This is a genomic window from Lentibacillus salicampi (genome assembly GCF_004565465.1).
In the GTDB taxonomy this organism is placed as follows: Bacteria; Bacillota; Bacilli; order Bacillales; family Amphibacillaceae; genus Lentibacillus; species Lentibacillus salicampi.
This window is the reverse complement of the sequence record NZ_SRHY01000028.1, coordinates 1-42,966: the sequence shown is the minus strand read 5'-3', so window position 1 is coordinate 42,966 and position 42,966 is coordinate 1. Positions and strand designations below refer to the sequence as shown.

General features: G+C 42.1%; 66 protein-coding genes and 1 other RNA gene. 65 read left to right on the top strand and 2 right to left on the bottom strand.

Annotated features, from left to right (window positions below; translation table 11 throughout):
* Positions 1-152 precede the first annotated feature (152 nt).
* From E4U82_RS13975 to ssrA, 5 genes are all read left to right on the top strand, one after another.
* A complete protein-coding gene (locus E4U82_RS13975) occupies positions 153-1,091 on the top strand; it encodes a metal ABC transporter substrate-binding protein (RefSeq protein WP_135110788.1) in 939 nt (312 codons plus the stop codon).
* A gap of 267 nt (positions 1,092-1,358) precedes the next feature.
* The gene (zupT, locus tag E4U82_RS13970) at positions 1,359-2,168 is read left to right on the top strand and encodes a zinc transporter ZupT (protein ID WP_135110787.1); all 810 of its coding nucleotides are present in this window, start codon (positions 1,359-1,361) and stop codon (positions 2,166-2,168) included.
* Between the two features lie 191 nt (positions 2,169-2,359).
* Positions 2,360-2,827, top strand: a complete 468-nt coding sequence (gene smpB / locus E4U82_RS13965; RefSeq protein WP_135110786.1) for an SsrA-binding protein SmpB — start codon at positions 2,360-2,362, stop codon at positions 2,825-2,827.
* 131 nt (positions 2,828-2,958) lie between these two features.
* A complete protein-coding gene (locus E4U82_RS13960; protein WP_135110785.1) occupies positions 2,959-5,004 on the top strand; it encodes a catalase in 2,046 nt (681 codons plus the stop codon).
* A 199-nt stretch (positions 5,005-5,203) separates the two neighbouring features.
* Positions 5,204-5,569, top strand: a transfer-messenger RNA (tmRNA) gene (gene ssrA / locus E4U82_RS13955).
* Between the two features lie 62 nt (positions 5,570-5,631).
* Here ssrA and E4U82_RS13950 read toward each other — a convergent pair.
* Together E4U82_RS13950 and E4U82_RS13945 are read right to left on the bottom strand one after the other, a co-directional pair.
* Positions 5,632-6,702 (bottom strand): site-specific integrase, encoded by a 1,071-nt coding sequence (locus tag E4U82_RS13950; RefSeq protein ID WP_135110784.1) that lies wholly within the window; start codon positions 6,700-6,702, stop codon positions 5,632-5,634.
* Positions 6,703-6,766: 64 nt separating this feature from the next.
* Positions 6,767-7,414 (bottom strand): LexA family protein, encoded by a 648-nt coding sequence (locus tag E4U82_RS13945; protein WP_245183591.1) that lies wholly within the window; start codon positions 7,412-7,414, stop codon positions 6,767-6,769.
* Between the two features lie 159 nt (positions 7,415-7,573).
* Between E4U82_RS13945 and E4U82_RS13940 the strand changes: the two genes are divergently transcribed.
* The 60 genes from E4U82_RS13940 to E4U82_RS13685 all read left to right on the top strand — a co-directional run bounded on the left by E4U82_RS13940 (position 7,574) and on the right by E4U82_RS13685 (position 42,929).
* Positions 7,574-7,816: a helix-turn-helix domain-containing protein gene (locus E4U82_RS13940; protein ID WP_135110783.1), complete on the top strand. Its 243-nt coding sequence runs from the start codon at positions 7,574-7,576 to the stop codon at positions 7,814-7,816.
* Positions 7,817-8,008: 192 nt separating this feature from the next.
* Positions 8,009-8,764, top strand: a complete 756-nt coding sequence (locus E4U82_RS13935; protein WP_135110782.1) for a BRO-N domain-containing protein — start codon at positions 8,009-8,011, stop codon at positions 8,762-8,764.
* On the top strand, positions 8,765-8,959 hold the full coding sequence (locus E4U82_RS13930) for a hypothetical protein (RefSeq protein ID WP_135110781.1): 195 nt from the start codon (positions 8,765-8,767) through the stop codon (positions 8,957-8,959).
* Positions 8,952-9,167 (top strand): helix-turn-helix transcriptional regulator, encoded by a 216-nt coding sequence (locus E4U82_RS13925; protein ID WP_135110780.1) that lies wholly within the window; start codon positions 8,952-8,954, stop codon positions 9,165-9,167. The genes E4U82_RS13930 and E4U82_RS13925 overlap by 8 nt, the downstream gene beginning before the upstream one ends.
* On the top strand, positions 9,168-9,386 hold the full coding sequence (locus tag E4U82_RS13920) for a hypothetical protein (RefSeq protein ID WP_135110779.1): 219 nt from the start codon (positions 9,168-9,170) through the stop codon (positions 9,384-9,386).
* Positions 9,383-9,631 carry a hypothetical protein gene (locus tag E4U82_RS13915; protein WP_135110778.1) on the top strand — a complete coding sequence of 83 codons (249 nt, stop codon included), beginning with the start codon at positions 9,383-9,385 and terminating at the stop codon, positions 9,629-9,631. Before E4U82_RS13920 ends, E4U82_RS13915 begins: the two co-directional genes overlap by 4 nt.
* A 514-nt stretch (positions 9,632-10,145) precedes the next feature.
* A complete protein-coding gene (locus E4U82_RS19970) occupies positions 10,146-10,313 on the top strand; it encodes a hypothetical protein (RefSeq protein WP_167751429.1) in 168 nt (55 codons plus the stop codon).
* Between the two features lie 2 nt (positions 10,314-10,315).
* Complete coding sequence (locus tag E4U82_RS13905) at positions 10,316-10,873, top strand: host-nuclease inhibitor Gam family protein (protein WP_135110777.1); 558 nt, start codon at positions 10,316-10,318, stop codon at positions 10,871-10,873.
* Positions 10,866-11,492 carry an ERF family protein gene (locus E4U82_RS13900; RefSeq protein ID WP_135110776.1) on the top strand — a complete coding sequence of 209 codons (627 nt, stop codon included), beginning with the start codon at positions 10,866-10,868 and terminating at the stop codon, positions 11,490-11,492. The genes E4U82_RS13905 and E4U82_RS13900 overlap by 8 nt, the downstream gene beginning before the upstream one ends.
* A gap of 302 nt (positions 11,493-11,794) precedes the next feature.
* Positions 11,795-12,178 carry a hypothetical protein gene (locus E4U82_RS13895; protein WP_135110775.1) on the top strand — a complete coding sequence of 128 codons (384 nt, stop codon included), beginning with the start codon at positions 11,795-11,797 and terminating at the stop codon, positions 12,176-12,178.
* Between the two features lie 247 nt (positions 12,179-12,425).
* Positions 12,426-13,094, top strand: coding sequence for a replication protein (locus E4U82_RS13890; protein ID WP_135110774.1), 669 nt, complete (start codon positions 12,426-12,428; stop codon positions 13,092-13,094).
* Positions 13,091-13,351, top strand: coding sequence for a replicative helicase loader/inhibitor (locus tag E4U82_RS13885; protein ID WP_135110773.1), 261 nt, complete (start codon positions 13,091-13,093; stop codon positions 13,349-13,351). Before E4U82_RS13890 ends, E4U82_RS13885 begins: the two co-directional genes overlap by 4 nt.
* Positions 13,348-14,592, top strand: a complete 1,245-nt coding sequence (locus tag E4U82_RS13880; RefSeq protein ID WP_135110772.1) for a replicative DNA helicase — start codon at positions 13,348-13,350, stop codon at positions 14,590-14,592. Before E4U82_RS13885 ends, E4U82_RS13880 begins: the two co-directional genes overlap by 4 nt.
* A gap of 82 nt (positions 14,593-14,674) precedes the next feature.
* Positions 14,675-15,007: a hypothetical protein gene (locus tag E4U82_RS13875; RefSeq protein WP_135110771.1), complete on the top strand. Its 333-nt coding sequence runs from the start codon at positions 14,675-14,677 to the stop codon at positions 15,005-15,007.
* Positions 15,000-15,443, top strand: a complete 444-nt coding sequence (gene ssb / locus E4U82_RS13870; protein ID WP_135110770.1) for a single-stranded DNA-binding protein — start codon at positions 15,000-15,002, stop codon at positions 15,441-15,443. Before E4U82_RS13875 ends, ssb begins: the two co-directional genes overlap by 8 nt.
* Before the next feature lie 13 nt (positions 15,444-15,456).
* The gene (locus E4U82_RS13865) at positions 15,457-15,750 is read left to right on the top strand and encodes a hypothetical protein (RefSeq protein WP_135110769.1); all 294 of its coding nucleotides are present in this window, start codon (positions 15,457-15,459) and stop codon (positions 15,748-15,750) included.
* Entirely contained in the window at positions 15,740-16,009 is a 270-nt protein-coding gene (locus E4U82_RS13860) for a hypothetical protein (protein ID WP_135110768.1), read from the top strand. The genes E4U82_RS13865 and E4U82_RS13860 overlap by 11 nt, the downstream gene beginning before the upstream one ends.
* 117 nt (positions 16,010-16,126) lie before the next feature.
* Entirely contained in the window at positions 16,127-16,312 is a 186-nt protein-coding gene (locus E4U82_RS13855) for a hypothetical protein (protein WP_135110767.1), read from the top strand.
* 5 nt (positions 16,313-16,317) lie between these two features.
* The gene (locus tag E4U82_RS13850; protein WP_135110766.1) at positions 16,318-16,515 is read left to right on the top strand and encodes a hypothetical protein; all 198 of its coding nucleotides are present in this window, start codon (positions 16,318-16,320) and stop codon (positions 16,513-16,515) included.
* A gap of 39 nt (positions 16,516-16,554) precedes the next feature.
* Positions 16,555-16,755, top strand: a complete 201-nt coding sequence (locus E4U82_RS13845; protein ID WP_135110765.1) for a hypothetical protein — start codon at positions 16,555-16,557, stop codon at positions 16,753-16,755.
* On the top strand, positions 16,752-17,327 hold the full coding sequence (locus E4U82_RS13840) for a hypothetical protein (RefSeq protein WP_135110764.1): 576 nt from the start codon (positions 16,752-16,754) through the stop codon (positions 17,325-17,327). The genes E4U82_RS13845 and E4U82_RS13840 overlap by 4 nt, the downstream gene beginning before the upstream one ends.
* Entirely contained in the window at positions 17,320-17,640 is a 321-nt protein-coding gene (locus E4U82_RS13835; RefSeq protein ID WP_135110763.1) for a hypothetical protein, read from the top strand. Before E4U82_RS13840 ends, E4U82_RS13835 begins: the two co-directional genes overlap by 8 nt.
* Positions 17,637-18,017: a hypothetical protein gene (locus E4U82_RS13830; protein WP_135110762.1), complete on the top strand. Its 381-nt coding sequence runs from the start codon at positions 17,637-17,639 to the stop codon at positions 18,015-18,017. Before E4U82_RS13835 ends, E4U82_RS13830 begins: the two co-directional genes overlap by 4 nt.
* An 86-nt stretch (positions 18,018-18,103) precedes the next feature.
* Positions 18,104-18,253: a hypothetical protein gene (locus tag E4U82_RS19965; protein WP_167751428.1), complete on the top strand. Its 150-nt coding sequence runs from the start codon at positions 18,104-18,106 to the stop codon at positions 18,251-18,253.
* Between the two features lie 89 nt (positions 18,254-18,342).
* Positions 18,343-18,555 carry a hypothetical protein gene (locus tag E4U82_RS13825; RefSeq protein WP_135110761.1) on the top strand — a complete coding sequence of 71 codons (213 nt, stop codon included), beginning with the start codon at positions 18,343-18,345 and terminating at the stop codon, positions 18,553-18,555.
* A complete protein-coding gene (locus E4U82_RS19960) occupies positions 18,552-18,713 on the top strand; it encodes a hypothetical protein (RefSeq protein WP_167751427.1) in 162 nt (53 codons plus the stop codon). The genes E4U82_RS13825 and E4U82_RS19960 overlap by 4 nt, the downstream gene beginning before the upstream one ends.
* A gap of 53 nt (positions 18,714-18,766) precedes the next feature.
* Entirely contained in the window at positions 18,767-20,992 is a 2,226-nt protein-coding gene (locus E4U82_RS13820) for an AAA family ATPase (RefSeq protein WP_245183592.1), read from the top strand.
* Positions 20,993-21,337: 345 nt separating this feature from the next.
* Positions 21,338-21,511, top strand: coding sequence for a hypothetical protein (locus E4U82_RS19955; RefSeq protein ID WP_167751426.1), 174 nt, complete (start codon positions 21,338-21,340; stop codon positions 21,509-21,511).
* On the top strand, positions 21,508-21,861 hold the full coding sequence (locus E4U82_RS13815) for a nucleoside triphosphate pyrophosphohydrolase family protein (RefSeq protein ID WP_135110760.1): 354 nt from the start codon (positions 21,508-21,510) through the stop codon (positions 21,859-21,861). The genes E4U82_RS19955 and E4U82_RS13815 overlap by 4 nt, the downstream gene beginning before the upstream one ends.
* Positions 21,862-21,874: 13 nt before the next feature.
* Positions 21,875-22,249: a RusA family crossover junction endodeoxyribonuclease gene (locus E4U82_RS13810; RefSeq protein ID WP_245183590.1), complete on the top strand. Its 375-nt coding sequence runs from the start codon at positions 21,875-21,877 to the stop codon at positions 22,247-22,249.
* A 3-nt stretch (positions 22,250-22,252) separates the two neighbouring features.
* Positions 22,253-22,477, top strand: coding sequence for a hypothetical protein (locus E4U82_RS13805; RefSeq protein WP_135110758.1), 225 nt, complete (start codon positions 22,253-22,255; stop codon positions 22,475-22,477).
* Positions 22,478-22,906: a transcriptional regulator gene (locus E4U82_RS13800; protein ID WP_135110757.1), complete on the top strand. Its 429-nt coding sequence runs from the start codon at positions 22,478-22,480 to the stop codon at positions 22,904-22,906. It begins immediately after the preceding gene.
* Complete coding sequence (locus E4U82_RS13795) at positions 22,897-23,130, top strand: hypothetical protein (protein WP_135110756.1); 234 nt, start codon at positions 22,897-22,899, stop codon at positions 23,128-23,130. Before E4U82_RS13800 ends, E4U82_RS13795 begins: the two co-directional genes overlap by 10 nt.
* Positions 23,131-23,251: 121 nt before the next feature.
* Complete coding sequence (locus E4U82_RS13790; RefSeq protein ID WP_135110755.1) at positions 23,252-23,524, top strand: hypothetical protein; 273 nt, start codon at positions 23,252-23,254, stop codon at positions 23,522-23,524.
* On the top strand, positions 23,508-23,852 hold the full coding sequence (locus tag E4U82_RS13785) for an HNH endonuclease signature motif containing protein (RefSeq protein WP_135110754.1): 345 nt from the start codon (positions 23,508-23,510) through the stop codon (positions 23,850-23,852). Before E4U82_RS13790 ends, E4U82_RS13785 begins: the two co-directional genes overlap by 17 nt.
* A 246-nt stretch (positions 23,853-24,098) precedes the next feature.
* Complete coding sequence (locus E4U82_RS13780) at positions 24,099-24,626, top strand: P27 family phage terminase small subunit (protein ID WP_167751425.1); 528 nt, start codon at positions 24,099-24,101, stop codon at positions 24,624-24,626.
* Positions 24,613-26,166 (top strand): terminase large subunit, encoded by a 1,554-nt coding sequence (locus E4U82_RS13775; RefSeq protein WP_135110752.1) that lies wholly within the window; start codon positions 24,613-24,615, stop codon positions 26,164-26,166. The genes E4U82_RS13780 and E4U82_RS13775 overlap by 14 nt, the downstream gene beginning before the upstream one ends.
* Positions 26,167-26,178: 12 nt before the next feature.
* Positions 26,179-26,343, top strand: a complete 165-nt coding sequence (locus E4U82_RS19950) for a hypothetical protein (protein ID WP_167751424.1) — start codon at positions 26,179-26,181, stop codon at positions 26,341-26,343.
* Complete coding sequence (locus E4U82_RS13770) at positions 26,343-27,560, top strand: phage portal protein (RefSeq protein ID WP_135110751.1); 1,218 nt, start codon at positions 26,343-26,345, stop codon at positions 27,558-27,560. The genes E4U82_RS19950 and E4U82_RS13770 overlap by 1 nt, the downstream gene beginning before the upstream one ends.
* The gene (locus E4U82_RS13765) at positions 27,557-28,306 is read left to right on the top strand and encodes a head maturation protease, ClpP-related (protein ID WP_135110750.1); all 750 of its coding nucleotides are present in this window, start codon (positions 27,557-27,559) and stop codon (positions 28,304-28,306) included. Before E4U82_RS13770 ends, E4U82_RS13765 begins: the two co-directional genes overlap by 4 nt.
* 2 nt (positions 28,307-28,308) lie before the next feature.
* The gene (locus tag E4U82_RS13760; RefSeq protein ID WP_135110749.1) at positions 28,309-29,535 is read left to right on the top strand and encodes a phage major capsid protein; all 1,227 of its coding nucleotides are present in this window, start codon (positions 28,309-28,311) and stop codon (positions 29,533-29,535) included.
* Positions 29,536-29,580: 45 nt separating this feature from the next.
* A complete protein-coding gene (locus tag E4U82_RS20140; RefSeq protein WP_209300580.1) occupies positions 29,581-29,904 on the top strand; it encodes a hypothetical protein in 324 nt (107 codons plus the stop codon).
* Complete coding sequence (locus E4U82_RS19945; protein ID WP_167751423.1) at positions 29,904-30,068, top strand: hypothetical protein; 165 nt, start codon at positions 29,904-29,906, stop codon at positions 30,066-30,068. Before E4U82_RS20140 ends, E4U82_RS19945 begins: the two co-directional genes overlap by 1 nt.
* Positions 30,068-30,577: a head-tail connector protein gene (locus E4U82_RS13750; protein ID WP_135110748.1), complete on the top strand. Its 510-nt coding sequence runs from the start codon at positions 30,068-30,070 to the stop codon at positions 30,575-30,577. The genes E4U82_RS19945 and E4U82_RS13750 overlap by 1 nt, the downstream gene beginning before the upstream one ends.
* The gene (locus tag E4U82_RS13745; protein ID WP_135110747.1) at positions 30,577-30,933 is read left to right on the top strand and encodes a phage head closure protein; all 357 of its coding nucleotides are present in this window, start codon (positions 30,577-30,579) and stop codon (positions 30,931-30,933) included. Before E4U82_RS13750 ends, E4U82_RS13745 begins: the two co-directional genes overlap by 1 nt.
* A 1-nt stretch (position 30,934) precedes the next feature.
* Positions 30,935-31,309: an HK97-gp10 family putative phage morphogenesis protein gene (locus tag E4U82_RS13740; protein WP_135110746.1), complete on the top strand. Its 375-nt coding sequence runs from the start codon at positions 30,935-30,937 to the stop codon at positions 31,307-31,309.
* Positions 31,306-31,692, top strand: coding sequence for a hypothetical protein (locus E4U82_RS13735; RefSeq protein ID WP_135110745.1), 387 nt, complete (start codon positions 31,306-31,308; stop codon positions 31,690-31,692). The genes E4U82_RS13740 and E4U82_RS13735 overlap by 4 nt, the downstream gene beginning before the upstream one ends.
* Positions 31,692-32,264, top strand: coding sequence for a major tail protein (locus E4U82_RS13730; protein ID WP_135110744.1), 573 nt, complete (start codon positions 31,692-31,694; stop codon positions 32,262-32,264). Before E4U82_RS13735 ends, E4U82_RS13730 begins: the two co-directional genes overlap by 1 nt.
* A 51-nt stretch (positions 32,265-32,315) precedes the next feature.
* The gene (locus E4U82_RS13725; RefSeq protein WP_135110743.1) at positions 32,316-32,684 is read left to right on the top strand and encodes a hypothetical protein; all 369 of its coding nucleotides are present in this window, start codon (positions 32,316-32,318) and stop codon (positions 32,682-32,684) included.
* A 26-nt stretch (positions 32,685-32,710) separates the two neighbouring features.
* On the top strand, positions 32,711-32,881 hold the full coding sequence (locus E4U82_RS19940; RefSeq protein ID WP_167751422.1) for a hypothetical protein: 171 nt from the start codon (positions 32,711-32,713) through the stop codon (positions 32,879-32,881).
* A 13-nt stretch (positions 32,882-32,894) separates the two neighbouring features.
* Positions 32,895-33,056: a hypothetical protein gene (locus E4U82_RS19935; protein WP_167751421.1), complete on the top strand. Its 162-nt coding sequence runs from the start codon at positions 32,895-32,897 to the stop codon at positions 33,054-33,056.
* A 36-nt stretch (positions 33,057-33,092) separates the two neighbouring features.
* A complete protein-coding gene (locus E4U82_RS13720) occupies positions 33,093-36,464 on the top strand; it encodes a phage tail tape measure protein (RefSeq protein WP_135110742.1) in 3,372 nt (1,123 codons plus the stop codon).
* Positions 36,442-37,152 carry a distal tail protein Dit gene (locus tag E4U82_RS13715; protein ID WP_167751420.1) on the top strand — a complete coding sequence of 237 codons (711 nt, stop codon included), beginning with the start codon at positions 36,442-36,444 and terminating at the stop codon, positions 37,150-37,152. The genes E4U82_RS13720 and E4U82_RS13715 overlap by 23 nt, the downstream gene beginning before the upstream one ends.
* A 12-nt stretch (positions 37,153-37,164) precedes the next feature.
* Entirely contained in the window at positions 37,165-37,791 is a 627-nt protein-coding gene (locus E4U82_RS13710; RefSeq protein ID WP_135110740.1) for a hypothetical protein, read from the top strand.
* Position 37,792: 1 nt separating this feature from the next.
* A complete protein-coding gene (locus E4U82_RS13705) occupies positions 37,793-37,996 on the top strand; it encodes a hypothetical protein (protein ID WP_135110739.1) in 204 nt (67 codons plus the stop codon).
* A gap of 197 nt (positions 37,997-38,193) precedes the next feature.
* Positions 38,194-41,187 (top strand): phage tail spike protein, encoded by a 2,994-nt coding sequence (locus tag E4U82_RS13700; protein ID WP_135110738.1) that lies wholly within the window; start codon positions 38,194-38,196, stop codon positions 41,185-41,187.
* Positions 41,188-41,349: a hypothetical protein gene (locus tag E4U82_RS19930; RefSeq protein ID WP_167751419.1), complete on the top strand. Its 162-nt coding sequence runs from the start codon at positions 41,188-41,190 to the stop codon at positions 41,347-41,349.
* A 147-nt stretch (positions 41,350-41,496) separates the two neighbouring features.
* Positions 41,497-41,877 carry a DUF2951 family protein gene (locus E4U82_RS13695; RefSeq protein WP_135110737.1) on the top strand — a complete coding sequence of 127 codons (381 nt, stop codon included), beginning with the start codon at positions 41,497-41,499 and terminating at the stop codon, positions 41,875-41,877.
* On the top strand, positions 41,878-42,153 hold the full coding sequence (locus E4U82_RS13690; RefSeq protein ID WP_135110736.1) for a phage holin: 276 nt from the start codon (positions 41,878-41,880) through the stop codon (positions 42,151-42,153).
* The gene (locus E4U82_RS13685; protein ID WP_135110735.1) at positions 42,153-42,929 is read left to right on the top strand and encodes an N-acetylmuramoyl-L-alanine amidase; all 777 of its coding nucleotides are present in this window, start codon (positions 42,153-42,155) and stop codon (positions 42,927-42,929) included. The genes E4U82_RS13690 and E4U82_RS13685 overlap by 1 nt, the downstream gene beginning before the upstream one ends.
* Positions 42,930-42,966 lie beyond the last annotated feature (37 nt).

Genomic DNA, 42,966 nt, shown 5'->3' with positions numbered 1-42,966 from the left:
AAATTAACTATACCAAATGTTGAGGTGTTTTTTCATGTTTAAACGTAATGTCAAACTCCTATTTTAAATTCTACAAGCACTTGCATGTTTTAAGCTAACTACGATTTTGTTGGTGCGAAAGTTGAGTTATTAATAATGAGGGGGCGAAATATATGAGGAAAATACTATTTATTACGTTATTTATTATGTTTACAGGTCTGGCAGGCTGCTCAGGAGACAATCAAGCTAACGGTGACGCTGAAGGCGGAGAAGGAAGCTTGGATATTGTAACAACTTATTCAGTTGTTTATGATATTGTCAAAAATGTGGCCGGCGAGCATGCTGATGTACAGAATCTTGCACCAATCGGATCCGATCCGCACCAGTATGATCCGCTGCCTGAGGATGTTCAGGTAGTGACAGATGCGGATGCCGTGTTCTATAACGGGTTGAATTTGGAGGCGGGCAATTCATGGTTTGAAAAAATGATCCAGACGGCTGGTAAAGACGGTGAAGATGCTCCTGTCTTCCCTATTAGTGAAGGGGTGGAACCGAAGTTACTTCAATCCGGTGGTCACAAAGGAGAGGAAGATCCACACGCATGGCTGGACGTCCAGAACGGTATCACGTATGCCAAAAATGCACGGGATGCTTTAATAAAAATTGACCCGGATCATAAGGAAGCCTATCAGGAAAATGCTGCTGCATATATTGATAAGCTTGAAGAATTAGACGAAAAAATCAAACAGAAAGTAGCCGAAGTCCCGGAAGATAAACGATACTTAATAACCAGTGAAGGTGCGTTCAAGTATTTTTCCGCAGCGTATGGTTTTGAGGCAGCCTATATTTGGGAAATTAACGATGAAAATGAAGGAACACCGGATCAAATTAAATCAGTTGTGGATTTGATTGACGAAAAAGATGTGCCCGCATTATTTGTGGAAACAAGTGTCGATCCGCGCAGTATGGAAACCGTATCGGATGAAACCGGGGTTCCCATTGCCGGAGAAATCTTTACCGATTCATTGGGAAAACCTGGCCAGGAAGGGGATACGTATATTAAAATGCTGGAGTGGAACGCGGATATGATTGCTGAAGGGTTAACAAACTAAGCTTTTCAGCTAATAAGCTCGCTAATTCTGAATCAATTGGAGAGTACCCTGTCGGGGAACTGCGTTAAAAGTGAACAAAGTAAAAAGCAGAAAATAGGATAAACAAATAAGACGATGGTGGAGTTTAAGAGCACCACCATCGTCTTATTTGTTTTTTGGAATCATCTGTTACGTTTTGGGCTTTGTTGGAATATAATAAAATGATTGGCAGAAAAATTTACCTGAGTAATTATGATTAATATGAACAACAAAGAAGGTGGATCAACCATGTCACATGATGTGCTGCTGGCATTTCTGTTTACATTACTTGCCGGCCTGGCAACCGGTATCGGCAGTGTGCTGGCTTTCTTTGCCAAAACTACCAATACAAAGTTTTTATCATTTGCACTCGGCTTTTCAGCAGGTGTCATGATTTATGTATCGATGATCGATATATTCCCTAAAGCCCAGGATGCATTAACAGGTGCTATGGGTGAGGAAGGTGGAAGCTGGACGACGGTCGCCGGTTTTTTCGGCGGGATTTTGCTGATCGCTATTATCGACCGCTTTATCCCCAAGCAATCCAATCCGCATGAGCTGAAGTCAGTTGAAGACATGGACAAAAACGGTTCGGTAATAAATGATCCTGCCTTGCTGCGAATGGGCACGTTTGCAGCTTTGGCGATTGGGATTCACAATTTTCCTGAGGGCATTGCTACATTCATGTCAACGCTTCAGGATCCGGCTTTGGGCATCGCCATTACATTCGCCATCGCCATTCATAACATCCCTGAAGGTATTGCTGTCTCTGTCCCGATTTATTATTCGACGGGCGATAAGGGCAAAGCTTTTCGCTGGTCATTCTTATCGGGGCTTGCTGAGCCTGTCGGAGCACTGGTGGGTTTTTTCGTATTGATGCCATTTCTCAATGACATCATGTTTGGCGTCATTTTTGCAGCAGTCGCCGGCATTATGGTTTTCATTTCGCTTGATGAACTCTTGCCGGCTGCCCGGAAGTATGATGAGGCACATGTATCGATTTACGGTGTGGTTGGCGGTATGGCTGTTATGGCTCTCAGTTTGCTGCTGTTTATATGAAATTGTCTTTCGTTCAAAAATTGCCTGGGATTCTTTAAATACCTCAGGCTTTTTTGAAACGATGGAATGATACAAGTGTCACGGCGGTTAGTTGGAAGGACTGAGGAAAGGAAGATGACCTCATTGCCAATTGGCATAAGGGTTTTTTTTTGGTAAAATAAGTACCATGGAAGTAGTAGGAGGGCGCACGTATGCCAAAAGGAACTGGAAAGACACTTGCACAAAATAAAAAAGCACGGCATGATTTTTTTATAGAAGAAACGTATGAGGCCGGGATTGTACTGCGGGGAACGGAAATTAAGTCAATTCGCGCTGGCCGTATCAATTTAAAGGATTCACACGCACGGATTGATCACCGTGGTGAAATGCAACTTGTTAATATGCATATTGCGCCGTATGAACAGGGAAACCAATTTAACCACGACCCGACGCGTTCACGCAAGCTGCTGCTGCACCGGAAAGAGATTGATAAATTGGTCGGTTTGATTCAACAGAAAGGTTACTCACTTGTGCCACTTAAGGTTTACATTAAAAATGGCGTGGCCAAAGCGCTGATTGGTGTTGGCAGAGGGAAAAAGAAATATGATAAACGCGAAGATCTAAAACGGAAGCAAATGAAACGTGATGCGGATCGTGCCGTTAAAGAAAGCATGCGGTAGTTATGAATCTTCATTATTTTAACAACAAAATAGTTCTTTAAACTGTCTCCTTGTTTAATGTTTGGAAGTATTACCTGCCGGGAATTGGCTAAAAAGGTAATTGAGCATTAAACAAGGAGGATTTTTAAGTCATGAGCGATAAGCGCAACAATAACGGCAACAGTAAAGACGAACAGCTGGAACAGTTTCGGAGTGATGAACGCGATAAGCACATGACAACAAATCAAGGGCTGAAGGTTTCGGAAGATGAGTTTTCCCTGAAAGTAGGGGAGCGCGGCCCCACCCTTATGGAAGACTTCCATTTTCGAGAAAAAATGACCCACTTTGATCATGAACGGATTCCGGAAAGAGTTGTTCATGCTAGGGGATATGGCGCTCATGGTGAATTTGAACTATATAAATCGATGGAGCCTTATACAAAGGCTGGATTTCTACAGGAACCAGGCTCTAAAGTTCCGGTATTTGTCCGGTTCTCCACTGTAGCTGGTTCTAAGGGATCTCCGGATATCCCACGGGATGTGCGGGGGTTTGCAACGAAATTTTATACAGAAGAAGGAAACTTTGATCTGGTCGGTAATAATATGCCGGTGTTTTTCATCCAGGACGGAATCAAGTTTCCTGACCTGATCCATGCAGTTAAACCGGAACCTGATACCGGTTATCCGCAAGCAGCATCAGCACACGATACGTTCTGGGATTTCATAGCAAACAATCAGGAGTCAGCACATATGATGATGTGGCTGATGTCGGATCGGGCTATTCCAAGAAATCTGCGGATGATAGAAGGTTTTGGTGTTCATACATTCCGGTTTGTTAATGCAGAGGGAAAATCCCATTTCGTGAAGTTCCATTGGAAACCAACGCTTGGTGTTCATTCTACAGTGTGGGACGAAGCTCAGAAAATAAATGGTAAAAATCCTGACTTTAACCGGCAGGACTTGCATGAATCGATCAAAAACGGTGATTATCCAGAGTGGGAACTCGGCGTGCAGGTTGTTCCGGAAGAAGATGAATTTAAATTTGATTTTGATGTGCTTGATCCAACCAAAATCTGGCCTGAAGAAGACGTGCCAGTAGAAATCATTGGAAAAATGACTTTGAATCGGAACGTTGATAACGTATTTGCTGAAACGGAGCAAGTGGCTTTCCATCCGGGACATGTTGTTCCAGGGATCGACTTTACCAATGATCCGTTGTTACAGGGCAGATTGTTTTCTTACACGGATACGCAATTGATACGTCTTGGCGGACCCAACTTTCATGAACTGCCGATCAATCGGTCGGTTTGTCCGTTTCATAACAATCAGCGTGATGGTTATGGCAGACAAACCATCAATGTTGGGAACACCAGCTACCACAAAAACTCCCTGTCTGATAACCACCCAAGACCGGCATCAGAAGAAGAAGGTGGCTATGTTCATTATCAGGAAAAGGTAGAAGGCCGAAAAATTCAAGCCAGAAGTGAAAGCTTTAAGGACCACTTTTCACAAGCTGCCTTATTCTGGAATAGTATGAGCGAACCGGAGAAAGTTCATATAAAAGAAGCGTTTAGCTTTGAACTTGGTATGGTTCATGACAAGGATATCAGACAGCAGGTTGTGGACATGATTACGAACATTGATCTAAAACTCGCCAAAGAAGTCGCAGAAAATGTTGGTGTGACAGCCCCGGTAGAGGGCGGGTCCAATGTTAAGAAATCATCCCCTGCGCTCAGTCAGGAGAATACATCACACAAGCCAGATACCTTAAAAGTTGGCGTTGTGCTTGACCAAGGTTTTGAAGGAAAATCAGTTCAACAAGTCGTGGATGGATTGAAAGAACAAAATACGCATCCGGTGGTTATCAGTACGACACTTGGTAAAGTGAAAGGATCAGATAATTCTGATCTCGAAGCGGAAGCCACTTTTGACACTGGTGATCCTGTTCTGTTTGACGCCCTGTATGTAGCTGGGGGCCCTGATATGGACAACGCATTTAAACGTAACGTTAGTTATATGGTACATGAGATGTTCAAGCATTATAAACCGATCGGCGCAACCGGTGATGGCCAAAAGATACTAGAGAGTGTGAATGTAACAGGAGAAGCTGGTGTTGTCCAGAACGATATTACAGACAGCTTTTTAACTTCATTCATTGAAGCTGTTGCTGCCCATCGGCATTGGGATCGTCAGGTTTAAAGTGAAATGGAGCAGCTGTTAGATGCAGCTGTTCTATTTTTGTCCAGGAAATTATAGGAAAGGACTGATACACAGCAGAAGCAGGGTAGGCGCGATCAACGCTTGACTTTCAGGCTGTTTTTGTTATAATTATAATTGTCGTAATGACAACTAAATGAATATTGCTCGTCTATCCGAGCGTATTCTCCATTATTTCTATGGGGACGTTACGGATTCGACAGGGATAGATTGAGCTCAGACTGCGCGTCGAGGTTACGGCTCGTAAAACGTTACTCGCTAAATATAAACGGCGAAAAAGAACAAACTCCTGCTTTAGCAGCTGCCTAAGCACTGCCTAGAGCGATCCTTCCTGCTATCGCCCGTGTGGCAGATTGAAGGGTCTCAAATCAAGCGGGCTATTCCGTTATCCACCGTCTGAGGATGATGGCAGAAACTAATCAGACTAGCTGCCGGTAAGCCTGTTGGCAGGCTGAACGGTATGCGAATGATAATATGTCAACTATGCGTGTAGATGTCTGAGTGGCGATATCTCTGGACGTGGGTTCGATTCCCACCGTCTCCACTTAATACTTACAAACACTGATACGACAGTATTTATAAATTCGTGGTAACAACAGTGGGAACATTTCATTTAAAATCGACAATATCTGCTTTCTTAAAATCATCTTCCATTTGGGAGATGATTTCTTTTTCTGTGGAAGGGTAAAGATGAGAATAGGTATTTAATGTGACAGCCACATCTTTATGTCCTAACCGTTTGGCAACCAATGATGCTATTGTGCCTTTATTGATTAAATAGGATGCATGGCTGTGCCGAAAATCATGTATGCGGATCCGTTTCACGTCAGATGCTTTTATATACTTCTCAAAGTACCGATCCAACGATGTAGTGGATATGTGTTTATAAAATTCCCCGAATACCGCATACCCATTTTTTGTTTTACGCCGTAATTTTAATTCAGCAAGCAGATTCATTACGTACTGTGGCATTAATAATTGCCGTTTCGATGATGATGTTTTGGGCGATGTGATATTCCGATTATAGGCGGTCTTGTCCACATTGATCATATTGTCGCTAAAATCAATATCGTTCCAGGTTAAAGCCAGCGCTTCACCTTTACGCATGCCCGAATAATACATTGTCATAAAGAACGCATAGTACAATTCACTATCCACACAGGACATAAACTGTTTAAATTCATCCAACGTCCAATAATTGATATGCTTTTCTTCCTCTATATCCACATTACCAGCAAGTCGGGCGGGATTTTCTGTAGTGTACTGCATCCGGGCGGCATAATTGAATACAGCAGACAGCACTTGATGTATTTTTTTTACATGACTGACCGCCGAACGATCAATTAATTCGTTTTGGTAATTTATAATATCACTGGATCCGATTTTCTTTAGTTTGGTGCTGCCGAAATGTGGAATCAAGTGCGTGTCTATGATGCTTTTCGTTTTATTGTATGATGATTCCTTCCGGCGACGCTTGTACCATTCAAGATATTCGTTCGCCGTTTCATCAAAGGCGTAGTTACCATATTCCCTCACACCTTTATCTGCATCATTTAATACTTGTGCTTCTGCTATCTTGGCAGCTTTTTTCGTTTTAAATCCCCTGCGCTTTACCTGCTTACCGTTTATCCTGGTCACAAAATAATATGTGCCGCGTTTTTTATCCTTGTAGATAGCCATGTTTCCTCCTATAAAAGAAGGGCGGTAGCTAACCGCCCAATTGATTAAGTTATTACGTAATAATTTAATTCTGCTCGACAATGTAAATGACGACCTTACCGTGTATCTTTAAATCCGAGTTGCTGACGTTTGTAATATAGTCTGTAAATCGGATATCGTCAGAATCTGGACGGAACACCATTTTGTCATCTTGTTTGTAAAAACGTTTGACCGAATATTCGTGTTCGTAGCTGAATACCACAATGTCACTGTTGTTTAGGTTTTCTAAATCAATAGGTTTAACAGCTATTAGTGACTGATCGGGTATGACATTGTTCATGGATTGCCCGTTTATCCGCATTAGATAAACGTCATCGTGTCCTGCCCACTTACCCATGATGCTATCCGGTATGTCGATATGTTCCACATCATTATCCGTTATGCCGGATACGTTTTCAGGTAGTCCGGCTGCAACGTTGGTGGGCAGGAATGGGTAGGTGGATGATGAAACGGAAATAGCTTTTTTCTTTTCTTCTGTTAAATCTGAACGGGATACGTTAAAATAGTCAGCCATTTGTTGTACCTTATCCACCCGCGGATACGTTTTTGCTTTAATCCAGTTAGAAACCGTCATTTCTGGATAATTTAATTTGTTCGCTAAATCTGTTTGAGTTATACCATTTCTATCTAAGTAATATTGAAGATTTTTAGCGAAAATTTCTTTTGGATTCATGTTATCACCTCACTTTCTACTACTATAATACCGTTTTTCGGTAACTTTTGCAAGGGATAAATATACCGTAAAAGGATAAAAGTTTTTCTTAAAATCTATTGACACTACTTTTTAAAGTTAGTATACTTGGTTCAGACATCGACAGAGAGGAGGAAAAAAATGATTCAAATATCACTGGCGGCGGCTAGGGTAAATGCTGGTTACAAGCAAGATGAAGCCGCTGTAAAAATAGGCGTAACGCCCAAAACATTACGCGGATACGAACAAAACAAAGTTATCATCCCTAGTACAACGTTAAGAAAAGCCGCAAAACTATATGGAATTCCATCTGACATGATACGGCTTCCTGTTATTGAAGATGGTGAATACGATGAAAATTTTTTAAACAGTAGTACCGTTTAAAGGTATTATGATAAAAAAAGAGAACCATCACCCTCACATTTGAATATCTGAACGAGCAAAAGAGTACGCCATGCAGTCCAGTTTCGGATGAAGCGACCAGTCGGATAACAATATTTCAATAAAAATACGACTACCGCCAAGACTTCGGATAATCAAATGTGGGGCGGTGATGGGAGAGAGGGAGGAAATTAAATGAGTTTAACATTAGCTGTTAATGAAGTGTTTGAAGGTAATGAGGTTGAAATTTACTGGAATGAACAGAACGAACCAGTAATGACCATTGAACAGTTATCAAAATCATTAGGTTATTCCGATCGAAGTGGAGTGGATAAGATTGTTCAGCGGAACTCTTATCTTGACGACAACGAATTTTCAGTAGCGGACAAATTGTCCTCAACTGATGGGAAGAAATACGAAACCCGGATTTTCAATGAAGATGGAATTTATGAAGTCACTATGCTTTCTTCTAAGCCAAAAGCTAAAGAGTTTAGATCATTCGTCCGAAAAACATTGAAAGCATTACGCAAGGGCGAAATACAAGCTGTTCAACCACAATCAGATTATGACAAGTTACAAATTGAAAAGATGAAAGCCGAAGCAAGGTTAATGAACGCTCGAACACGTCAAGCAAAATTAGTTCTTGATATGCAGAAAAATAAAACTTTATCACCAGTAGCGGTTGAATTATTGCAAGTGAATGCCTTGGAGACATTGACTGATAACCAGACGGATTACAGACCGCAAACGGAAAAGACATACAGCGCTACAGAAATCGGAAAAGAGTTAGGGGTTACACCTAATAAAATCGGTAGAATAGCAAACGCAAATGGTCTGAAAACAGATGAATATGGAATTGAGGTCTTAGACAAATCGCGTCATAGCCATAAGCAAGTACCTTCTTTCCGTTACAACGAAACAGGTAAACAAAAAATCAAGGAGCTGATATAAATGTTATACATTAAAAAATCAACCGATGATGTAGAAATGAAAATGGATTTATATGAGGATGAGATTTTTTCTTCCTGCCCAATATGCGGGAAAGAACACGAGGTCCAACCAGATGAACTGGCGCACATTATTCAATCAGGAGATGATTTTTCGGGGACGAGTATTTTTTGTAACGGGTGCTTGTACCATGACTAAAAACGTCAACTTATACGTTGCCAGACGCGAACGCGACATGCACCAAAAAGAAATCGCAAAAATGATCGGCATGCACCCGCAGACATACCACGAGAAAGAGCGGGGCAAGAAGGATTTTACAATATCCGAAGCAAAAATGCTCGCGCAAATATTCGATTGTACGTTAAACGATTTATTCATGGAAGATAAATTAAAGGAGTTGAGTTAAATGACCGATTTACAACAATTCCAAAACCGTTATTTTGACATTTTGCAAAGCAATGAACCCATGCGCACAAACCGTCTTGTCAATCTCATGACCGACATGGAGCAAGTTTATGAAATACCAATACTGAAAAGAGCCGAGTTCGAGCGGGCCAATCCGGAAGTGATGCATCTTTATCGGCTGGTAAGTAAGAGTCGTAATTTAGAGGAGGTAACCAAATGACTGAATCAGAAGAAAACCGCTACTTTATGTACAGTTTAACGGAAGCATTAGGGCTTTATATGGAAGGTGAATACAAAAAAGCTGCACTCCATTTGGAAAATGCGATCAAGTCAGCGAATGAACTTCACGCACAGCAAAAAGAGCAGGAGCAGATTAATGAAGCAAAGCGGATTTTAGAAAGCATTAATCCGACATTAGACGCTAATGCCATTGTCGAGAAGTACAAGGATAGCGGCTATGTTTGACCCCGATAAGTTTTTCCCGTTTGTCGCATTGGTGAGTTGGGCAATTGTGATTTTTAGTATTTAAGGGAGTTGATGAAAATAACAGCCAAATCACATCTAAGAGGTCATCCGATAGAATACCTAAACGATGAATGGGTTTACTGTGACACGAAGGAGACAACCGTAGAAACTCACAAAGAAAGGCCATGCGGCTATTGCGGCGAACACGCGACAAAAGAAGGGCACGACGCATGTTTAGGTACCCTACCGGGAGTCATGAATGCGTGTTGCGGACATGGCCGATTAAATGAAGCATATGTGCAACTTTGGGACGGTTTCTGTATTCGAGGGAAAGATGCCGTTGTCTTCTCGGACATTCTAAAGAAATGGAGGTGATTAATTGTACACGGAACATGATTTTTACATGAATCTATCAGGCGCTTTAATAATAGCTGTAGCAGTTTGGGGACTGCTGATGTAAAGCGCCCTAGTAAAAATAAACTTACTATAAGTGTACCATACTGGAGCGGATATTATGAACAAATATATAAACATTTACGAACGGGAACGAAAAAGGATTAAAGATATTGACAAAGCCTTTGTTATCGCATCCTCGCATGTTGCGGCAGACGGGACGATTGATGACTTGCGTGACTTACATTTTTATCATATGGAAAACCAATTAAATGAGATGGGGGTATAAAAATGAGCAAAATTCAAGCACAAGCTAGTTTGCAAGAATATCTGGAGAAGCAGGAACAAACGGAAAAAGAAGCGTTTACGGTGGACACGGATGAAAAAGCAAATTGGGCACTAAGGAAAATTGCACAGTACGAGGAACAGAAAAAGGCCAACAATAAACTAGCAACTGATGAGATTGAAAAAATCGAAAACTGGAACAAAGAAGAAAATGAGAAGGCACAGCAATCCATTGATTACTTTCAAGGGTTATTGGCCCGGTACGCAATGACAAAACGTGAAAATGATCCAAAATTCAAGTCTCAAAAACTACCAAACGGGCGCATTCGATTCAAAAAGAAGCAGCCTAAATGGGAATATGACGACAATACTGTTATTCAGTCGCTCAAGGATGCAGGCATGACTGATTATATCAAAGTCAAAGAATCACCGAGCAAATCCGATATCAAAAAAGCGTTTGAGGTCATTGACGGACAAGTTGTCGATGCTGATACAGGTCAAATCATAGACGGTATCACGGTTGCTGAACAGAATGAAGAATTTGAGGTAAAAGTCGATGAATGAAAAGTCTCTTATCAAAAAACTGGCCCACGTTATGAAACAAGTACAATACATCGAGAAAAAAGGCTGGAACAGCTTCAACAAATATAAGTATGCCACTGAATCAGACGTACAGGAAAAAGTCAGAGAAGAACTAGCAGACCAAAACGTGATTATGCTTCCTGATGTCGTTGAACATTCGACACGTGAGCATATCAACCGAAAAAACCATACTGAATATATTGCAACAGTCAAGGTTAAATTTACGTTTTTTGACGGTGACAGCGGCGAAACGATAGAAATTCACAGCGCCGGAGAAGGTCAAGACGCTGGCGACAAAGCGGTGTACAAAGCTATAACAGGCGCACAGAAATACGCATTAATGAAAGCCTTTATGATACCAACTGGTGATGATCCAGAGGGTGACAATGGCGTTGATGAACGAAATAACCAACAACAAAAGAAACCGCAGAAGCAACCTTCTAAATCAGTCATTCAAGCGAAATTTAAAAAGGCTGGCGGTACAGATGAACAATTTAACGAATGGTTCGCTAAACAATCATCAGCTGGTGTTACCAATCAACAAATGGACGATTTGATGACTAAGAAGCTGAAAGAGGGCGGTAAAAATGCAAGTACCTAAGCCCAACTTCCCAAGACGAAAGCCAAAGCAAAAAGACCGCACACGAATAACACAGCGGGTGCGCAGAGAGGTAGAAAGACGGTCAGAAGGTAAATGTGAGCGGTGTGGTCGAACCCGCTCATATGCCTTCCAAATGGCTCATTTAGAGCAAGCCGGTCAATTAGGAAGTGGTGACGATCCAGCTAATATTGTTCTTTTATGTGGCCCAAGCACTAATTCTGGCACATGCCATTGGTTCGCGGATAGCACAGCGAAAGGGCGGCAATGGCGAATGAACAAACGGAAAGAGTTGGTGGCTTATTATGAGCAAACTTTCTGAACTATACGCACAAGCTGAACAATTAAACGAAGAAATACCAGCTGAACTGGCAAAGAAGATAAGAATTTATGCCGAGATCATGCAACATATTGGACGGCATCATGCAACAGCTGTTAATGATTACGGTCAATGTTATTCAGCCCGTAAATTGGCATATGCGCAAGCTATTCAAGATACAGAAGGAACGGGCATTGTTAAAGAATCGGCTGCAGAATTGGCCGCTTATCCTTATCGGTTAAAAGAATCAGAAGCGGAAGCAGACAAGGAACGCTGGCGCAATGCTAAGGATAGCACGGCCGAGATTATCAACGCTTTGAAGAAGCAATTAGATACGTTGATGCAGGAATACAATAATGCAGGAAATTAGCCGAGTAATATTGGCCAAAAGATTCTGGGATGAGTCAGCAGACAAGCAAGAACTTAAACAAAAAATCAGCAATTATATGTCTGTTGCTTACCCTGGCTATCGGGTGATTGAGATTGGTAAATATTATGCGATTTGTGAGATTGCGAGGTGATCAAATGTGCAAGGATATATTAAATTATACCGCAAAATGATGTGTTCCCCAATTTGGGAGGACCCTTATTATTTCAAGCTATGGATGTACTGTTTGATGAAAGCCTCACACAAAAAACGTGAACAAATTATTGGCAATCAAATGATCGAATTGGAAGAAGGGCAATTTATAACAGGACGTCAATCTTTATCGAATGATTTAAATCGGGGAGTTAAACCCAAATTACAACAAAGTGAAATAACTTGGTGGAGGTATTTAAACAATCTTGAAAAGTGGGGAATGTTGAACATCAAAAGAACAACTAAATATAGCATCATATCAATAATAAAGTGGTCTGATTACCAAGAAAGTGAACAACAGATGAACAACAAAAGAACAACAGATGAACAACAGATGAACACAAACAAGAATGTAGAGAATGTAGAGAATGTAGAGAATGTAAAGAAGTATAGTCGCAAATATATTTACGACGACACGCATCTTTCTATGGCTGAATCATTCTATAACAAGATATTGGAGAACAATCCTAATAATAAAAAGCCTAACTTTGAAAAGTGGGCCAATGAAATAAGGCTGATGATGGAAAGAGACGGCAGAAATGAAGAACAAATCACGTACTTGATGAATTGGGTGCAACAAGATGACTTTGAAATGTCTAACGTTATGTCGCCTGACAAATTGCGTAAACGATTCGATCAGCTGATCATGAAAGTTAAAAAACAAAAGTCAAAAACACCAAGCAAGGAGGACTTTGATCTGACATGAATAAAGAACAAGTTTATGAAGTGCTGGCTTTGATAAGCGACAATTATCACAGCTTTGATATAACGCAAAGAAAAATTGACAACTGGGCTAACTTGTTAAGTGACCAAAATCCAGCATCAGTTATGCAAAAAGCGGAACGTCATATATTAAATGAAAAGTTTCCGCCAACAATTGCGGAAATTCGTACTCCGGTTTTCAAAAAGTCTCACGATCAAATCGAACATGAAAAAATGCTGAAGGAAAACGGGCTGTTATGAATTATTTAGAACGTGAAATATTAGGGTGTTTCTTGAAGGACAATACCCTTGTCAAAGAAACGGTTATTCAAATAAATCAATTTCGAGACGAATCTAGCAAGCTGTTATTTCAGTCTATGCTTAAACTTGCGGAAGAAAACAAAGCAATAGATCAGGTCACGCTCTTGTCAGACAACTACGATTACATACAACAAATGGGCGGCCCTGACTTTATCACACAATTAGAAGCAACTGGCGATATTGAGAACTTTGAATCCTATGAACGTTCCTTTATTGATGACTATAAAAAGCGTGAATCGGAACGAATTGCAAAAGATTGGTTGGCGCGTGATTCAAACAATGATGAATTGATTTCAGAACTACAAAAGCTGGATGATGTCAATTTGGCTGAAGGGCAGGACAAGCAAGAAACACTAAAACAGCTAGCGGATGAACCGTACATGGAGATTGATCGAAACGGCGTTCCCACTGGATTAAAGGATTTAGATGGAATATTAGGCGGTTTCCGTAACCAGTCAAGCTATATCATGGGCGCGCGGCCGTCAACGGGTAAGACAGCGACAATGCTTAAATTTGCGCTGTCAGCATCAATGAATGGATATGTGCCTCTTATATTTTCGCTGGAAATGGGTGAAAAAAGCCTTGTTAGACGGTTGATAGCAACAGTGGGCAATATCAATTTGTTTCTTACAAGAAATCCTAACGATTTGATTGAAAGCAAAAAAGAAAGCTGGAAACAAGCTGTTAATGAATTGTATGCACTTGATTATGAGATTTATGACAAACCGATGCAGACAATTCCGAATATCCGGTCAGAGATAAGACGGGCCAAGCGCAAACATGAAGGTAAGCAAATAATTGTCTTTATTGACTATCTGACACTTATTCATAATCCGGGGAAATTTAACTCAGACCATGCCAAGGTGTCCGACATCAGCGCACGATTGAAAGCTATATCAAAAGAATATGATTGCCCGGTCGTCACATTGGCCCAATTATCGCGGGGCGTGGAACAAAGACAAGACAAGCGCCCGATGCTATCTGATTTGAGGGAATCCGGGAGTATTGAACAAGATGCAGACGCGGTTATGTTTCTTTACCGCGATAGTTATTACAACAAAGAGCAAGACGATAACGAATTAGAAATTATAGTCGCAAAGCACCGGGACGGACCAACCGGATCAGTCAATGTCTATTACAACAAAGCCACTGGGAAAATGGGTGATTTGACTGACTATTAAAGAACTCTTTGAACAATCCGGCCAGTATAAGGATTTACAAACATTAATCATGTTCTTGGTTTTTGAAAAGCAAGTATTAAATATGTCGGACGATGCACACGAACTGGATTTGTACTTCAAAGAAAAACACATCATCCGAATGAACAAAGAACTGGCAGCTTATAAAAAGAAGATGAATATCAAATATGACCCATACATCTATGAACTGAAAAATGGACAAAAATCGCTATATGTGTATGCGTTCAATGAAAAACAGGCGGTGTTCATTGCTTCACAGAATTTGTTTTATGCAGAAAAAGTCCGAACGTGCGATAAATCGGAATTGATGACTTTTAACGGCAGAGATATGACATTCAAGTCAATTATTCAAAATAAAAAAACACCACAAATTTTAGGAGGGTTTAATCATGATTAATAATGTAACGCTTGTAGGAAGGTTAACCGCCGATCCAGATTTGAGATACACCCAAAACGGAACAGCAGTAGCAAATTTTAGACTAGCGGTAAACAGGCCATTTACGAATCAAAACGGTGAAAACGAAGTGGATTTTATCAATTGCGTCGTATGGCGGCGGCCTGCTGAAAATCTAGCAAACTACATGAAAAAAGGGTCGCAAATCGGAATTACTGGCAGAATACAGACGCGCAATTACGAGAACAACGAAGGTCGGACGATTTATGTGACTGAAGTCGTCGCTGATAACGTGGCTTTCTTGGAATCGAAAAAGCAATCAAACAATCAATCTAGCAATCAATCAAATAGCCAACAGCAAACTGATAAAAGCAATACAGACCCATTCAAAGATAACGGCGAACCGATAGACATCTCAGATAGCGATCTACCGTTCTGATAGGAGGAATAACATGGGAAAAGCAAGCAGAGATAAAGGCCAAAGACGAGAACGTGAATTTGCTGACTTGATAGGGGGCTATCGTGTCCCCTTGTCAGGGGCGCAGGAGCATTACGGAAACGATGTGATAGGTATGGGTCTTGAATGGGAAGTGAAAGCCAAAAAAGACGGTTTCAAAACGATATATGACTATGTACTTGACGAAAGAGAACAGCCGGATGCAGTTGCATTAAAGGCAGACCGCAAACCGTGGCTTGTCGTGATGACACTAGAACAATTCCAGGAGTTGATGAACGGTGAATCTTGACCATTTACATTTAACAAAAGATAAATTTAGCGAAATGGCAAATATACAGGAACGAAAAGGCATCATGAAATATGGACAACCACTTGACCCATTAGATAATTATGATTGGCTTGAAATGGCGCAAGAGGAACAGACGGACGGTTATAAATATCTTGTTGCCGAGCAAGAAAAACGGAAATTCATTGCCAATAAAATACGCCGTCTGACGGATGACCCGGAAATAGATCATTGGTTGGACGTTCTTGAGGGCCGGGTATGAAAATCAAATTCAAAATATCCGAATACCGCAAAGCGGGATCGGCTGAAATTAATTTTGACGGGGGATTATCGGAATACTGGCAAGGGTTATTTAATTGGCAATTCAGGGAGTGGTGACATGAAGCACCTTGTTTACACAATAACGTTCCTGTTTTTAATCACGATAGGTTGGCAGACTTATGAGTTAATTTTATACGGTAAGTTAATGCCAAATCAACACGATACATGGTTAACGATATTTCTGTCCCTGTTTTGTGCAGAAGCTAGAATGCTGTTTGAAAGACATGAAAATCGAAAGCGGTGATAAGTGTGGATGATTTGAAGCGCGTTATCAAAAATCAAAAATCTATTAGTACGAGCAGGCTCAAAAAGTTGTTGCAAGATACGCTTTATACAGATATTACAAGTCTGAAAAAGCAAAATAGGAAACTTAAAAAGAAGGTCAAGCGGCAAAAGGAGGCTTTGAAGCGATATGAAAAAGCTAATCAATCTGATCAAAGCCATTAAAAATTATGATCCTGACAAATGGTATGAGGAGGATGGGAAATGAAAGGGGCAGTAACCAAACAAGAATTAATTAATTTTTATACCGACATCATGAACAAATATAAACAAAAATCAGCCAGAACACCGCAAGACGAGGAAGAGGCGGTTATGTTTGCGCATGAAGCAGCAGTCGATCAAACCATTGAAGAAATGGCCCGTGGTGTGGTTGAAAATTTGAAAAAGATGGAGGAATCGGAATGAGTGAAAAAGTGAAGGTTTCAGCAGAGCAAGCAGAAGCTATCGAGAAATACAAAAGAGATTTAGAGAAAAGCCATTGGCAACAACGCATGAATAAAATCAGAACAGAAGCGACATTTGAAAAATGCTTGTTAGGTATTCCTACACCTGACTTTTTGAGAGCATTATACTACGGCTATGAAGTCGAACCGGAGTTTAAGCGCGATGACCCAGTGATGGTGAAATGGAAGGGCGAAGACAAAGAAGAATTGTGGCACGTGATGAAGGCTTGGGATTCTATTGTAGAAATATATGACGAGTTAGGGAATTTTAGTACAGCTGGTTATAATATTGTCCGCCACGCCACGGAAACCGAAATAGCAGAAGGAAAAGAGCGTAGATGGTGGGCGAGACACGGACGTGGTGTGTGGAAGTTACAGAGGGGTGATGTTCTAGCTAAAGTAATTGATAACTTTCCCGTCATTGTTGTGTACGAAAGTGATTTTAATAAATTTGGGGCAGATGAACTAAGTCAAATGTATAAGGTCCTCTGCTTTGCCGAAAACCGCCTAGATAGGAGTGTAAATAATGAGTGAACAGCTGAAAGCAATTAAATGGAATTACGTGCATGGATATGATTTTAATCCAGGATCAGCAGAAGATCAATCGATTCAAGAGGATTTTGAATGGCTCATACAACAATCTGAACGCACCGAACAACTCGAATCCGAAAATGAACGGATGCGGGAGGTATTGAAAGACTTTGCAAACAACGGAACCAAGCATGACTTGAATCCTACTTTGGTCATGGACGGCAAAGAATACTTTCAATTATTGGATTACATTAAAAACATGGACGGTTATGTGAGGAACACGGCTAAGCAAGCCCTACGAGGTGATACCGATTGACTGTAAAAAGGCAAACCTATCACACGAGAGTAAGTAACGGCATGGACCCGGAACGAGCGGCCGCCATGCCGGTTCGCAGGCAGAACAAGGTTAAGGCGAAATATAAAAAAATAGCAGAACAAAACGGCATTAAATATCACACGTTGTACTATCGCATCAAGACGGGCATGGATCCGAAACTGGCCGCGACTTTACCGGTGCAGGAACAGGGGATCGTCAAGCATTACGAGCAAAAAGCAGCAGAAAACGGGATTAAACTTTCGACATTCCGGGCGCGGTATTACTCGTACGGGTACACGCTTGAAGAATCAGCGACTACTCCGCGCTACAGGAAACTGGATAGGAAGGTGGAGAGTCCGGATAATTCATGGTTTTAAGGCTCATGTGACGATTTTTAATCTATCATGACCTAAGATACCTGAAATAGATTTTTAAAGCACACAGAAAGGGTGAGTGGGCAAATATGATATCTGAAATGTACCGCAAACAGGACGGACAGACATTAAAAATTACTGGGCATTTATCAAAAGCAGAAATAAACAGTTTGAAACGCAACGGCTATAGGTTTGATAATCCGGACGAAAACAAGAACGGCATTAAATTAGCAAAATAAAGCGCGCCGTGGGCTAGAAATACATACATGACCTAAACTACCTATCTATTACAGATAAGCCCACAGTGGAAGCTGAGGAGGGAAATTGAATGACGAAACAGGAATTGATGGATTTTTATCAAGGCGAGTATGAAAAATACCTGAAATCTGGCAAGGCAAACGAAAGTGAATTAAAGAAAAATGTTGACGAAGAAATGGCATATCACATAATCGAAGCAGCAGAAAAAGATCTGATGATTGCATCAATGTGCAAGCAGTTTGTGGATCATTTAAATGAGTTGGAGGGTGGTTCTGACACATGAAAAAAGCTATTAATACAATTGTTCTGATTTGTCTATTTGTCTCAGGCGTCTACGTGGCTGCAAGGCTATTAAACTATGAAATTACCTTTATGGCATCCATGTTCAGCATGGGCGGTCTGGCTTACCTGTTAGCAAGTGAGGTGGCTGATCATGATTGATAAGAAGCGGACGGCCAAGCAATAAAGGTATAAAAATACAGAATCTAAAGCAGGTGAATCGTTTGAAACATAAATTGGACCTCATGACTTTGCTGGAATACATTGATCCTTCTTTTTTGGATTATCAGGAGTGGATAACCGTCGGTATGGCCTTAAAAGAGGAAGGGTACACAGCAAGTGATTGGGAGCAGTGGAGCAGACGGGATGGGCAGCGGTACCATCCGGGGGAATGTTTTAAGAAATGGACGACCTTTGAAGGGAACGGCATTACTGGTGCCACCATTACCCAGATGGCAAAAGATCATGGCTGGGAAACGCGCTCCAATGGAGAAGATCGTGAACTTGGATGGGATGATGAAATAACCGATGACGATTATGTCATTGTTGACAAAAATTGGGTAGAAGGTCAGGAAATCAGTGAGCCAACAACTTGGAATCCAGTTCGGGAGTTGACCACTTATTTAGAGACATTATTCGATTCATCGGACAATGTTGGCTATGTTGTTGAAACTTGGGAAAACGAGGACGGTAAACACTTACCCAAGAAAGGGAATTGGGATCGAACGGCAGGAGAATTGATCCAGGCATTAAACAAGTCAAACGGTGATATGGGATCCGTCCTTGGTGATTATAACCCGGAAGTAGGTGCATGGATTCGATTCAATCCGTTGGACGGTAACGGGGTTAAAAACGACAATGTCAGCGACTTTAAATATGCTCTTGTTGAATCAGATGAAATGGATTTAGAGAAGCAAAATGCTATTATGCGTGAGTTGGAGTTGCCGATTGCTGCCCTGGTCTATTCCGGGAAACGGAGTATCCATGCTATCGTCAAAATCGAAGCTGCAGATTATAGCGATTACCGGAAGCGTGTTGACTATCTCTATGATGTCTGTAAAAAGAATGGCCTGAAAATCGATAACCAAAACAGGAACCCATCCAGGTTATCCAGGATGCCTGGTGTCGAACGGAATGGCAAAAAACAATTTTTGATCGACACTGATATCGGCAAAGGAAGCTGGGAGGAATGGCACGAATGGATTGAGGCTATTAATGACGATTTGCCGGATCCGGAAAGCTTAACAGACTTTTGGGATGATATGCCGGATAAGGCACCACCATTAATAGAAGGGATGTTACGGCAAGGACATAAAATGCTTATGGCCGGGCCATCAAAAGCCGGGAAGTCATTTGCGCTGATCGAATTATCCATAGCCATTGCGGAAGGTCGGCGGTGGCTGGGTTGGAATTGTACAAAAGGAAAGGTTCTATACGTCAACTTAGAACTGGATAGGCCCAGTGCCTTGCATCGGTTTAAAGACGTATACAATGCGCTGGACTGGGAGCCTAGCAATCTATCCAATATAGACATTTGGAACTTGCGTGGAAAGTCGGTGCCAATGGATAAATTGGCTCCTAAGTTAATCAGACGCGCGGCCAAGAAGGATTATATTGCGGTCATCATTGATCCGATTTACAAGGTCCTAACAGGTGATGAAAACAGCGCAGATCAGATGGCTCACTTTACTAACCAATTTGACAAGGTGTGTACGGAATTGGGGTCCAGTGTTATCTATTGTCACCATCACTCAAAAGGCGTGCAGGGTGGTAAAAAGTCGATGGATCGTTCCAGTGGATCCGGCGTGTTTGCTAGGGATCCGGATGCATTGATCGATTTGATCGAATTGGAAATGACAGATGACTTGTTGAAACAGCAAGAAAATGCTGCAGCTACATCTATATACTCAAAAGCTATCGAACAAGCAAATTATGATTATTTTGACGAGCATGTAGGCATAGATGATCAGCAGAGTGTTTCGCAGATGAATTCTCACGCCAAGAAGTCATTACCGGCTGGTACATTGGAAAAAGTAGAGGCAGAAATCAACCAGGCTGTAAAAAGTGTTCGTGTGCGGTCTGCGTGGCGCGTAGAAGGTACATTACGAGAGTATCCGAAGTTCGATGCCATCAATATGTGGTTTCGATATCCTGTGCATCAAATCGACGACACAGGAATACTTAAAGACATTCAGCCAGAAAATGAACAGCCGGCTTGGAAAAAGAATTTCAGCAAGAAAAAAAGTTCAGCAGAAAAGAAAAAAGAGCAAAACGAATCGCTGGAAATGGCTTATGAGTCCTGCACGATAGACGGGGCTGTTACCCTGGATTCTCTATCAGAATTCATGGGTGTTACTCCAAAAACGGTAAGAAATAGAATCAAAAATCATGGTGGTTTTTGGATAACAGATGGAGAAGTTGGAAGGAAACCAGATAAATAGGGAAAGGAAAAAGTCGATAAATTTCCCTTTCCCTATGCAGGGAAAAAGTCGAAGGGAAACGTTTCACTAATGAGGGAAATTCTCGATAGTTTTCCTTTCCCTCATTAGGGAAATTCTCGGTGTTTTTCCTTCTTTCACTATCGAGGGAAAAACTCGGTAAAAATCGACTTTTTCACAGGGAAAGGAAAACCCTATACTACGTATAGGTAATTTCCCTTCCCTCAGAGGTCAGGGGGGTAAAAGTAGTCGTGCGTAAGCTATCGCACGACGACATACTTTCCCCTTTCCCTGACGAAGAAAAAATTCAATCAAAAATAAAAACGTAAAATTTTGGAAGGTGAAAATATGAATGCAAAACAATGGATTGATGTTACAGGTAAAATAAGTAAAGCATTTCCGGATGCGGTTATAAAAAAATGGGTGAGTCACGATAGCGTTGAAGAAATAGAATTGGAAGATCCGCAAGGTAACTATGTTGTAATTAAATACTATCCAGCTGGACGGGAGGGACTGGCATGAACTTCAGTGAATATCAGGAAATATCAAAACGAACAATGCCGGAAATAAAAGGTGATTTGGATTTAAAGTTAGCTAGATTTAATTATGCGCTTGGATTAAATACAGAATCTGGAGAAGCTGGCGACATGATTAAAAAGCATTTGGCTCATGGTCACGACATTAATATCGGGGAATTAGTCAAGGAAGCCGGAGACGTACTGCATTATCTGTCAGGGATTTGCTCATTGTACGGAATATCCTTTGGCGATGTAGCAGAAGCAAATATAATTAAGCTCCAAAATAGATATCCAAACGGTTTTTCCGAAGATGCTAGCCGCAACCGCAAAGAATATAGTGATAGTCATGACTGAATTCTTCATGCCAATGAAAAAAGTACCAACGACAACACACCAACAGAAGCAAGTCATGGTCCGTAACGGTAAGCCAGTCTTTTACGAACCAGAGGATTTGAAAACAGCTAGGTCTAAGTTATTGGCCCATCTTGGTAAGCATGTACCGGATAAGCAGTATACAGGACCAATAAGGCTTATGACAAAGTGGTGCTTTCCCATAACCGGTAAATATAAAGACGGCCAATATAAACATACACGTCCGGATACAGATAACCTCCAGAAGCTACTGAAGGATTGCATGACACATTGTGGCTATTGGAAAGATGATGCACTGGTGGTATCCGAGATTGTCGAAAAGTTCTGGGCTGATCTTCCGGGTATTTATATCAAAATTGAAGAGGTGTAGCTTATGGATTACGAGAAGTTTTTTGCTGACGTGATAACCTGGATCAATCAGACGAATCAACTCGCTGTCAAATATGGCATGGAAAGTAGTGACTTTTGGACATGGGTAACTCATTCGACGGGAGAGTTGGCAAACAAATATGATAATAATCCACTAGCAATAAAGCAAATGGTCATGCTGCATGAGTGGTTGGACGAGATATATTTTTCAAGCAAAGGGGACCAGTAAATGACTTTAACAATCAAATTGACCAAATCAACATTCAAGAAACTGGAATCCGAATGGTATAACTATCATCATACGTTAAAAGAGATTGCAAAACTACGAGAAGAAATTATGAATCCGTACCAACCGGAGGAAATAAACCATGAAGGTGGTCAGTCTAATTTGCCCAGTCAGCCAACTGAACGAATGGCGACAAGGCTAACTACCAGCAAACAGCTTAATTATCTGACTGAAATCGTGGATGCAATTGAGCGTGTATATAATGCACTTCCTGATGCTTATAAAAAAATGGCCCGTTTGCGCTATTGGAACAAAAACGGTAAGCTCAAATGGGAAGGTGTGGCGATCGAAACAGGAGTGAGTGAACGGCAGGCCAGAAGGTGGCGGAATGAGATTATTCAAGCGACTGGGGAGGTTTTGGGATGGCGGTAACAAAAGTTATGATAACTGACATATCAAGGCCGGCAACAAAACTATATGGAGACGGAAAGGTCTTGGATTTCACTATAACTGGATTTACTAAAATAGATTTTCTGTATATATTAAATGATTATGTTTTTGAAAGCAGCACAGAACTTTGCGTAACGGGTGAAGAAACTTTTATCAATTTGGAGAACAAAATAAAAGATATCATGAACAACCAAATGTCCGGATGATGTCCGTTTTTGCACCTAAAAACCATTTATTATGCTAGTGTAAGGAAAATGTATTTACTAAGGAACACCTGTTATCTAAGCGGGTGTTCTTTTTATAAAAACTATTAAGGAGCTGATGACCATGGCTGACAAACAGTTGAGCGAAGGTAAAAGCATCGGAGCATTAACGATTGATGTCGATTGTTCTGATGCACTTAAAGGACTCAAAGCAGTACAGCGAGAAGCAAGGGGAGCTACTGCTGCGTTGAAGGAGTTGGATGATGTTAAAAAACACACATGCCCTGAGTGCAAAACAATCACCTTAGAAATCGAAGCGTGGTGGTCAGATAAAGAAACACCACATGAGGTTAAGTGGTGCACCCACTGCGGATGGTCCAATGCCACACAAACCTAGGCGACCGTGTGCCGAACCCGGGTGCACTGTACTAACAGATGAGTCCTACTGCAATGAGCACCAGAAGAACTACCACAAAGATCATGACAGGTACCGCAAGACATCACACAAACGAGGTTATGATTGGAATTGGCGGAAGTACCGCCTGTCCTTTTTAGTACGGAATCCGCTATGCAAATACTGCGGTGACCGTGGCATGACTGTACCTGCTACCGAGGTAGACCATATCGTGCCGCATCGCGGAGACAGACAGTTATTTTGGGATGCATCCAACCATCAGGGACTATGCAAGTCATGTCACTCGATCAAGACAGCAAAAGAAAAATGATTAAGAAAAGCATTTTGTTTGAGTAACAAAAGAAGAACAAAAGTTCTTTTATTTCAATAAACAATTGTGAATTGTTTTAAATTAAGACACAATTCAAAGGGGTAGGGGCGGTCAAATCCCTGACACATGAGCCGCCACGACCGAGCGGGCACCATCGCGTGCAGTTTTTTCCCAAAATGAGAGTTTTCAAGGGCGGCAACAATTCAAAATTGTTTATAAATAAAACACAATTCAGGAGGTGATTTTGTGGCAGGACGATCCAGTAAGCCGATTCAATTAATAAAATCAGAAGGCAAAAGTCATCGAACAAAAGCGGAATTGGAGCATAGGGAAAAAGCGGAAAAGTCTTTGTACACCGGAACCAACTTCAGGGAGGACCCTGCCACAAAAGCAGACCCTGTTGCTCATAAAGAATTTTTGCGACTCCGGAAACTTTACAAGCAGATTGAATTTGTAGACGGATTGGACCAGGCAACCATTAATCGGTACTGCCAGTTGAAAAGCCAAGAGAGCATGCTGCAAGATTTGTATAACAGCGTTAAAGTAGCGATGGAATCCTATGAGGACATCAATAAAAAGATGGCTCATTACGAGGACATGAAAGAGGTACTCGGAAAGCAGAACCAAGTCCGTGATAAAATGCTCAAGTTGGAAGATCGATTATTTTTAAACCCTGTTGCTCGGATGCGGGCCATCCCAAAACAGCCGGAAGAAAAGAAAAAAAAGAGCCCGATGGAAGAGTTCATGGAGCGCAAGAAAAATGGCACACAGTAAAGAGCGGGCGTTGGAGCCCATTGAATTCATACAAATGCTTAAAGCGGTTGATGACTTTTATGGTCAGCCGTTTTTGTTATTAGACTGGCAATACGAAATTATTTGGGATGTATACGGAACCGTTACAGCAAACGGTTTAAGGCAGTACCGATATGCTTATCTGGAGGTCCCCAAGAAAAACGGGAAAACGTCTTTAATCGCAGGCTTATCTCTTTATCACTTAATGTGCGATCCCCCGGGCGGGCAAATCTATTGTTGTGCTGCTGACAGGCAACAGGCTGAATTAGTTTATAAAGCAGCAAAGGGAATGATCGAACAGGACGGGGCACTTGAGGGATCTTTAAAAATCCTGGACAGTAAGAAAGAAATCATTAATAAAGAAACCGGCACAACCATGAAGGTGCTGTCTGCTGAAGCATTCACCAAACACGGCCTTAACCCCACTGTTGTTATATTTGATGAATTGCACGCTCAACCGAATCGTGATTTGTGGGATGTCATGACATTCGGTGCAGGTGCCGCACGAAAAGAACCGTTGTGGTGGGTTATTACCACTGCCGGCGATGACCCGGATCGCCATTCGATCGGATGGGAGATCCACGAGCAGGCAAGAAAAATCCGAGACGGTGAACTGACGGATCCAACATGGTACGTCAAAATGTTTAATGCACCGGAAGATGTAGACATATTCGATGAAAAAGTTTGGTTTGAGGTTAATCCGTCACTTGGGCATACAATTAATGTTGAAGTTGTGAGGCAGGAAGCGAACGCCGCCAGAAACTCGGAACGATCGGAAAAACTGTTTAGGTGGCTCCGGTTGAATCAATGGGTAGCTTTAAAACAAGTTGGTTGGCAACCTTTATCCTTGTGGGATAAAACAGACGGTAAGTGGGATTTGTCGGAATTGACCAGCAAACGTTGCTATATTGGTTTGGATTTATCTAGTACTACAGATATTACAGCCGCCTGTTACCTATTTCCGCCACAAAAAGGTTTTGATGATTGGCGGGCTGTTTACGATGCGTGGATTCCGGAAGACAACATGAAAGAGCGGGTTAATCGTGACCAGGTACCGTATGACAAATGGGTGAATCATAAGTACATGCACGCTACTCCAGGCGATGTCGTTGATTATGATTTTGTTGAATCACGTCTGGTCAACATGAGTAAACAATATAACTTGCAGACACTTGGCACTGACCCGTGGAACAGTCGCATGTTGAGTCAAAGGCTGATGAAAGAGGGCGTTGACGTTATTGAAATACAACAGAACATGAAGAATATGAGCCCTTCCATGAAGGCGATCGAACAGCTGATGAAAAAAGGTGAACTCACGCACGAAGTCAATCCGGCCGCGCGTTGGTGTTGGGGAAACGTTGCGATTGCAACTGACGGCAACGAAAACATTAAGCCGATGAAAAATAAATCTAAAGAGCGGATTGACATTACCGTTGCTATGATTAATGCGATGGCGACGGCAATCACAATGGGCGAATCAACTGACTCTGTTTATAAAACTCGCGGAATCCGTGTCTTGTAAGGAGGTGGTGCAATGGACTTATCCGATATTTTATTAATTTGCGGGCTGATACTGGTAGCTGTTGGCCTTTATTTTATATCACTGCCGATCATGTTTATAACAGTCGGGACGGTGATATTTTTATTGGGTTTAATTGGAGCCAGGAACACGCCCGATAAAGGTGGTGATGGTACTTAATGGGGATTTTTAATAAGATGCTGACCAACCGGGCAACGGTATTAAGCAACCCTTCTAAATGGCTGTCTGATATATTCGGAGGCAGTAAAACGTCATCCGGCGTCACAGTGAATGAGGGTAACGCGATGAACAGTACAGCCGTTTATGCTGCACAGAAGGTTATTTTTGAAACAGTTGCATCATTGCCGCTTATCCTGTATCAGCGAAACGGCGATAGTAAGGAAAGAGCAACAAACCATCGTCTGCATTATCTCCTGCATGATCAGCCGAATGAGGAAATGACGGCATTCACATTCCGTGAGTTAATGCAGCACCATTTACTCACTTGGGGTAATGCATTCGCTGAAAAGGTCATTAATGGAGCTGGCCAAGTTATTGCGTTGTGGCCACTGGATCCATCGCAAACAGTTGTTGAACGTAATTTACGAACACAGGAGTTAGAATATTATACGGTTATGCCGGACGGACAGGCTTTTAAATTAAAGCGTGAACAGGTATTCCACATACCTGGTTTAGGCGATGGCCTCGTTGGTAAGTCACCAATACGCATGCATCGGGAAGCAATTGGGCTATCGAAAGCGACCGAAGAATTTGGCTCCCGGTTTTTCGGCGAAGGTGCCACACCAAGCGGGATTATAGAGTATCCAACCGCATTGGATGATGAAGCATACGAGCGATTCAGGAATGATGTACGTGATGCTCACAGCGGTTTGTCAAAAAGCCATAAGCTGATGATTCTTGAACAAGGGCTTAAATATCATCAAGTCGGCGTGCCGCCTGAGGATGCACAATTTTTGGAGACGAGAAAATTCCAGACAACTGAAATTTCGCGTATTTACCGGGTGCCGCCACACATGATAGGGGATTTGGAAAAAGCGACATTTAGTAACATTGAGCATCAGGGCATTGAATTTGTTGTGCATACCATTCGACCGTGGCTGGTTCGCTGGGAACAGGCAATCAAAATGCAACTTATTTCTCCGTCATCAAGGAAAACGCATTTTGCTGAGTTTTTGGTTGAAGGATTGTTACGCGGTGATATTCAGTCGCGTTATGAAGCTTATGCAGTCGCCCGGCAAAATGGCTGGATGAACGCCGATGAAATCAGGAGTAAAGAAAACATGAATCCTATGCCAGATGGTGAAGGCAAAAAGTATTTTGTAAATGGTAACATGAGACCTGTTAATGAACCCTACAAAGGAGGTGATGGACAATGAAAAAAATCAGCATACGCGGCCCGATTGTTTCAAATAACGTGCATTGGATTTATGAGCTGTTCGATATAGATGCCACAAGCCCGCGTAAAGTCCAAAAAGAATTGGAGGATGCGAATGGTCAAGATATTGAAGTGGAAGTCAATTCAGGTGGTGGATCTGTTTTTGATGGCTCAGAGATTTATACCTCCTTGAAAGAACATAAGGCCAATGTAACTGTTAAAATTATGGGACTTGCCGCAAGTGCCGCATCCTTTATCGCGATGGCCGGTGATAAAATTCTGATGTCTCCTACCAGCCAAATGATGATGCACAATGCCTCTTCTATTGCCATTGGTGATTATCGTGACTTTGACCACGAATCAGGTGTTTTACAAAATGTGAATCAGACGATCGCAAATGCCTATCGCATGAAAAGTGGAATGAGCGATGAAAAATTATTGAAAATGATGGATAATGAAACGTGGCTCACACCACAGCAGGCCCTTGAAAGCAAATTGGCTGATGAAATCATGTTTGAACAAAGTGGCCCACAGTTTGTGGCGAGCACCCATCATACCGGGATATTGCCACAACAAGTAATTGACAAGATGATGAATGACAGATTCAACCAGCAACAGCAAGATCAGCAACAACAGAATGAACCAACGAATCAATCCTCTCTGGATGACGATAATCCGGAAGAGGATTTTTATATGCACAATTTACGCAAGAAAAAACTTGAAATTTTAAACAAGGAGGTCATGTGATCATGACAATTATTGAAATGCGTGAAAATCGCGCAAACCTAGTAAACCAAGCGCGTGAGTTAGTGACGAATGCAGAAAAAGAAAAAAGGGATTTTAATCAGGAAGATCAGCAGCAGTATGACCGCATCATGAAAGAAGTTGATGAACTTAAAAATAAAATTGACAGGGAAGAAAAACTGTCTGCTCTGGAAAACGATTTGAATGAACCGGTCAATCAGCCACATAAAACGCAGCCGAAAGACCAAAACAAAAATCAAAAGCAAGGACGGGCATCTGATGAGTATAAAAATGCGTTCTGGCAGGTATTCCGAAATGGCAAAGAATCGTTGAATCATGAACAGGTAAATTTGCTTATGGATCCACAAATCCGCAACCTCGCTGTGGGAACGGATGCCAATGGCGGTTATTTGGTACCGGATGAATTTGAACGTCAAATCATCAAAGGACTGGAAGAACAAAATATCATGCGGCAGTTGGCAACCGTTATCACAACATCCAGCGGCGCTCGTGAGATTCCCGTCGAGACCGATTACGGCACAGCTAACTGGATGGGTGAGAAAGAGCAGTACACCGAAAGTGAAGCAACGTTCGATCAGGAAACACTAAACGCATATAAGGCAGGTACGATCATCAAAGTATCTGAAGAATTGCTGAACGATTCTGCATTCAGTATTGATAACTATGTTGCCGGCGCATTCGCAAAACGTTTCGGTAATTTGGAAGAAGCGGCATTTGTTAATGGTGATGGGTCCAACAAACCGACCGGTGTTGTGCAGTCGGCGCAAGTAGGGCACACAACAGTAGCTGGACAAGTTGACGGTCTGATTGCTGATGACTTTATCGAACTATTTCACAGCTTAAAGCGCCCGTATCGTCGTAATGCTTCTTTTTTGGCAAATGATGGGACGGTTAAAGCGGTTCGAAAAATCAAAGACAATGACGGTCAGTATATTTGGCAACCAGGTCTGCAAGCAGGTGAACCGGACCGCATTCTGGCCCGTCCGGTTTATGTTGCTGATGATATGCCGGCACTTGGAGCAGGGAATAAGCCGATTGCATTCGGTGACTACTCGTACTACTGGATTGCAGACCGGCAGGGTCGCGTAATGCAGCGATTGAATGAACTGTATGCCGCAACCGGTCAAGTTGGTTTCCGCATGTTCGAACGTTTAGACGGTAAACTGATCCTGCCCGAAGCGGTACGAGTATTGCAGAGCGCAAGTGAATAACGAGAGGCTTTAATGCCTCTCTTTTCTTATGAAGGAGGGGGAAATATGCCGGATATAAATCAATACTCTCCACAAAGCGGCAGAGTCATCGGCGAAGATGGGCAAGTTTATAATGTCGTTGATTTGCTACAAAATGCTGGTGGAGGTGGTGGCGATATGCTCAAAGAAACTTATGACACAAACGATAACGGAAAAGTAGATTCGGCAGAAAGTGCTGACAATGTAACTTGGTCAGGTGTAACGGGAAAACCGTCAACATACCCGCCTGAAAGCCACAGCAACCATGCCGTAAGCGATGTATCAGGTTTGCAAGCAGAATTAAATGATATCAAAAGTCGTTTGACAGCACTGGAAGGTGGTGGCACTTGATGAAAGTTAGAATGTTAAAATGCATGGCCGGTGAAAACGCAGTTAAAAATGTCGGAGATGAAGTTGACGTAAAAAAGGAAGTTGCTGAAGCGTGGCAGGAAGCAGGCATTGCTGAAATAGTTCAGGAAAAGAAGCAAGGTGGAAAGAAACAAGGTGATAAGTGATGCATTTAAAAGTTATCACTGAAGCAACTGAATCAGCTGTCAGCGTCGATACCGTCAAAGATTACTTACGCATTGACTACAGCGATGAGGATATGCTGATTCAGTCTATGATCGGTGCTTCAGTTAGTCATGTGGAAACATTTATCAGACGATCACTTGCACCGAAAACATACGAATTAACGTGCGAAGTATCCGGGTTAATCAAACTGCCAAATCCACCTGTCACAAGCATCGAAAAGGTAACAATTGGAGGCCACGCTATAAATGATTATATGAGAGTTCCGTCTGAGCCAAATGTATTGGAAATTCCTTGTGATGATAAAAATTTAACGCTGGAAGTCCAATACATCGCAGGTTATAACAAACTTCCAAAACCAATCGAACAGGCTGTTTTGTTGCTAATTTCCCATTTCTATGAAAACCGGGAAGCGGTTATTGTCGGTACATCGGTTGTTAAGATGCCGTTTTCAGTTGAAGCGTTGCTTTATCCTTATAAGGGGTGGTTCTAATGCGGCCTACCAGACCGGGTAAATATCGGCATGTGGTATACGTACAAAATAGGGAATCAACCCGCAATCCCGACGGACAATGGACTGAATCATGGGTAGATTTCAAAAAGAAATTTGCTGATAAAAACCCATTAAAAGCTAGTGAGTACTTTGAAGCAAAAGCAGTTAATGCTATCCAAACCGTTAATTGGAAAATGCGCTATGACGGTTCGGTCGATGAAGCCATGAGAATAGTGGAGAAAGATAAACAAGATAATATAAAGCAAGTTTACGAGATCCAAGGCATCTTAGACATGGAAGGCTTGAATCGTGAAATGGAAGTCATAACCGAGGCGGTGGTATCCAGTGGGAGCTGATATGAAATTAAATGTTCGCAATAAAATCAGTCAGCTTGGAAGATCAGGAAAAATTGCGGAAGGTCGTATCCTAAAAGAAGCTGGCAACAAATTATCGGAGGGCATATCCGACAATATTAATCGTTCAAGTATCAATAGCGCTGGTTACGTCCATCTACAGGATGCCATAAAAGTAGGTAATGTACGGACGAATGGTTATGGCGAGCGCAGTGTGCAAGTTGGTGCGTCGAAAGATAAGTCTTATATCCTGAAGTTCCTGGAACTAGGCACATCCAAAATGCCAGCCCAGGCGCCGATGGAAAAAGGCATCGCCCATACAAATGATGACGTGGCTCGGGTGTTATCTGACGGATATCAAAGGATTTTGCGCCTATGATTAATTTAAAAGACGATATCTTACAAGCGCTTGAGACCAACACTGATTTGACTGCTCAGCTTGATTTTTACAGAGGATACCCGGCCATATTTCCGAATAAAACACCTGCTAACCAGGACTTTGACACGTATATAATCTATCAACTTATCAATAACGTTGACATTGATTATGCCGATAATAAGGCGTTAAGAGAGTACGTCCAATATCAGGTATCTGTATTTACTAAACAAGGATCAATGACCAGTTTGGGCGAAGAAGTCAATTGCTCCATGCAGTCATTGGGCTTTTTTAGAACGTACATCGGAGAAATGTACGAGTCTGATACAGGTTACACGCACATTTCCACACGATGGAAAGTTAAATTAGAGAAGGAGGCAAAATAATGTCATATGCAGTAGGATTAAAAAGTTTCCATGTAGCAGAATTGATGTCAGACGAAAAAGGAGCAGGGACTACTTACGATGAAGTCCAAGAACTCTCCGAAGCTATAAGTGCGCAAATTGAGCCGCAAGTGGCATCTGGTTCACTGTATGGAGATGATTCGGTTGTAGACACCGCAAGTAAATTTAACTCGGCTACAGTCACCATAAACACAACGAGACTCCCGGCAAAGGATGAAGCTATACTACTTGGCAGGAAAGTGGAACCGGATGGAACTATTGGCTCGAAGGGAACTGCCCCCTATTTGGCTTTTGGGTATGAGGTTACGATGAGTGACGGTTCTTCCGAATACTGGTGGTTGTATAAAGGCAGGTTCCAAGAGCCTTCCCGCACCAATAATACAGGCAATGATTCCGTTGAATATAGCACACCAACAATCGTTGGAACGTTTATTCGACGGAAGTCAGACGGTGAGTGGAAGCGTAACGGCGCCGATGGAAATGATGGATTCAACGCAGGGGATACGTGGTTTGATGAGGTTTACGAACCAACTGCAGGGGACGGTACGACATAAGAGCAGGCACTAGGCTTGCTCTTTTTCTTTACATAACTAGGAGGTGAAATTGTGGACAAAGAGTTAAAACATGATCTGCAACATAAACCAAAAGCGGTCACATTTACATTAGATAAAGAACGAAATTTTATTTTGGATTTAAACGCCTACTCAGAACTGGATTTATTGTATGATAATAAAACTTATCATGACATTGAACGTGATTTATTGAAAATGCGGCCATATGCTATACGCGCATTCATGTGGGGCGGTATGGTGCACGAAGACCGGGAATTGACACCTGATTTTATCGGGCAATACATTGACGTTACCAACATTCAGGAATATGCTCAACAAATTTATCAAGCTATTCTGAATGATAAGCCGCAGCAAGCAAAAGATGAGCAGTCTGACAGCGACGGCAATGGTAAAAAAAAGTAAACGAGAAGTATGACTGGGAATCTCTTTTGGCTTTTTATACAGACATTTTAAAAAAAGATGACGATGAGTTCTGGCGCATTAGCATGAGAAGGCTGAACGCTCTTTTTACGTTGCATTTTAATAAAGTCGATCGGATTGAAAAGCAAAAACAAATGGACAAGCAAAATAAGGCGCTCGAGCAAATGCGGGCGTTGTAGGAGGTGAGATAAATTGACATTTAATGTAGTGTTCAAACACGGATATGAAGATCTCCGCATCGAAAATGTTAAACACATAGTTTATGACGACGATAAAGTCATGTTTATAGATAAGGAGGAGTCAACCATAGCAATAGTCAATCCCTCTGAGTTTGTTTACATCGGACGCGAGTAAGCACAAGAGAGAGATGTGAAAGGCAGGTGAGAACACGTGGCAAACCGTGAAGTAATTGCTGATTTAGTCGCGCAGGTATCCCTGGATGGGGCTAAATTCCAACAGGGCATGGGCAAGGTCAATCGAGAATTAAAAACGGTGCAGGAAGAACTGAAAACGGCAAGAAGTCGTTTTCGGCGAACTGGAGACAGCACAGACTTCCTTGGCCGAAAGTCAACAGCGCTATCCAGTAAAATAAAGTTACAGAAATCACAAGTTGATTTGTTGAGCCGATCATATCGGGAATCAAGAGAAAACAGCGGTAAATTTAGCAAAAATACGCAAGATCTTGCAAGGCGTTTGGAACGTGCCAACCGTGAGTTATCTGAAACTGAATCAGAACTAAAAGACGTTAACCGGGAATTAAGAAATCAGCCCAATAAATGGCAGGAGATAGGGAGAGACGCCCAATCAGCTGGCGACAAAATGATGACAGCCGGCCGAAATATGCGGCGATTCGGGCAGGCGTATACGATGGGCGTGACAATGCCGATTGTTGCAGGAGCGGCGGCTGTATTTAAAGCGTCAATGGATTTTGAAACGGCCTTTACTGGTGTTGAAAAAACGGTAGACGGAAGCAAGGAGCAGATGGATGAGTTAAAGCAGTCTATTCGTGACATGGCACTGGAAATACCATCTTCCACAGATGAAATTGCAGGTGTTGCTGAAGCAGCCGGGCAGTTGGGCATTCAAACTGAAAATATAAAATCCTTCACACGCGTTATGGTTGATTTGGGCGAGTCAACAAACTTATCTGCCAAAGAAGCCGCGACACAAATGGCCCGTTTTGCAAACGTCGTCGGCATGAGTCAGGGTGACTTTGACAAGTTAGGTGCAACGGTCGTTGACCTAGGAAATAATATGGCTACAACCGAAGCGGAAATATCAGAAATGGCTTTGCGTCTTGCTGGTGCAGGTAATCAAATCGGACTAAGCGAATCGCAGATATTGGCATTTAGTTCAGCACTGTCCAGTGTTGGTATTAAGGCTGAAGCTGGTGGATCTGCATTTAGTCGTGTCATGGTGGATATGGCAAATTCAGTTGCGAATACAGATGACAAGCTATCAACATTTGCCGAAGTCGCTGGAACAAGCGCTGATGACTTTGCAAAGTCTTTTGAAGAAGATGCAGCGGGCGCTTTAATGGATTTTGTCAGCGGTTTAGGCGAAATGTCGTCCGAAGGCGAGAACACATTCGGTGTTTTGGAAGAGCTGGGATTTTCTCAAATCCGTGTGCGTGATGCCCTGTTACGTGCGAGTGAAGCAAGCGGCGTATTTTCCGATGCACTTGATATCGGTTCAGATGCCTGGAAAGAAAATACAGCCCTCACTGAAGAAGCTGAGAAGCGGTACGAAACAACGGAATCACAATTGAAAATGCTGTGGAATCGCATAAAAGATGTAGGGATCACACTCGGAAATGCACTAGTACCTGCTGTCATGGATGCCATAGAAGCTGCCGAACCGTTTATACAAAATATAGAAGACGGGGCAGAAGCGTTTTCCGAAATGAGCGAGAAACAGCAACAATCCATTTTGAAAATGGTCGGGTTCGCCGCAGCTATCGGACCGGCTTCTATTGTGTTAGGCGGGCTTACAACCACAATAGGCGGAGTTGCGAAAGCATTCGGAGGTTTAGCTGGCTTGCTTGGACGAGCGGGCGGAACTGGTTTACTTGCTCGTATTGCAGGTTTGGGAGTGTCAGGGCCTGTCGGTCTTGCCATTGCTGGCGTTGGTGCATTAGGCGGTGTTGTCTACGCCCTAACAAGAGACAGTGAAGACCTCAACGATGTCAATTGGGATGTTGTTGAAGGTATGCAAAAAGAAGTAGAAGAGACCGATAACCTCATAGGCCGTTTTGAAGAACTTGAACGCAAAAACAAATTATCAAGTGATGAAATGCTCCGGTACATGGATATACTGGATGAACTGTCGCAGACAAACAGCAAACAAGAGATCGAAAAACTGAAGAACGAGCAGGAGAGGCTTTTAGAGAAATCCGGACTGACCAATGAAGAAATGCAAGAATTTCTCGACTTGAACGATAAGGTTATTGAGAAGGCCCCGACTACTAAAAAGGCTATTAGTGAAGAAGGAAACGCTTATGCCGAAAATCTGTCTGCATTGAAAGAATTGAACGAGGAAAAACGTAAAGAAATGCTGATAACAGCAGAGCGCGAACTCGAAAAAGCGCTCGAAAATGAATCTTCATTAATGAAAGAACAAAAGGAACTTGTATCTGATATCAAGCGGCTTGATCAAGAAATTATGGAAAACAAGGATAAGCGCATCGAAAAAGATGCCGAAATCAAGGAAGCGCAACAAGGTCTGAAAGATATACAAGGTGAGTTGCTTGAGCTGGAAGGTCAAAGCGGGTCTGAAGCAGCTGCCAAACGTGCCCAGTTGAAAGAACAGGAAAAAAATCAGAAATTACTTGTCGAGGGTTTAAAAAGCGAGAAAGAACAATTGGAAGTCGTACAAGATAAACTTATTGCTAAATTTCAAAAGAAAAACGACGATTTGGAATTAACCCGTGATGAAATAGCTGAAATGGACAAACTTAAATGGGATTACGAAGAATTGATTCTCGCTCAAGCTGGTATCAATTCTGAAAAGGGTAAAGGGCTCGAAAAAATTGATACTACGATCTCAAAGCTGGAAGAGGAAAAACAAAAGCTAAAAGATCAGACGCCTGTTAGTCAACGCAATACCGGAGAGTATCAGGATCAAGTTGACGAAATAAACAATCAAATCGGCAAGCTGGAAGGTGCTCGCAGTAAGCTAGAAGAAGTGAACGATTTAGCTGGACAGACTGTATACGATAAAGAAGTCAACTTGTCAGTCGATCCAACAGCCGCAGCCATAGACCGCGCATTGGGTCAGACAGTTTATAAAAAAATAAAAGCGGATGTACAGGGCAATACATTTGCGCAATATGGTCTCAGTTACAGCCCTTATGCAGAAGGTACTGACTATCATCCCGGCGGCCTAGCGCTCACTGGCGAAGAAGGCCCCGAATTGGCCCGGTCAGGAAGTCGTTGGTCCATGCTTGATTTTGGTTTACACGATTTACCACGCGGGACACAAGTATTTACGCATGATGAGTCCAAACGGATTATGAGTGCATTAAATAATATGCCGGGATATGCGCGAGGTGTGAGTCCATCAGGTGAGGCTGACAGGGTTGTTGGTAGTTTGAATGGACAGGTGCGACAGGACAGTCAACCAATCGTCCTCGAAATGCACATAACAAATGAAATGGACGGTCGGGCAGTTGGTAAAACTGTGGAAAAACATGTTACTGATTTGCAGCAACGTAAAAGCCTCAGGAAAAGGAGGGCGCCGCATGCTAAACTACATGACGTTTAATAATACGCGCAATACCAATTTCCCTTTATTGCAAGGCAGAAAAAAGGCGCCTTTTTTCCCTTTAAATCGTACAATCACAAGCTATGCCGGTGTTCATCGATTAAAGAAAACAGAAAAAGGGTTATTATCCATATCGCAACCAATAGGTTTTATTGTAAAAAATGACGAGCATGCACTGCAATTAAAAGATGAACTGTCTAACTGGCTTGTCACTGAAAATTGGGCGCCATTGCAGTTTGATAATGAACCGGGTAGGAGATATACAGCGGTTGTGCAGAACACTCTGGACGATTTTGAAAAATTCGTTGACCAGCGAAGTGGTACGGTTCAGTTCGTTGCAAAGGATGAACTTGGTGATAAACGCACTGAAACAATCAACACAACCAACACCACAATCCAAGTGACCGGCCAAGCCGAAACACCCTGGGCAACCCAAACAACATTCGGCATAGATGCTGACCAGTTTGTCCTAGAAGCCAACAACGGCCTATACGTACAACTGGATTATAACTTTATACAAGGCGATGTACTCAAAATAGATTATAAGTATCGGAAAGTCACACTGAACGATGAATTACTGATGACACCGATTAGCTTGCAGACAAACTGGCTGCCGTTGACCCCCGGTTATATGCAGATGAAAGCCAGTCATGAGACGGAAATATCATACAGCGAACGCCATTATTAAGGAGGTAGTTATATGCCACGAGTAGGTAACACGCCGGGGAGGTTATTGCGAGAAACAAACGAACAAGAAGGCACGATTCCTGGATTCACACCGCAATTTTTTGATAAAGACGGTTATCCGCACGAAGTTAGACCAGACGACCCATACCCCACAGGTGATTACGGTATGACAGAAGGGGGCGTTTGGGTGCCAAAAAAAGTGTCTGACGATGGGACGACACTTGCTCAACTAACTGGGAGTTATGTTGAGGAAAAAGTGATTGATGCAGTAAGCGTTCCTGCTGGAGAAGCAACGGAAGCCAGACTTCATAATTACAAAGGTGAAAGATACGCTTGGTTTGGCATTTATATTGATGTGAGCAATTGGTCATATCGTCAAATGTCAACGCCGTTCGGAAATTATTATGAAAATGGTATAAGTTATCCGGTAGCCGAATACGAGAGCGTTTCAACGGATATAAACTATGCTCCGTATTTATTAATACCGCAGATGTCGTTATACAGTTCAACCGAAGACCTTAAAGCCTCTAATTTATCAGAGGCTATTGAGCTTTATCCTAAACTTGATTTCCATTTCAGAATTGTAAATCATGCTGAAGAAACAGCAACTATATCTGTGTATGTAATGAGGATGTATTGATATGTCTAATCAAAATGAAATAATTAAACGGGTAAATCTAATATATGAGGAAATTAAAGAAAATAAAGAATCTATCGAGGAAGTAAAAAATGAAGTGTCGATGTTCGAACTTATCAGCGAATACAATCAGAGACATGAAAACAAAGAATTAATTGGTGGCAAGTGGGTGAGGGAAAACATATCCGAATTATCCAATTTGCCATAATCCGATACTCAACTAACTGTTTGTCTAAAGTGGCGAAAAGTTGAGTATAAAAATGAAGGGGATAGAAACGTGACGATATATATTGTGGTATCTTTTCTTGTTGGCTTATTGTTCGGTTTTATAATTAGAGAGCAAACTTATTAAGGGTGTTCAACAATAACGCTCTTTTTTTACGCCTTATTTTAGGAGGTGAATCAATGCGCAATCTCATGCAAGCAGGCGGCTCATTCATCGGCACAATGGAGCAATTCGAGTTCAACACGCCAGACCGCCGAGCAAGCACAGAATTATACATCTTCTCACAAGACGACGTAATACTGGCTATCCTATCGCCAGAAACCGGTCTAAGAGAAGCGCCGTACCGCGAGGAATTGAACCAAGTCGCTGATACGCCATTTAGTTTTACGGTCGATGCCGACACCGAACAATCGCAGCATATCCGAGAAGAAAACCAGGTCGTATTCCGCGACAAGAAAGGCGACTTACAGCTTTACGTCATCAAGGAGTTAGACCAGGTTGACAATGTAGATGGCCCGCAAACAACCGCGATATGCGAACCAGCCTTTATGGAAATCGCGGAACACATCGTTGTTGACCGTCGTATGGTTGATGATACGGCAGATGTGGCAGGTAACGCAGCTGTAGATGGCACTCGCTGGGAATTTAAATTAGAGGTTGATCTTGGCCGTGCAACAACAAACTTTTATTACATTACATCTGTAGATGCGATATGGAAAATCATCGAAGTCTGGGGCGGCGAATTTAAAGCGGTTGTCGAATATGACAACAAAAACAACGTTAATCGTCGTGTTATCAAGATACTTGCCCGCCGTGGTGCTGATAAAGGGCACAGGTGGGAAATCGGTCATAATATCCAAGAAATACAGCGTACTGTGCTGTCTTATCCTGTTACGGCTATGTATGGTCGCGGCGCATCATTACAAACGGAAGGCGGCGGCAATACGCGTTATATTGACTTTGCTGACGTTAAATGGTCTAAGGCTAACGGCGATCCCGTGGATAAACCGAAAGGCCAGAAATGGGTGGGCGACCCGGACGCATTGCAGAAATACGGACGACAGTATAAGGGAAAATTGTTGCACCGCGAAGCGATATTCAGTAATCAGGACTATGAGGATAAAATTGAACTTCTTCAAGCCACGTGGGATGCTGTGCAGAAGGCAAAAGAACTCGAAATTAATTACGGTTTATCCGTGCATCTACTCGAATTTTTAGCGGGTTATGAGCACGAACACGTCGAATTAGGCGACACCAATCAGACGGTTGACCGCAATTTCAGTCGTCCAATCGAAATTGAAGCGCGCGTGATTGCGCTTGAATACGACTTACTGGACATCGAAGGAACAGCACAAGCAGAATTAGGACAATTCCTGACCATATTAGATGATGACCGATTAGATCGCGTTATTGAAGAAATAAACGATAACCGCCCGAATTGGGACGTGCCGCAGATTGACGAATCGAATTATCCGGATATTAAACCGGAAACTCCGCAGAATGTCAAGGCGGTAGGAGCATTTCAGACAATCCAACTATCGTGGGATTATGACGAGTCACTGTTCGTTAAGCACTACGAAGTGTTCGGCAGTCAGTTACCCGATTTTGTTCCGGATTCTTCTAATCTATTATGGCGCGGGCGAGTGAGCGGATTTGCACATCAAGTCAAAACAGACCAGGTTTGGTACTATTACGTGCGTGCGGTCAACTATCATGGCACGGCATCGGATTACAGTGTGAAGATAGAAGCGTCCACAGTGCGGATTATGAGTGACGACATCCTGTTTGGCGAGGGTATTGCGTCTGAATTACGGGGGTTATCCAAAACTGCCGGGATATTGGCGCAAGACACCGTATCATTCGATAAATTAAATTCGGCTGTTAAGAATTTAGACGGTACTCGAATAAAAGGAGATTTAATTTCTGTCGACGGTACATCGTATATTGCTGATGGCGTTATCGGTAATGCCGCGATAGCAAATGCTGTGATTGACAAGGCGCACCTGCGGAAAGCAATCATTGATGATGCCCATGTAGACGAATTGACAGGCAAGAAATTTAAAGCACATTCAATAGATGTGGATAAACTAAACGCAACTACATTGTCGGTTATTAGTGCTGATTTAGGTACGGTTACGGCAGGGGTATTACAATCAAGTAATGACAATACAGAGTTTAACTTAAACACAGGTAATTTACACATGAGCAACGCCGATATAACATTCGGCAGTGGAGCTTTTATAGACTTCACATCAAGTGGCAACAAAGTAACTTATGAGCATGTGGGCGACGGGGTTTACAGAACGGCAGGGATTGGCGTTGGAACATCCATCAATGCTAAGTACCCTGTTATTTATATGGGAACTACCGGAACGTACAAGGAAGACTTCGGAGCGCAAGATGAAAAATATTTTACCGGATTCATTTCAAACACAAATAGAAGAACATTGGAAGACGATATAGGTAACTCTGTTGTGGGTAGAGTTTTCCAGATACGAGATGAAGCTGTCGGTTATAGCAGGGGTTTCCATTTTGACGTAGCCGGAAGTTCGATGTCGATGAATCCGATAAACGGAAGGTCATATGACTATGACTTGGGTGAAACAGCTAACTCTTTTCGCCACTATTATACAAAGGGAAATATTTACGCTGATCAATTTCTGGATATTCGTTACAGACATAACACATCAAAGGGGTGGAGAATCGAAACTGAATATGATGGGTCTGGTCGCGGAATTACGTTAGTAGGACTTAACGGTGATGAATACAACTACAACATTGGCGCAGAGGAGTCTCGCAATTGGATTACGCATATATGGACGAGAAACCTGACATCCAAATATATTAACTCCGATTATGTCAATGGAACGGTCGTAGGAACATCAACTAAGGATGCTAAAATGAACATTGAAGATTTAGATGGAAAACAGGCATTTGATTACTTCGACATGATGGATATTAAAACGTTTTACTATAAAAATTCCGATTACACAAATCCATACAACAAGAAAGTAAGTCCAGTAATTGAACAATTAGATCCAGTTTTAGCTAATTTATATAAGGCAACAGACGATGGTCTTGATATAAACAGTAATTTATTCCTATTAGTAAGAGCGTTTAAATATTATGTAAAGACAACGAATGAAAGACTAGAAGTATTGGAGGGTAAATAAATGGAGCAAGACATAAACAAGGTATTAGATAACTTATCAGCGGAATGGGCGCAAGATGCAGCGAATGCCAAACGCAAGATTGCTATACTGCAAGAGGAAAATCGGTTGCTAAGAGAAGAAAATGAACAATTGAAAGAAGGTAAAGAAGCGGACGCCGAATAGGCGTTTTTTTATGCAGAAAAAGCGAGGGAGCCATTCCTCCCTCTGGCCTGCCACGGGGTACATGGCAGGTTATTTATATGGTACGATAACTATTTTATTAATTGCGGGGGTCTTACATGAATTTCCCTCCTGATTGGAGGTTCGAGAGTGGGTGAACAAAACGTGGAACTCATTGAGCAAAACGTGCAGCACATTTCAGAGGATGTGCGGGCACACGGAAAATCCATACGAAACCACGAGTCACGCATCTATCAGCTTGAATCGAACATGCAGATGACGCAACAAAGTGTTCAGCACACGAATGAAAAAATAAGCGATTTAACAGCAAGCTTCAAAACGCTTGAACAAAAACTTGACCAAGACCGGGAAGACTTACAGAAAGACCGAGAAGAAAGACAACGAAACGAAATTAAACAGTTAGAAGATTATAAACATTCTGTATCAACGAATATGTGGAAAATCGGCGGCACTATCGTTGCAACGATTGTTGCAGGTATGGTCGCTGTTATTTTATGGGGAGGTATTTAAGTGAAAAAAGTAAATTGGAAAGTGCGTTTACGCAATAAAAAATTCTGGCTGGCACTCATTCCGGCCGTCATATTGATTGCCCAAATTGTAGGTAGTTGGTTTGGTTACGAGGTTCCGGCTGACGTGATTAATCAAGAAGTCGAAAAAGCGGTCAATGCGATATTTGTTGTATTAGTCATCCTGGGCATTGTCAATGATCCCACAACGGACAATAAAGGCGTATCAGATAGTAAGCAGGTCATGACTTACCGCAAACCTAGAAAGGACGTGAAGTAATGAATATCAAACAAGATATCATCCCAGGCTTAGACCAACCGGCTTTGAATGCTGTCAAAATTGTTGTCGCCCATGAATCGGGTAACCCAAATAATACGGGTCCCGATTCGCTTGAAAATGAGATTAATTATATGAAAAACAACTGGAATAGGGGGGCGAAAGCATACACATCTCACTGGGTAGGTGGCGGTGGACGTATTGTCCAACTGGCAGAAACAGGCAAACGTCAAAATGGAGCCGGATGGCCTGCTAACGGTATTGCATATGCACACGTTGAACTAGCACGAACGGACAGCAAAGAGACGTTTAAAGAGGACTATAAAGCATATGTGGGGTTACTACGCCATTTAGCTAAAGAGGCAAATCTACCCGTAACCTTTGATAGTAATGATGATAAAGGCATCAAGTCGCATGATTGGGTCCGTAAAAATTTAGGCGGTACTACTCACACAGACCCGTTTGCTTACCTTGCTTCACACGGGGTTGGTAAATCCCAATTTGCACACGATGTGGAAAATGGGATTGGCGGTGAAGTTGAAGTTAGCGAACCTAGCACGAATAAATCAATCCTGCAGATGGCCAACGAAGTTATTAAAGGGTTGCACGGAAACGGTCATGCAAATAGACGGGTATCCTTAGGAGTTAATCAGTCTGTTTATAATAAAATCAAATCCGAGGTTAATAGGAAGCTAGGAGCCTTGGACAGAAGTATTTCAAAAAATCCCGCTTCATTTCACTACAACCTATTTTTATGTAAAAAAATGGAAATGATTTAAAAAAGGGTATGCCAAATAAGCTTCACGTTTATGTCAT

What these genes read in the sequence shown, in the direction of transcription:
- E4U82_RS13975 (WP_135110788.1), top strand. Translation starts at nt 153, where the DNA reads ATGAGGAAAATACTATTTATTACGTTATTTATTATGTTTACAGGTCTG.
- zupT (WP_135110787.1), top strand. Translation starts at nt 1,359, where the DNA reads ATGTCACATGATGTGCTGCTGGCATTTCTGTTTACATTACTTGCCGGC.
- smpB (WP_135110786.1), top strand. Translation starts at nt 2,360, where the DNA reads ATGCCAAAAGGAACTGGAAAGACACTTGCACAAAATAAAAAAGCACGG.
- E4U82_RS13960 (WP_135110785.1), top strand. Translation starts at nt 2,959, where the DNA reads ATGAGCGATAAGCGCAACAATAACGGCAACAGTAAAGACGAACAGCTG.
- E4U82_RS13950 (WP_135110784.1), bottom strand. Translation starts at nt 6,702, where the DNA reads ATGGCTATCTACAAGGATAAAAAACGCGGCACATATTATTTTGTGACC.
- E4U82_RS13945 (WP_245183591.1), bottom strand. Translation starts at nt 7,414, where the DNA reads ATGAATCCAAAAGAAATTTTCGCTAAAAATCTTCAATATTACTTAGAT.
- E4U82_RS13940 (WP_135110783.1), top strand. Translation starts at nt 7,574, where the DNA reads ATGATTCAAATATCACTGGCGGCGGCTAGGGTAAATGCTGGTTACAAG.
- E4U82_RS13935 (WP_135110782.1), top strand. Translation starts at nt 8,009, where the DNA reads ATGAGTTTAACATTAGCTGTTAATGAAGTGTTTGAAGGTAATGAGGTT.
- E4U82_RS13930 (WP_135110781.1), top strand. Translation starts at nt 8,765, where the DNA reads ATGTTATACATTAAAAAATCAACCGATGATGTAGAAATGAAAATGGAT.
- E4U82_RS13925 (WP_135110780.1), top strand. Translation starts at nt 8,952, where the DNA reads ATGACTAAAAACGTCAACTTATACGTTGCCAGACGCGAACGCGACATG.
- E4U82_RS13920 (WP_135110779.1), top strand. Translation starts at nt 9,168, where the DNA reads ATGACCGATTTACAACAATTCCAAAACCGTTATTTTGACATTTTGCAA.
- E4U82_RS13915 (WP_135110778.1), top strand. Translation starts at nt 9,383, where the DNA reads ATGACTGAATCAGAAGAAAACCGCTACTTTATGTACAGTTTAACGGAA.
- E4U82_RS19970 (WP_167751429.1), top strand. Translation starts at nt 10,146, where the DNA reads ATGAACAAATATATAAACATTTACGAACGGGAACGAAAAAGGATTAAA.
- E4U82_RS13905 (WP_135110777.1), top strand. Translation starts at nt 10,316, where the DNA reads ATGAGCAAAATTCAAGCACAAGCTAGTTTGCAAGAATATCTGGAGAAG.
- E4U82_RS13900 (WP_135110776.1), top strand. Translation starts at nt 10,866, where the DNA reads ATGAATGAAAAGTCTCTTATCAAAAAACTGGCCCACGTTATGAAACAA.
- E4U82_RS13895 (WP_135110775.1), top strand. Translation starts at nt 11,795, where the DNA reads ATGAGCAAACTTTCTGAACTATACGCACAAGCTGAACAATTAAACGAA.
- E4U82_RS13890 (WP_135110774.1), top strand. Translation starts at nt 12,426, where the DNA reads ATGAAAGCCTCACACAAAAAACGTGAACAAATTATTGGCAATCAAATG.
- E4U82_RS13885 (WP_135110773.1), top strand. Translation starts at nt 13,091, where the DNA reads ATGAATAAAGAACAAGTTTATGAAGTGCTGGCTTTGATAAGCGACAAT.
- E4U82_RS13880 (WP_135110772.1), top strand. Translation starts at nt 13,348, where the DNA reads ATGAATTATTTAGAACGTGAAATATTAGGGTGTTTCTTGAAGGACAAT.
- E4U82_RS13875 (WP_135110771.1), top strand. Translation starts at nt 14,675, where the DNA reads ATGTCGGACGATGCACACGAACTGGATTTGTACTTCAAAGAAAAACAC.
- ssb (WP_135110770.1), top strand. Translation starts at nt 15,000, where the DNA reads ATGATTAATAATGTAACGCTTGTAGGAAGGTTAACCGCCGATCCAGAT.
- E4U82_RS13865 (WP_135110769.1), top strand. Translation starts at nt 15,457, where the DNA reads ATGGGAAAAGCAAGCAGAGATAAAGGCCAAAGACGAGAACGTGAATTT.
- E4U82_RS13855 (WP_135110767.1), top strand. Translation starts at nt 16,127, where the DNA reads ATGAAGCACCTTGTTTACACAATAACGTTCCTGTTTTTAATCACGATA.
- E4U82_RS13845 (WP_135110765.1), top strand. Translation starts at nt 16,555, where the DNA reads ATGAAAGGGGCAGTAACCAAACAAGAATTAATTAATTTTTATACCGAC.
- E4U82_RS13840 (WP_135110764.1), top strand. Translation starts at nt 16,752, where the DNA reads ATGAGTGAAAAAGTGAAGGTTTCAGCAGAGCAAGCAGAAGCTATCGAG.
- E4U82_RS13835 (WP_135110763.1), top strand. Translation starts at nt 17,320, where the DNA reads ATGAGTGAACAGCTGAAAGCAATTAAATGGAATTACGTGCATGGATAT.
- E4U82_RS19965 (WP_167751428.1), top strand. Translation starts at nt 18,104, where the DNA reads ATGATATCTGAAATGTACCGCAAACAGGACGGACAGACATTAAAAATT.
- E4U82_RS13825 (WP_135110761.1), top strand. Translation starts at nt 18,343, where the DNA reads ATGACGAAACAGGAATTGATGGATTTTTATCAAGGCGAGTATGAAAAA.
- E4U82_RS19960 (WP_167751427.1), top strand. Translation starts at nt 18,552, where the DNA reads ATGAAAAAAGCTATTAATACAATTGTTCTGATTTGTCTATTTGTCTCA.
- E4U82_RS19955 (WP_167751426.1), top strand. Translation starts at nt 21,338, where the DNA reads ATGAATGCAAAACAATGGATTGATGTTACAGGTAAAATAAGTAAAGCA.
- E4U82_RS13815 (WP_135110760.1), top strand. Translation starts at nt 21,508, where the DNA reads ATGAACTTCAGTGAATATCAGGAAATATCAAAACGAACAATGCCGGAA.
- E4U82_RS13810 (WP_245183590.1), top strand. Translation starts at nt 21,875, where the DNA reads ATGAAAAAAGTACCAACGACAACACACCAACAGAAGCAAGTCATGGTC.
- E4U82_RS13805 (WP_135110758.1), top strand. Translation starts at nt 22,253, where the DNA reads ATGGATTACGAGAAGTTTTTTGCTGACGTGATAACCTGGATCAATCAG.
- E4U82_RS13800 (WP_135110757.1), top strand. Translation starts at nt 22,478, where the DNA reads ATGACTTTAACAATCAAATTGACCAAATCAACATTCAAGAAACTGGAA.
- E4U82_RS13795 (WP_135110756.1), top strand. Translation starts at nt 22,897, where the DNA reads ATGGCGGTAACAAAAGTTATGATAACTGACATATCAAGGCCGGCAACA.
- E4U82_RS13790 (WP_135110755.1), top strand. Translation starts at nt 23,252, where the DNA reads ATGGCTGACAAACAGTTGAGCGAAGGTAAAAGCATCGGAGCATTAACG.
- E4U82_RS13785 (WP_135110754.1), top strand. Translation starts at nt 23,508, where the DNA reads ATGCCACACAAACCTAGGCGACCGTGTGCCGAACCCGGGTGCACTGTA.
- E4U82_RS13775 (WP_135110752.1), top strand. Translation starts at nt 24,613, where the DNA reads ATGGCACACAGTAAAGAGCGGGCGTTGGAGCCCATTGAATTCATACAA.
- E4U82_RS19950 (WP_167751424.1), top strand. Translation starts at nt 26,179, where the DNA reads ATGGACTTATCCGATATTTTATTAATTTGCGGGCTGATACTGGTAGCT.
- E4U82_RS13770 (WP_135110751.1), top strand. Translation starts at nt 26,343, where the DNA reads ATGGGGATTTTTAATAAGATGCTGACCAACCGGGCAACGGTATTAAGC.
- E4U82_RS13765 (WP_135110750.1), top strand. Translation starts at nt 27,557, where the DNA reads ATGAAAAAAATCAGCATACGCGGCCCGATTGTTTCAAATAACGTGCAT.
- E4U82_RS13760 (WP_135110749.1), top strand. Translation starts at nt 28,309, where the DNA reads ATGACAATTATTGAAATGCGTGAAAATCGCGCAAACCTAGTAAACCAA.
- E4U82_RS20140 (WP_209300580.1), top strand. Translation starts at nt 29,581, where the DNA reads ATGCCGGATATAAATCAATACTCTCCACAAAGCGGCAGAGTCATCGGC.
- E4U82_RS19945 (WP_167751423.1), top strand. Translation starts at nt 29,904, where the DNA reads ATGAAAGTTAGAATGTTAAAATGCATGGCCGGTGAAAACGCAGTTAAA.
- E4U82_RS13750 (WP_135110748.1), top strand. Translation starts at nt 30,068, where the DNA reads ATGCATTTAAAAGTTATCACTGAAGCAACTGAATCAGCTGTCAGCGTC.
- E4U82_RS13745 (WP_135110747.1), top strand. Translation starts at nt 30,577, where the DNA reads ATGCGGCCTACCAGACCGGGTAAATATCGGCATGTGGTATACGTACAA.
- E4U82_RS13740 (WP_135110746.1), top strand. Translation starts at nt 30,935, where the DNA reads ATGAAATTAAATGTTCGCAATAAAATCAGTCAGCTTGGAAGATCAGGA.
- E4U82_RS13735 (WP_135110745.1), top strand. Translation starts at nt 31,306, where the DNA reads ATGATTAATTTAAAAGACGATATCTTACAAGCGCTTGAGACCAACACT.
- E4U82_RS13730 (WP_135110744.1), top strand. Translation starts at nt 31,692, where the DNA reads ATGTCATATGCAGTAGGATTAAAAAGTTTCCATGTAGCAGAATTGATG.
- E4U82_RS13715 (WP_167751420.1), top strand. Translation starts at nt 36,442, where the DNA reads ATGCTAAACTACATGACGTTTAATAATACGCGCAATACCAATTTCCCT.
- E4U82_RS13710 (WP_135110740.1), top strand. Translation starts at nt 37,165, where the DNA reads ATGCCACGAGTAGGTAACACGCCGGGGAGGTTATTGCGAGAAACAAAC.
- E4U82_RS13705 (WP_135110739.1), top strand. Translation starts at nt 37,793, where the DNA reads ATGTCTAATCAAAATGAAATAATTAAACGGGTAAATCTAATATATGAG.
- E4U82_RS13700 (WP_135110738.1), top strand. Translation starts at nt 38,194, where the DNA reads ATGCGCAATCTCATGCAAGCAGGCGGCTCATTCATCGGCACAATGGAG.
- E4U82_RS19930 (WP_167751419.1), top strand. Translation starts at nt 41,188, where the DNA reads ATGGAGCAAGACATAAACAAGGTATTAGATAACTTATCAGCGGAATGG.
- E4U82_RS13685 (WP_135110735.1), top strand. Translation starts at nt 42,153, where the DNA reads ATGAATATCAAACAAGATATCATCCCAGGCTTAGACCAACCGGCTTTG.